The following is a 56,895-nucleotide window of genomic DNA, read 5'->3' as shown; positions in this document are numbered from 1 at the left end:
CCGACGCCGAGCAGATGGCACGCGATCTTGACGCCAACTGGGAGGTCCTCGGGGAAGCCGTCCAATCCGTCATGCGTACCCTCGGCATTCAGGGGGTCGAGGGTATGGATTCACCGTATGAACGCCTCAAGGAACTCACGCGCGGCAAGCGCGTCGACGGCGACGCGATGCGAGAGTTCATCACGTCGCTCGGCCTGCCCGAGAAGGAGCGCGAGCGACTCCTCGCTCTTACCCCCGCGACCTACGTGGGGCTCGCCTCCTCGCTTGTCGACTACCTCGAGGGCTGATCTGCGCATGAACGACTGCTGCTCGACCCCGCACGGGACCACGCCTGGCTATCACGCCGACAAGGACGCCTACGTACGCCGCCTGAGGCGCATCGAGGGGCAGGTGCGGGGACTCCAGCGCATGCTTGAGGACGACACGTACTGCATCGACGTCCTCACGCAAGTCAGTGCCGTCAAGCGCGCCCTTGAGTCGGTTTCGCTCGAGCTCGTCGAGGACCACGTACGCCACTGCGTGCGCGATGCGGCCGCCGACGGCTCCCCCGCCGTCATCGACGCCAAACTCACCGAGGTGCTCACGGCCGTCAAACGCCTGATGTAAAGGGTCCGACGGTTGCCGGTAACCGTCGGACCCAAAATTCCGGCCCACCGGATTCCGCGCGCCCTAAAGTCCTCGCGCTCTGGCTCACCCGGGCGCACAATGGTGCCACCCCAGCCCCACAATGATGTGTTTGAGGACGGTCCGCTATGAGTGATCAGTACGTATACCCTTTCAGCGCCGGCTCGCGCGAGCAGGTCGACCTGCTCGGTGGTAAAGGCGCGAATCTCGCCGAAATGACCCAGCTTGGGCTTCCCGTACCACCAGGCTTTACGATCACGACCGACGCCTGCCGGTACTACATGCGCTACGGCCATGAGCCGAGCGTGCTTGCCGACCAGGTCAAACGCGAACTCGCGAGTGTCGAGAAGGAACTCGGGCGCACGTTCGGCGATCCGAAGAACCCCCTGCTCGTGAGCGTGCGCTCGGGCGCGAAGGTCTCGATGCCCGGCATGATGGAGACGGTTCTGAACGTCGGCCTCAACGACGAGACGCTCGAGGGGCTCGCGGAGCTCTCGCATTCACGGCGATTCGCGCTCGACTCGTACCGACGCCTTCTGCAGATGTTCGGGCGTACCGTGCTCGATATCGATGCCGAACTGTTCGAGGCGGTTCTCGACGACGCTAAGTCGGCTGCGGGAGCCGCGAGCGATGTCGAGCTTTCGGAAGGCGACCTCGAGCGGGTCGTCGCGAGTTTTAAAGAGATCATCGAGCAAGAATCCGGCTCGCCCTTCCCTCAGGACCCGTTCACGCAGCTCACCATGAGTATCCACGCGGTGTTCGACTCGTGGAATTCGCCGCGCGCGATCGTGTACCGCAACACCGAGCGCATCCCCCACGACCTCGGCACCGCCGTCAACGTGTGTTCGATGGTTTTCGGGAACCTCGATGACCAGAGCGCGACCGGTGTCGCCTTCACGCGCGACCCCGCGACGGGCGCTCGCGGCGTGTATGGCGACTTCCTCCTCAACGCTCAGGGCGAAGACGTCGTTGCGGGCATTCGCAACACGCTGAGCCTTCCCGATATGGAGAACCTGCTTCCCGAGAACTATCGCGAGCTCGTGGGCATCATGGAAAAGCTCGAGCGACACTATCGCGACCTGTGCGATATCGAGTTCACGGTCGAATCGGGCAAGCTATGGATGCTTCAAACCCGCGTGGGTAAGCGCACCGCCGCTGCCGCGTTCCGCATCGCCACCGCCCTCCTCGACGAGGGAGCGATCACCGAGAACGAGGCGCTCATGCGCGTGACCGGTGACCAACTCTCGCGCCTCATGTTCCCCGCCTTCGATTCTCATTCCGAGCGCGTACTCCTCGCCCGCGGCATGAACGCCTCCCCGGGGGCCGCTACCGGTCACGTCGCCTTTACCACCGCGGACGTGCTCGCGCGCGCTAAAGAGGGCACGCGGTCGATCCTCGTGCGCCGCGAGACCAACCCCGACGACCTCGCGGGCATGATCACCGCCGAAGGCGTGCTCACGGCACGCGGCGGGAAGACCTCCCACGCGGCCGTCGTTGCCCGCGGCCTCGGCCGCACGTGCGTGTGCGGTGTCGAGGCGTTCACCGTCGATGAGGCCGCCCGCGAAGTACGCGTCGATGGTGAAGTGGTGCTGCGCGACGGGGATCTCGTGTCGATTGATGGCACAAGCGGTGAAGTATTCCTCGGAGAGGTCCCCGTGCAGCCGAGTGCCGTCGCCGCCTACTTCGAATCCGGTGCAAGCCTGGAAGGCGCTACCGGTAAGCCGCTCGAGAGCCTCGACGAAGGAGAAGCAGAGCTCGTGGCAAGCGTCGACCGGCTCATGCGCATCGCCGATCGCGAACGCGCTCTCCTCGTCCGTGCCAACGCCGACACCCCCGAGGACGCCGCACGGGCACGCCGCATGGGGGCCCAGGGCATCGGGCTTACGCGCACCGAACACATGTTCCTCGGCGACCGCCGCACGCTCGTCGAGAACCTCATCCTCGCCGCAAGCCCCGAGGAACGCGAGGAAGCGCTCACCGCGCTCCTGCCCCTCCAGCGCGGAGACTTCCTCGAGATGATCCGCGAGATGGACGGCCTGCCCATGACCGTGCGCCTCCTCGATCCGCCGCTGCACGAGTTCCTCCCCGACCTCACCGAACTCTCGGTGCGGATCGCGAAGGCTGAAGAGCGCGGCGAGCACAACGATCACGAGATCAAAGTGCTCGAGGCCGTGAAGCGCCTGCACGAGCAGAACCCGATGCTCGGCCTTCGCGGTGTGCGGCTCGGGCTTTCTATCCCCGGCCTCTTCGGCATGCAGACCCGCGCGATCCTCGAGGCCGAGGCACAGGCCCGCGCCGAGGGACTGAATCCGCAGGTCGAGATCATGATCCCGCTCGTAAGCTCCGTGCGTGAGCTGCGTGAGATCAAGAAGGAAATTTTCGCCGTTCGCGACGCGGTCACGCAGGAAACGGGCCTCAAGCTCACCACCGTGATCGGTTCGATGATCGAACTGCCGCGCGCAGCCCTTCGTGCCGACGAGATCGCCGAAGAAGCCGAATTCTTCAGTTTCGGCACGAACGATCTCACGCAAACCACGTGGGGCTTTTCACGCGACGACGTCGAGGCCGGCTTCTTCTTCACCTACAAGGAGCACGGCATCCTCCTCACGAGCCCGTTCGAGTCGATCGACCAATTCGGCGTCGGTGAACTCGTACGCATCGGCACCGAACGCGGCCGCGCCGTCAACCCGGACCTCCACGTCGGCGTGTGCGGCGAGCACGGTGGAGACCCGAGCTCGATTCACTTCTTCAACTGGCTCGGGCTCGACTACGTCTCGTGCTCACCGTTCCGCGTGCCCGTCGCGCGCCTCGAGGCGGGGCGCGCGACACTCAGCGTGGATGACTTCGAGATGAGCCACTAGCGCGGGCGGATGGAGAGCACGTCGACGTTCGCCTCGGGCGGGGCCGTGAGCGCGTAGCGCACGGCCTCGCCGATCGTTTCGGGCTTCATGTAGTCGCTCTCCACATATTCGCCACCCTCGTAGGCGCGCAGTTCGCGTTGCATGTCGGTCGCGACGCGCCCCGGGTGGAGCGATACGACGCGCACACCTCTCTCGCGTTCCTCCTCGCGGAGCGAATCGGAAAGGGCACGAAGGGCGAACTTCGTCGCGGAGTACACGGCGTTGCCGGGCTTCGACGTGAAGCCTGAGCCGGAGTTCACGAACACGATTGTGCCGCGCGCCTCGCGAAGCTCCGGGAGGATCTGGGCGGTGAGAACGGCCTGCGCTGTCACGTTCATGTGGAGAGCGAACTCCCAGTCGCCCGGCTTGGTGTTTTCGACCGTGTCGCCGGCGAGAACGCCCGCGCTCAGCACGGCGCCGTCAAGCCCGCCGCTGCCTGTTCCGAGGGCGCCGCTCTCGCGAGCCTCGTGCATGCCGTCGATAATCTTCTGCGAGTCGGAAAGGTCCGCCAGGACATATTCGGCCGACGGTAGCTCGGCGACGAGCGCTTCGAGCGCCTTTTCGTCGCGGCCCACGAGCACGAGGTGGGCGAAGTCTTTGAGCGCGAAGGCGGTTGCGCGGCCGATGCCGCGCGTCGCGCCCGTGATCAGGATGCGGGGCTTCGAATTCGTCATAACCCCACTGTGTCACGTTCGCCTCGAGGAGGCCTGCCCTCGGAACACTCGGGGCTAAAGCACGCGCCCGGGTTCCCCCTCATCGGTGACAACGGGCAGCCCCTGCATGAGCCACGCATCCATTCCACCGCCCACATTGATCGCCTCGATTCCCTGCATGGCGAGCCACTGAGCGACCTGCGAGGAGCGCCCACCCGAGCGGCACACGAGGTAAATGTCCCGCTCGCGTCCCTCGTCATCCTCCACAAAGAGCTCATCGAGATGTGCGGCGAGGCTACTCGCGGGGAGATGGCGAGCGCTTGGCGCGTGCCCCGCGTCCCACTCATCCTGCTCACGTATGTCGAAAAGGAGGGCGCCCTCGGGGACACTCAGCGGGTCAACGGTTTCGAAATCCATGCGTTCAGCCTAGAGGGATTCGCTCCGTGTTGGCCACAAGCACCGGCACTCCGGGAAGTTCCGAGGTGCCGGTGCTCATGTTCGCCCACGGCAAGTTTCAGCCTGCTGCGCGCACGCGGGCGCGCGCCGCCCGGGCCACGAGCGGGGAACTCACGAGGGCCGACGCCGACACGAGCCCGAGTGCGGCCACGACGCTCACGACGAACCCCACTGCGACAAGAGGATCCGATGCTGCCGAGCCCATGAGCGAGAAAAGAACGAGCGCCGCCATGAACACGGAGACCGCGAGGGAGATCGCGACGGGAATCGCGATCTCCGCGATCCGTGCACGGTGCAGCTGGCTGATACTCGCGCCAGCAACGTGCTGGGAGCGGTACCTCGACGCCTGATCGATCACTCGCGCGGTGTGGGTGACACCGGTACTCACAGCCGCGAGCACCGTCGCGATCCCCACCGTCAGCACAGCACCCGTCAAGAGCGCCTGGTTCATGAGCCGCGAGGATTCATCCACGCTCGGCAGCGACGTCACAATCGAGGCAAAACCGGAAACGACAAGCGCAATCGTCACGCCCGAGACCGCCCTCCAGCCCGCGCGCGGATCGGCGCACAGACGCCGCGCCCCCACGAGGAGACTCGGTGTCGGCGCGAGGGACGCAACGATGCGCGCGATGACCCACACGATAAACGGACCAGCGAGATTCACGGAGAAGACCATTATTCCCACGGTCAACACCACCGCCACAATCACAGCGCCGAGCGACACGCCCTGGATGCGGGGAAGGAATTGCGCCACCGCGAAGAACACAATGATGCTCAACACCCATACGAGAAGGCGCATGACCGACATGCGCACCTTGTGCGCACCTCGGGCAATTCCGAGGGGACTCAAGGCAACCCCCGTGAGGGTGATCGACGCGGAGACCGAGGCAAACAGCGCAAGAGCACAAGGCGTAAGGGCGAGAGCCCACCACGGCAAGATGAGCTCCGCAGCCGTAAATTTCCGGATCCCGAAATCGAGATGCGAAAGCGGCCACGCGAGTGCAACGTGACAGGCAACGCCGATCACCGCGCCCACGACTGATTGCCAGGCGACGTCGGACACCGCGACCCCCGCCACCTGCGCGCGCGTGCCCCCAACGAGCCGAACCGCAGCCAAGTCTTTTTCGCGGCGCGCGAGGGACAGTCGAGCCGCCGCCCCACCGAGGGCGATCGCGTTCGGGACGAGCAGCACGCACGCGAAGACCGCACAGATCACCAGCAGCGGTGTGATCTGTGCTTCGGGCGACGCCGATGGATCTGTCGCTTCAAAACCGCTCGGACCCAGCCGCCCATAGAAAGCGCCCGTGCCCGCAAGAACCGTGCACACGATCGCCGTCGCCGCCGCGAACGCGATCACCGGGAGAGCGTTCGCGAGAGATCGTCTCCCCCGCACAAGCATGAGCAGGGCGCTCATCGCACAAGCTCCCGTTCGATCTGGCCGTCGCGCATCACGATCGTGCGCGCACACGCAGCCGCAACGCCCTCGTCGTGTGTCACCATCACGAGCGCGCTACCGGCATCAGCGGTCGCCTGCAGGAGCAGATGGAGAACCTCCTGGCCGGTCTTCTGATCGAGCGCCCCGGTGGGCTCATCGGCATACACAACCGACGGCTCCCCCGCAAGGGCACGGGCGATAGCGACACGCTGCGCCTGGCCGCCCGAGAGCTGACCGGGCCGGCGCTCCTCGAGCCCCGAAAGCCCAAGCGCAGCGAGCCAATGCTTCGCCATTCCCTTTGCCTTCCGCCGCGAGACACCCGCAAGCATCCGCGGGAGCATCACGTTCTCGAGGGCACTCAGTTCAGGGAGCAGCTGGCCATCCTGGAAAACAAAACCGAAATCGGTGCGGCGCAACTTCGTTCGCGCAGCATCGCGCATGTCGCGCAGATCGCGTTCGCCGTAAAGAACCCGGCCGCCAGTCGGCGCGAGGATTCCCGCGAGGCAGTGCAGCAGGGTCGACTTGCCGCAACCCGACGGCCCCATAATGGCGAGGCTTTGACCAGAGTAGATATCAAGATCCACGCCTCTCAGGGCGTGTGTATGTGCGTCATAGGCAAGCGAGAGATTGCGCGCCGAAAGGACGATCGGGCAGGCGCCGGGAACGGTTCCGACGGCTGGCTGGGCAACAGAGGAAGGTGGAAACTTGTGTGGTGTTGTCATGCCTCTACGCTCTCGTGGAGGCGGTCGCTCACGCATCGATCCCCGGGACCGTTCGCACCTGACGCGGGGCGGATGTTTTTGCGAGGATGCGTCGCGTCGATTCCACCCCCAGACGGATCAGCCCTCATACTTTCGGCGCGATACGCCGGGTAGGCGAAAGGCGCGGCCCGGGGTTATCCCGTCACCGCGCCTTGCGTTGCGAGTGGCGCCCCATGTGGGGCGTGCCGATCAGCCGAACTTACCGGAGATGTAACGCTCGGTTTCTTCCATCGCTGGGTTGTTGAAGATCTTGGTCGTTTCATCGAACTCGATGAGCTTGCCCGGGGTACCCGTGCCGGCAATGTTAAAGAAGCCGGTCTTGTCGGACACACGCGAGGCCTGCTGCATGTTGTGAGTCACGATGACGATCGTGTACTCAGACTTGAGCTGATGAATGAGATCCTCGACCGCGAGAGTCGAGATCGGGTCGAGCGCCGAGCACGGCTCGTCCATAAGAACAATGTCAGGCTTCACGGCGATCGTGCGGGCAATGCACAGGCGCTGCTGCTGGCCACCGGAGAGGCCGCCGCCGGGCTTGTTGAGGCGGTTCTTGACCTCTTCCCAAAGGTTCGCGCCGCGAAGTGACTCTTCGACGAGCTGATCGGCCTCGCTCTTCGAGAGGCGCTTGTTGTTGAGCTTGGCGCCCGCGAGAACGTTCTCGGCGATCGACATCGTCGGGAACGGGTTCGCCTTCTGGAAGACCATGCCGACGCGGCGACGGACATTCACGGGGTCGATACCGGGGCCGTAAATGTTCTCGCCACCGATGTTGACCTCGCCCTCGGCGTATGCACCGGGAATGACCTCGTGCATGCGGTTGAGGGTGCGCAGGAAGGTGGACTTGCCGCAGCCGGAGGGGCCGATGAGGGCGGTGACGCTACGGGAATCAATCTTGACGTTGACGTCCTCGACGGCCAGGAAGTCGCCGTAATAGACGTTGAGGTTCTTCACGTCAATGCTCTGTGACATCTGAGATCCTTTCAAAGATCAGCCTGTGAGGGCTTAGCGGCCGGTCTTCGGCGAGAAGTAGTGGGAAACGAGGCGGGCGAAAATATTCAGCACCATCACGATAATGATGAGCGTCAGTGCAGCCGCCCACGCCCTCTGATAGTTGATATCGGGATTACACGCGAATTCTTCACGCGTGAAGTAGTTGAGGACCTTCTCGCCAGACTTGCCGCACACAGCATGGCCGAAGCTGTACTGCTGGTTGATGTAGGTGGGCAGCGCCATCATGCGGTCCTTGAACGGGTTGGGGTTCAGCATCTGGACCACGCCGATCGTGAACATGAGCGGCGCTGTTTCGCCGATGACACGAGCGATAGCGAGGGTAACGCCAGTGGCGAGACCGGCGATCGCGGTACGGAGCACGACGCGAACGATCGTAAGCCACTTCGGCACGCCGAGGGCGTAGGCGGCTTCGCGCAGTTCGAGGGGAACGAGGCGAATCATCTCTTCGCTCGATCGAACGACGGTCGGGATCATGAGAACCGACAGGGCAACGGAGCCCATGGCACCCATACGCAGGCCGGCCTCGCCCGTGAGCGTCGTGAAAAGCGCAAGCGTGAACAGACCCGCGACGATCGACGGGACACCCGTCATAACGTCAACGAGGAAGGTAATGCCTTTGCCGAGGGTCTTACGCCACCCGGTCTGGGCGTACTCCACGAGGAAGATGGCGGTCAAAAGACCGATGGGGATCGAGATGATCGAAGCCCCGAGAGTAATGATGAGCGTTCCCACGATGGCGTGGAGAATGCCACCGCCGTCAGCGCCGCCATTGAAGCCCTGCATGTCTCCCGTGAGGAAGCCCGGCGTGAGCAGGCGCGGCCCGCCTTTCGAGAGCACCTCGAGCAGGAGGGACACGAGCGGAATCATCGCGGTCGCAAAGGCGCCGATGAGAATGAGCGTCATGAGGCGATCCTTCGCCCATCGCTCACCTTCGCGCACTCGCGAGTAGATGTAGCCAATCACGAGGTGGGCGAAGAAGCCCAGGACGATGACGGCCGGAAGGGTGAAGGAGTTCGTGACAAGCAGGAGGATCGAGACGAGTACGAGGGCGACGACGCCCGTGAGCACCATGTGCCACCAGGGCAGGCGACGCTCGCCGGCGTTCAGGAAGCTCGAGCTTCTCTTGCCCTTCGGGCCGGGGTTGGAGGCATTGAGGGTTGCGGTTGCTTCACTCATTTCTGAGCCCCCTACTTCTTACGTGCGCTAGCGGCCACGATCCAGCGGGCGAGCGCGTTGATGACGAACGTGATGAGGAACAGGACGAGACCCGCGAAAATGAGCTTTGCCATGTCAATGCCGGTGGATTCGGCATTTTGCGAGGCGATGAACGAGGCGATCGTCATGTGCCTACCGACCTCAAGGAGGTGGAGCGAATAGGTGTAGCCGGGGCTGAGCACCATGAGCACAGCCATGGTTTCACCGAGTGCGCGGCCGAGGCCGAGCATGCACGCCGAAACAACGCCGTTGCGGCCGAAGGGAAGGACGACCATGCGCACCATTTCCCACTTCGTGGCGCCAAGTCCAATCGCGGCCTCTTCCTGGAGACCTGGGGTCTGGAGGAAGACCTCGCGGCTCACGGCGGTGATGATCGGGAGGATCATGACGGCGAGGACGATCGAGGCGGTCATCACGTTACGCATGGGGGCGTGCGGGTTGCCCTGGAAGAACGGGATCCAGCTCGTGAGCGGGCTGGTATTGAGGAACGTGTAGAGCGGCTGCATGAGCGGCACGAGCCACACGCCACCCCACAGACCGAAGACAACCGACGGCACCGCGGCAAGGAGATCGATCACGTATCCGATCGGCATCGCGAGCTTGCGTGGCGCGTAGTGAGAGATGAAGAGCGCAATCCCGATAGCGATCGGAGCGGCAATAATCAGCGCCAGAAGTGAGGCGAGCACCGTGCCGAACACCAGTGGGCCGACGAACTCAAGGAGGTTCTGCTTGCCCGAGTTGGTGGGGATCGCATTCCAGTTCTCAATCGCCGGGAGCGACTGAATAAGAAGGAAGATGAAGATTGCCGCGAGCACGGCAAAAATGATGAGGCCGGACCCGACACTCAACGACGAGAAAATTGCGTCGCCTGGACGCGCACCCGAGCTCTTGAAGCTCGCCTTCTTCTCGTTGCCCGGAGGTTCGGGGGCGCCCTTGGCGGGTGTGCTGTTTTCGGCAGCCGCTGTGCTCACGCGCACGCTCCTGACGGTAGGGGATGGAAAGAATGGACTGAACGACAGGTGCGCCGCCGACCCTGGTGGGCTCGGCGGCGCACCGTTACGCCTTAGGCGTCAGCTGCGGATCACTTAGCCTTGATGGCGTCGATCGACTTCTGGGCGTCCTCGCGGAGCTTAGCCGAGAGGGGGGCCGAGCCGGCAGCCTGAGCAGCGTCGTTCTGGCCCTGCTCCGAGATCACGTAAGAAGCGTAAGCCTTGACGAGATCGGCATCTTCCTTCTTCTCGTAGGTGTCGCACATGACCATGTAGGACACGAGGACGATCGGGTACGAGCCGGCTTCCTTGGTGTCGCGAGCGAGTTCGAGGGCGATGTCGTTCTCGCTACGGCCCTCAACCTTCGGCGAAACCTCAACGGCCTTGGCAGCAGCATCAGCGCTGTAGCCGACGTACTCGTCGCCGACCTTGATCTTGGCGGTGCCGAGGTCGCCAGCCTTCGAGGCGTCGGCGTAACCGATGGTGCCGTTGCCGCCCTGAACGGTGTTGATAAGGCCCGAGGTCTTCTCACCCGACTGGCCGCCATCCTCGAACCAAGTCTCGATAGCGCCGTGCTTCCACGAATCGGGGGCGGCGGCAGCGAGGTACTCGGTGAAGTTCTCGGTGGTGCCCGACTTGTCCGAGCGGTGCACCGGAACGATGTCGAGGTCAGGGAGCTCAACGTTGGGGTTGTCAGCCTTGATGGCCTCGTCGTTCCACTTCTTGATGTCGCCAGCGAAGATCTTCGCGAGGGTGTCGGGCGAGAGCTGGAGATCCTTCACGCCGTCGAGCTTGTACACAACCGCGATCGGGGAGATGTAGACGGGGATGTCGAAAGCCTCGCCGCCGAAGCAACGATCCTTCGACTTGGCAACCTCTTCATCCTTGAGGTAGGCATCCGAGCCGGCGAAGTTGGTGGCGGAAGCGAGGAACTGCTCGCGGCCCTTACCCGAGCCAACAGCGTCGTAGGTCACCGTGGCGCCCGAGTTCTGAGCCATGAAGCCACCGATGAACGCGCCCTGTGCGTCTTCCATCGAGGAAGCGCCGGCGCCTGCGAGGGTGCCCGAGACGTCACCGGATGCGCTCGACGAGCCCTTGGTGCCTTCGCTCTTGCCTTTGTCGGAGGAGTCGCCACCGCACGCTGCGAGAGCGAAGGCGCCTGCGAGGCCGAGGGCGGTTGCGGAAACGAACTTCTTCTTGAGGTTCACGAGTGTCCTTTCGAGGCTGCTAAAGCCTGGGATACGGGTCGTAGGTGGACACAACGAACGTAGAAGCCCCAAGTGACGCCGCGAGTATTCCCAGGTAAACAAACGGTGAACTCATGCGAGAATTTTCAGCCAGGCGTCTCGTATAACAGACTTTTCCCTGCTCAGAGGCATCCTTTGCCACTAATTGCGCCCGTTCAACGTGGGGCACATCACCGCTGTCATGGGCTCTAACCGATGTTGGGAAGGTGCCTTTCCACATCAACGATGCGACCGCGTTCACTCGTGTGCAACACGAGCATCTCCCCCGGCGCGAGGTACGGGTTCTCGCGAGGGAGCTTCCCCCGCGCCTCCTTCGTGCACGCGTGCTTCGCAGCCGCAATAATGGTCGGCAGCACGGGTCTGTGAGTACAGACGACGGTACGTGCCGCTTCGGCAATCGCTCGCTCCATGACCGCGGCAGCACGCGCCGGCCGCTTCTCATGCGCGTGTTCGGTGAGCTCGGGTTTCTCAACGATGTCAATCCCACCCTCGTGCGCAAACGGCTCGATCGTTTCGAGGCAGCGACGCCAAGGCGAGGTCACGACGGTCTTCGGGGCGTACGCGCCAAGTAGTGGGGGCAGCGCCGCCGCCTGCTTGCGTCCCTTGCGCCTGAGCGGCCTCGTTCTCTCATCCCCCTTGCGCCACTTCGCACGCGACTGCGCGGCGGCGTGACGCTGGACGATCACCGGCGTCGTATCGAGCTCACCCTCCTTCGCGAAATCAAGAAGGCGGGTGAGGAGATCCCGATCGGATTTGCGCGTGAGAATTTCCAGAGCTTTTGATGCCTCGACCCACTCGACCTTATCGATCTCCTTGGGATTCTTAGGGCCCGGGCCCGCCTGGGCGCGAACCCGCGCTACCCAGTACCGCACCGTTTTCGGTCGGCCGTTCGTGCGGTAGTCAACCGTCGGAAGAGGGCGGTCAAGACGGATCCGGTACCCGGTCTCCTCCTCCACTTCGCGAATCGCCGCCGCGACGAAGGACTCACCCGCCTCAAGCTTCCCCTTCGGAATCGACCAGTCTGCGTACTTCGGCCGATGCACGAGAAGAACCTGCAGCTTACCGCGCTTTTCACGCCAAACGAGCGCTCCTGCCGCGAGGATCGGGGATTGTTCGCGTGCCACGGGATTAACTCTCCTCGAAACGACAGCTCAGGGCCTCCCCAAGTGTAGTACGCCCCTCCCACGTGCGTTTGGCACACGCGGGACCGTAGACTTCCATGAGGCGTAATCCATAGAAATGATTGGTTGAAGCATGACACCGAGTGAGCGAGCACCCCTCACGGGCGCGTGTGCACTCGCACTCGCCGCCGCCATGGCCCTTCCCGTCTACAGCGGCGAGACCCTCGCCGGCATCCTCGCTCTTTTCGTTGTGCTCATGTGCGTGAGTTGGCCGCGCCTGCTCGAACTTCCGAGTCGAACGGGCAGCGCGATCATCATGGCCCTCGCAGGCCTGGGCTCGCTCGCCCTCGCACTCATCTTCGGCACGACGGGCCTCACATCGAAGCTCGTAATCGTCATCGCCGTTTCACTCTTTCTGAGTTTTGCCCACGAAATGCTTCGCCGCGAGCGCTCACGCCTCACGCTGTCCATTTCGGGAACGGCAAGCGGCGCCCTCATCGCGACCCTCACCGTCATCTGGCTGAAATGCTGGTCCCTCGCCTCGACGAACGGGCCCGCAACCGTCGGATTCCTCCTTGCTATGACGATGGGACTCGCGCTCGGCACCCTGTTCCTCGCGCTTCCGCTTCCCGCCCCGGCGCGTGTCAGCGGCGCGATCACGCTCGGTGCACTCACCTCCGGGTTCCTCGGGTGGGCTCTCCACTACCCCCCGTCGATCATCGCGATGTCGACACTCGCAGGGGCGGTCCTGTGCACCGCTGCACTCTTCGTGTTCTTCCTCCTCTCGCGCGTGATCGGAGCGTCCGCTCCGCGCCGGTCCCTCGCCGTTGCCATCGCGCCGATCGCCCTTACGGGCATCCTCGCGCTACTGTTCCTCGAGGTCGCCCTCAGTTACGTCCCCGCCGACCTCGGACTCACCGTCATCCCCACCGCGTAGGGATGTGCGTACCGGGGAATACGCCCACCGCGCGAAACGTTAATGACGTGTTCTTTCACCACTAGTCAGTAGGGAGTTCTTGTGCCCATCGTCATCGATGAGAATCTCGACCCGTCGCTCTACCCGCTCGCGTGGCTCGTGGGCGCCTGGGAGGGCACCGGCGCCGTACAGCTCAGGGGAGAAAACGGCGACGAGGTCGGTCGCGCGATCGAGCAGCGTCTCACCGTGGCCCCGGATTCCTCCGGTGGGCTCGCATGGTCGATGCGCACGTGGGTTCTCGACTCGCCTGCTCCCGAACCGCCAACAACGGCGTTCTACGAGAAGGGTGAGGAAGGGCCCGACGCCTCCCAATCAACGAACGCGACCGAGCTTGTGCGCGAGCTTCTCCTTGAGGAAAAGGGCACGTGGCGCACGACGGGAGTGCTTCCCGGCCAGGACGAAGAGGCCGCGCAAAACGCGAAGCCCGGAAGCCCCGAAAGCTATCTGTCTCACGGCGTGAGCCTGACCATGCAGCGCCGAGGCGCATTTGGCCTCACGCCCGCAGAACACTGGGCGGGAGAGGTGCGCGGCCCGCGTATCCAGCTCGCGACCCAAGACCTCGGTGGGGCAAACGGCGCCGATTCTCACGGTGCGCGCATGTTTGGGCTCGTGGGCGGGCGCCTCATGTGGCTTCAAGAGGTCGGCTCCTCCCCCGCGTCGCTGCGCCCGTATCTTTCGGTCGAGCTCGACCGTGCCGCCGATGAAGGTAAGGCAGAGGCGTGAGCCCCGCTCCCCTCATCAGTTTTCGCGCGATCCACGAGGAGACCGGGCCCGATGCCGCGGTCCCCGCGCACTACGGTGCTCCCCTGCGTGAGCAGCGGCGGCTTGTAGCGGGCAGGGCCATCGTCGATCTTGGCCACTTCGAGGTTCTCGAAGTGCGAGGTGAAGATCGCGCCCCGTGGCTCACGACCGTGACCTCCCAGGTATTTACCGATCGCGCCGAGGGCGACTCATTCGAGGCATGCGTGCTCAGCCCACAGGGGCGAGTGGAAGCATTCATGCAGGTGGCAACTGGCGGCGACTCATTCTTCCTCATCACCGATCCGGGCACGCGCGAGCGTCTTCGCGCGTATCTCGAGCTCATGACGTTCGCCAACCGTATCGACCTCGTCGACCGCGACGACCTCCACGTGCTCGGATCGTGCGCTCCGCTTGCGGACGTCTGCGGCGAGGCGCCCGCCCCCGCAGCCGTGTGGATCCAGCACTGGCCTAAGGTCGCTGTCGGCGGTGTGGCCTATGGTCCCGATCCGGAGTTTCCCGAGCCTTGGCGGCTGTCGCTCGTGAGCGACGCCGAGCTTCGCAAGCCGGACGCGCCACTGAGAAAACCCGAACTCTTCGCGGGACTGTGGGCAGCGGAGGCGCTGCGCATCGTGAATCATCGCCCTCGTCTCGTGCGGGAGGTCGATGAAAAAACGATCCCGCATGAGCTCGATCTTTTGCGCACCGCCGTTCACACGGCTAAGGGCTGCTATCGTGGCCAAGAAACGGTCGCGAAGGTTCTCAATCTTGGTCAGCCACCCCGGAGGCTCGTGCGCCTCCACCTTGACGGCTCTCAGGACATGCCCGCCCCCGTTGGAGCGGACGTCTTCTTCGGATCCAAGAAGGTGGGAGAGCTCACCTCGAGTGCGCTCCATGCCGACGAAGGGCCGGTTGCACTGGCTGTTCTCAAGCGCGCGGTCCCCCACGATGCCGCCCTCATCGTTGCCTTCGAGGTCGGTGAGGCAACCGTGCGGCTCGACGCCTCGCAAGTCACGATCGTTGCCGAACGCGACCACGGCCAACGCCCGAAAACGGCGCAGCTTCGCCGATAGTCAAAAGGAGTCCCACGTGGACGAGGAGTGGAAGTCCCGCAAAGCGGAGATCTTCGAGGTCCAGGAACGTAACTTGCGCCGAGCCGAGCGCGAGGAGCACGAGAAGGCCACGGCGATCATCCGCGACGGGATTGCACGCCTGCGCGAAGCCGGAATCGAACCGCACCCCCTGCGAGCACTCCCCTACAAGGGCTCGCGTCCCGTGAAAACCACTCACGTCGGTTGGTACCTGAAGTCGGATCGCACGGTCGGGATCGATACCGACGGCAACTACTACATCCTTTCAGCCCCGGGCGACCTCCTCACGCGCCTCAAGGGGGCGACGCTCGAGCCAAAGAGCGCTCCTCTCATCGTGGGCCGCGGCGGCCGCGACGGGGAGTGGTTCGAGATCGATAAGCTTCTTGAGCTGCGCCTTCGCGAACCCGTCGCCCCCGCGAGGAGGGTGAAGGAGTGAAGGAGTCCCGGTATCGAAAATGGGCGCGCTCCGGTGCTAACCGCGCCCGCGACGGCGCCTGGCAGATTCTGCTTGCGGCATTCACTGCCTCGGCCGCCTTTTGGCTCTCGCAGCATCTGTGGGGCCACGTCGCGCCGTTCTACGCCGGCATCACCGCTTTCCTCATCATCGGGCTCACGCTCGAAACGAAAATCCGCAAGAGCATCGACATGAGCACGGGCGTATTCACGGGGATCATCCTCGGCGAAATCGCCCGCCTCGTCATTGGATCGGGCACATGGCAACTCTTCGTCACACTCCTCGTGTCGCTGATGTTCTCGCGCTTCATCAAGGCAAGCGTCATCTTCTCGATCCAGGTGGGCATCCAGTCGATGATCGTGCTGCTTTTGCCGCAAACCCCGACCATGACACCGCAGGGGCGAGCACTCGATGCGATTACGGGCATCTTGCTCGGGCTTATCGTCCACATCGCTTTCTCACGCGACCCTCGCCGGGAGCAGCGAAAGGCTGCCGATAGTTTCTTTACCGAGCTCAAGGACACTCTCACGCAGCTTGCTGAGGCGGCGCGCGTAGGCGACATGCGGCTCGCGACGAAGGCGCTCACGCACCTGAGGAACACATCGCAGCTTCATACCGATGCCTGGGCCCTCGCGAACGACACAGCTAATGAGCTCACGAGTTACTCGCCGACCCTCCACCGCCATCACGAGCACGTCAACCGCGTGCAGCACCTGCTTGTGGGAAGCGACCGCGCCATGCGCAACGCCCGCGTGATCGCGCGACGAGAGGCCGAATTCTTGCGTGTCACGCAGCCCCACACGTTTCCAAATCTGGCCGAGGCCTTCACCGCGGCAGTCGACGCCATCGACGAGATCCAGGCCGGTGTCGACACGGAGGCGGACTTCACGAAGGCTCGGCGCAAGCTTCGCCTCTTTTGCGCGCATCTCACTCCCGAAACTCTGCTCGCTACGGCGGAGGGGACCGTCGGGCGCCTCGGCCATTTTGAGGGGATCTCCCTCGTCATTCAGCTGCGTGCCCTCGCGGTCGATCTCCTCGAGGCGACCGGCCTTCCGAGCTCTGACGCGCGCCGCTTCCTGCCGTCCCTCATCGTCGTCGCCGACGCGGATATCGTGGGCCCGCGCCCCATTACGCGCGAAATGAAGGCGGTTGAGCCTCCCGCCTCGACCGAAGCGCTCGAGCTTCTCATCACCGACCGCACCGATCCCGACCGTAGAATGAATCCGTGATTACCTACACCATCGCGTACTACCTGTCGCTCGCCCTCGCCGTCGTTTTTGTGGCGATCGAGGCGTGGGCACTCGTGAATGCCCTGCGTTTCCCGGCGAGGGCTTACGACGCAGCTTTTAAGCGGACGAAGACGTTTTGGGCGCTTATGACCGCTGGCGCGCTCGTCATCGGTGTTGTCACAGGACTCGGGCGCGGAGTGGGGCCTTTCACGATCATGCTTCAGATCATCGGCTTCGTCATGGCAGGCGTATTCCTTGCCGATGTCCTTCCCGCGTTGCGCCAGGTCATGGGTAACGCGCAGGGGCGAGGCTCGCGCTAGGCCTCTTCGTCTTCGGCGTCCTCGCCCGTCATCGTGGCGCGCACCCGCTCGCCCATCGCACGCACGAGAGCGCGGCCGTCCTCAACATCGGCGGCAGCGAGCGTTCCCGCGTAGTACTGTTCCCAGGCCTCGTGCATAGCTGCGACCGCCCGCTCGCCCTTTTCGGTGATGAACAGGTGATTGGAGCGGCGATCGACCATGTCTGGCACGCGGCCCACGAGGCCGTTGCTCTCGAGGTCGCGGATCGCGGCGCTCGCGTTTGATGGCCGCAGAATGATGTCTTCGGCCACCTTTCCCGGCGTAATACCCGGGGTGCGGCCGATATGTCGGAGGATCATCGCTTCGACCGTTGAGAGCCCTCGCATGCCGGGAATATCAACGTTGAGAGCCTGGATTCGGCGCGAAATAAGGAGCATTTCGTCGATGATCTCGACGAGCGGTGTCAATGTGCGACCTTGTGCGGACACGGTGAACCTTCCTGCTCGGCAGCGGGCACTCTTCCCGCGCGGGGCACAGGCAAGTATGCACCATCAAACCTGGCAGAAACTCACTCGTGCGACACTCGTGGTTCTACGCCTGTTCATCTTCCGGATCTTCGGATGTTGATTCGTCATCCGTGAGGACATAGGTCTCGTCAAGGGCGGGGAACTGACCGGTTTCACCTCGGTCGCGGACGATAGGGATCGGGCCCGTGCGCACGTCCTCGAAGCTTTCGCCCTGAAGGATCGTCGGGTCGGCCACGACGCCCTTCTCGGCGAGCAACGGCGCGGAGAGAACCTCGATCTCTTCGGTGCGCGGCCCCGAGCGGTAGGTGCGCTCCTCAAGCTTCCGGCTAATGATGATGTAGGAGGGAATGAGCAGCGCAATCGACCCGATCCATGCGAGCGGCGCGCCCCACGCAACACCGATGAAGCCGAAAAGGGCGCCAAGCACAACGGCGGTAAAGACGCGCATGACGAGCTCGGCGATGCCCGAGTAGAACGGGGGCTTCATATGTCCAAGCCCTTGAAGCGCGCCGCGCACCACGAACAGCACTCCAAGGGTCCAATAGGCCACGGAGTAGATCTTGAGGGCGTCGTGGGCGAGGTTGAGCACCACGGGCTGTTCGTTCCCGATGAAGAGCTCGACGAACACGGCGCCGAGGAGGAACAGGGCGAGGCCGATCACGATCGACACGATGATGCTCACGACGAGCGACTGCCGCACACCGTGCTTGACGCGATCAATCTGGCGCGCACCGTAGTTCTGCGCAACGAAGGTCGAAGTCGCGAGCCCGAGGGACGCGAGGAAGGTGACGGCGATACCATCGACCCTTCCCGCCGCGGTGAAGGCAGCGACCGCGTTGGGACCGAGGTCGTTGAGGCGCACCTGGACGGCGATCGTGCCGATCGCAATCACCGAGGTCTGGAAGCCGAGCGGAAGGCCCAGGTTCAAATGCTCTCGCAGCTCGGGCATCGTCACTTTCCAGTCGTCGAGGCTCATGTGCAGCACGGGGATGCGCCACCGCACCCAGGTGACGCAGAGAAGCACCGATGTGAGCTGCGAGACCGCCGTGGCGAACGCCGCGCCGGCAATACCCCAGTCGAGCACCGCCACAAAGACGATCACGAGGGCGACGTTGAGAAGGCACGCAATCGCGAGAAACACGAGAGGTGTGCGCGAGTCCCCCACCGCGCGGATAATCGCCGCGAGGAAGTTGAAGAACACGAGCGTGAACATGAACAGAAAGCTCCAGAACCCAAACGTCGCGGCGTCCTCGATGAGCTCTGGCGGGGTTTTCATGAGCTGAAGCAGCGGGCGAATGAAAATAGTGCCGACGAGCGTCATGAGGAGGCTCGTGGCGCCAGAGAGAATCGCTCCGGCCGCGACCGAACGCCTGAGCCCCTTGATGTCGTTCGCGCCGAACGCTTGCGCGACGGGGATCGCGAAACCACTCGTCATGCCCCACGCAAACCCCGTGATGAGGAACAGAAGACTCATGCTCGCACCCACCGAGGCAAGAGCGAGGACCCCGAGGTGGCGGCCGACGACCATCGCATCGACGAACTGGTAGAGCTGCTGCACGACGTTGCCGATCAAAAGCGGCACCGAGAAGAGCACGATCGCTTTCCACGGCGTTCCTCTCAAGAGGCCCTGCGACTGTGACACGCGTGCTCCGCCTTCCTCGCCCTCCGGATCGCTGAAAACGGATCTAGTCTAGTCGCGCGGGCTCTCGATGCGAGGGCGAAGGGCGCTTCCCCCACATTGTGAGACCGCTTCCGTGGCTGATCCGCGGAGGTTCACGGCGTGCGGACTTTCGACCTCCCTACCGGGCGCATGGGTGGCTAGGGTAAAGGGCGCGCGCCCAGGGTGCGCTTTTGAGTCCGACGGTGGCCTGGCAACCGTCGGGCCACATTCGAAAGGCAATCATGGCACTTCCTTCGACCACAGATCCTTCTCGCCGCCGCTACGCGACCGCCCTCCTCGTGGGCCTCATCGGCGGCCTGTTCTCCGCAATCGTGAAGTTTGGCTGGGAGGTGCCTTTCCCTCCGCGCACACCCGAGCGCAACGCCACCAACCCGCCGCAGCAGCTCCTACAGCAACTGGGACTCAGCGAGGACTTCACCCACACGCTCGTTCATTTCAATGGCAATGGCCTGCCAATCATGAGTTTCATCGTCCACTTCAGCTTTGCGATTGTCTTCGCGGTTCTCTATTGCGTTGTTGCCGAGCGTTTCCCCAAGATCACTCTGTGGCAGGGTGCAGCGTTCGGCATCGTCATCCACGTCGTTTTCCACGTTCTGCTCATGCCTGCACTCGGCACGGTGCCCGCGCCGTGGGATCAGCCGTGGCAGGAGCACGTGAGCGAGTTCTTCGGCCACATCATCTGGATGTGGAGTATTGAAATCGTGCGTCGCGACCTTCGCAATCGTTTCACTCACGAGCCGGATCCGTGGGTTGCGCTCGAGGCTACGGACGGCGCTCGCTAATGCCGTAGCGCTCTGGCCCGGACGGCCCTCGCACTCTTCCTTTTCGGGGAGTACGTTGGTGGTATGCGCACCATCATCAACGTCATTCTCAACATCATTTGGGTTATTACCGCCGGCCTTTGGCTGTGGCTCGGATACATCCTCGCGGGCATCATCGCGTGCATCTTCATCGTCACGATTCCGTTTGGCGTGGCGAGCTTCCGCATCGCGAATTACGTGATCTTCCCGTTCGGTCGCGAAGCCGTGCAGGTGCGGCCCCTTGGCGCGGTGGGAACCCTCGGCAACGTCGTGTGGTTCCTCATCGCGGGCCTGTGGCTTGCGGCAGGCCATGTCGCGACCGCGCTTGCACAGGCCGTGACGATCATCGGCCTTCCGCTCGCGTGGGCAAACCTCAAGCTCATCCCCATCACCTGCTTCCCCTTCGGCAAGGAGATCGTCACGACTGGCGACTCACGCGTGATCTGAGCACCCGCCTTTAAACACCTGGGATACGAAAGCGCCCCTCCCGCGATTCGGGGAGGGGCGCTTTCGCTACCTCAGGCGAGGATCACATCTTGTGACCAGCCGAGCGGAGGTTCTCACACGCCTCGACGACGCGCTTTGCCATGCCGGCCTCGGCCTTCTTGCCCCACGAACGCGGGTCGTACATCTTCTTGTTGCCGACCTCGCCATCGATCTTGAGGACGCCCTCGTAGTTCTCGAGCATGTGGCCCGCAACGGGGCGCGAGAAGGCGTACTGGGTGTCGGTGTCAACGTTCATCTTGATGACGCCGTTGTCGACAGCTTCCTGGATCTCTTCGAGGGTCGAGCCCGAGCCACCGTGCATCACGAGGTCGAACGGCATGTCCTTGCCGTACTTCTCGCCAACGGCCTTCTGGATGTCGAGGAGGATCGACGGGGTGAGGCGAACGTTGCCCGGCTTGTACACGCCGTGCACGTTACCGAAGGTGAGGGCGGTGATGTAGCGGCCGTTTTCGCCGAGGCCGAGGGCTTCAGCGGTCTTGAGGCCGTCTTCAGGGGTCGAGAAGAGCTTCGACTCGTCGACGTCCGCCGAGTAGCCGTCTTCCTCGCCGCCGACGACGCCAACCTCGATCTCGAGGATCTTCTTCGCTTCCACGGTCTTCTCGAGGAGGCGCTTGGCGATCTCAAGGTTCTCGTCGACCGGAACGGCCGAGCCGTCCCACATGTGGGAGGTGAACAGCGGGTTCAGGCCCTTGTTGACGCGCTCGTTGAGGTCCCATTCAATGAGGGGCTCAACCCAGGTGGGAAGGTTTTCCTTCGCGCAGTGGTCGGTGTGAACGCCAACCGTGATGTTGTAGTCCTCGGCAACCTCGTGGATGAACTTCGCAAGAGCGATCGAGCCGCGAACGCGGTTCTTCACGGTCGAACCGGAGAGGTACTCGGCGCCGCCGACGGACACCTGAATGATGCCGTCAGACTCGGCTTCGACGAAGCCCTGGAGTGCGGCAATCGCAGTCTGCGAGCTCGACACGTTGATCGCGGGGTAGGCGAACTTGCCTTCCTTCGCGCGGTCGATCATTTCGTTGAACTGTTCCGGGGTTGCAACAGGCATGTGTGCTCCTTCGAGTGGGGATCGCGGGCACCCGTGTACCTCGCAGATCCACGTTGCGTTTGCCCTTTCATTCTTCCACACGTCGTTCGGGACGCTCGGGGACGGGCCACTCCCAGCACAAAACGTGAGATCTGGGACACACGAGTGGTCACTGGCGCGTGGGCTATCCGACGGGTGCCCACGTTCCGGCGTGCGGAATTCGCACGATGAGGCTGTAGGAACCGTCGGCATGCGCCCCCGCATTCACGGTGCCGCCGAGCGCGTTGGCCCTCTCGCGAACGCCGCGCAGCCCCATTCCGGAGCCGGGCGCAGGCTCGAAGTCCTCGGGCGGTGCGGTATTGACGACGTCGATGCCGGTGACATGTTCACTCGTCATGAGCGTGATGTGAATGTCGCTTCCGGGTGCGTGCCTGAGCGCGTTGGCGAGTCCCTCCTGGGCGGCGCGGTAGAGGGCGAGTCCGACGGTTGCGGGGACTGTGGGGATGCCCGCCTCTGGCACGGTGAGGCTCACGTGGGCGCCGGCATCGCGCGAGCGCTGCACGAGTTCGGGGAGATCCTTGAGCTCGGGCTGCGGGGCCCTCGCGACGTCTTCTTCGCTACCGGTTCCGCGCAGCATCGTGAGAAGAGCACGCATTTCTTGAAGGGCGTTGCGCGAGGTCGCGGCGATTGAGGCGAATTCGGCGCGTGTCGCTTCGTCGAGTTGTGATTCTGCGAGGCGGTAGGGAGCGGTCTGTGCTTGGACGCTGATGACCGACATCGAGTGGGCGACCACGTCGTGCATTTCGCGCGCAATACGGGCTCTCTCGCTGAGCTCGGCGCTCTCGGCGAAGGCACGCTCTTGGCGCTCTTCGGCTTCGCGGCGTGCCGCCCGTTCACGCGAAACGTCGCGAGCCGAATCGGCGAGCCAGCGAAGCCCGTATCCGAAGGCCGCCGCGACGATCCACATGACAAGCATGACGCCCAGAATGAGGAAGCTCCACTGGATGAAGTCCACGGAAGTGGAGGCGCGCCCGTGCGTCACCACGCACCTCGCAATCGTTCCCATCAGCGCGATCACACCGAAGGCACCAAATACCCCGGTGCTGTGTTTGACGTTCCGGTGAAGGCTCAGGGTGAAGAGGGCGAGTCCGGCGAGTAGAACCGGAACCTCCGTGCCGGGCATGAACACCTGGCCATTGAACTTCACGATGGTGAGCGTGATGATCCCGCCGTAGGACACCACAAACGCGACGCAGGCGAGCACGGAGCCGAGCTTTGGCCGCCGCACGAGGAAGATGAAGGCGAGCGTCCAGGTGAGCGCGAGCAAAGAAAAGGACAGCCCCGCGACCGGAATCGTGAACAGGCCGAAGGGAAGGTACCGCGGCGCGATGTGCTCCCACAGGGCACCGTCACCAGAAATGGTGACGCGAATCGGCGCGATGACCGCGATGACCGCGGTCGCCCATCCCTTGAAGCTGATCGTCGCGAAGGAGTCCCCTTCGAGAATCTCGCGCACGAGGCCGTTCTCAAGACGCGCGGCAATGTGCAGGGTGAAGGGAAACAGGGCGAGGAGCACGAGGCCAAGGCCTACATAGAGCGCCGAGTCAACTAAGGCGAGCGTTCGCGCGTATGGCTCGAGACCCACGTTTGGGTTGAACCTTCGAATAACAAAACTCGCCATTCCCGACTCGTACGAGAAATCAATGAGCGTGACGAACGGGAAGAACAGACCGCAAAGAAGCGTGAAAACAGCCTGGGTGCCCAGGACCAACGCAGCGCTCACGCGCACGGTGTTGAGAACGAGGGCTTCGCTGATGAAGTCGAGCCACAGTCGCAGGTTTCCGAGGAGACGGAAGTAGTCGGCGAACGAGTGAAACTCGGGAACTTTCGTGCGAGGGCGAAGCACCTTTTCACCGCTCCACACGTTGGAGCGAATTCTCGTGAGGTCAGCAGCGAAACCGCCCGCGAGCAGGATGCCCGGTAAGAACAGAAGACCAATGAGGAGAAAGGCAAGCGAAAAGACGGTGAGAAAGCCGAGTATAAAGAGCGCGCCACCCACGAGAAGGCCGAGCACGAGACTTGGGAAGACGTAGAGGAAGTCGCGTCCCAGTTGCTTAGCGTGCGCTTTGAGCGGCGCTTTCGACCACGGCGCGACCGTGTGTGCGCCGGGTGCCTTCTCTCCCACTTCTGCCATGGGTTAACCGTAGAGGCCCCGACAGAACTCGGCATCACTCCCCGGTCTTGATCACGGCAATACTTATGGATGAGCCGTTATTCGCGTGAGGGCGCGCCCTCTGACCTAGGCTTAAGACATGAGCCAGAACTCCCCCATCCGCGTCATCATCGCTGACGACCAGCCCATGGTGCGCGCCGGCTTCGAGGCACTCCTCGCAGCGCAAGCAGACATCGACGTCGTGGCCACTGCCGCCGACGGCCGCGAAGCTATCGACGCCGCGCTCAAGAATCGACCCGACATCATCCTCATGGACATCCGTATGCCGAACCTCGACGGGCTCGCCGCGATGGAGGAAATCTTCCGCGCTGGCCTCGATCCCGCGCCGCGCATCATCATCCTCACTACATTCGACGCCGACGACTACGTGTTCACGGCTCTCAAGGGAGGCGCGAGCGGCTTCCTGCTCAAGGACGCCGAAGTCGAGGAACTCGTCGATGCCGTGCGGAAGGTCTATCGCGGTGGGGCCCTCCTCTCCCCCTCCATCACGCGGAAAGTCATTGAAGATTTTGGGGCGCTTTCGCGCAGCCAGCGTCGGACCGATCCCGCCCTCACCAAGGCCATCGCTGCCCTCACGGACCGCGAGCGCGAGGTCGCGAAACTCATCGCGAAAGGGTTCTCTAATGCCGAAGTGGGCTCCACGATGTTTCTCGCGGAGCCCACCGTGAAAACCCACGTGTCCCACATCCTGCAAAAACTATGCCTCCGCGACCGCACGCAGATCGTCGTGGCGGCCTACGAGTCGGGACTCGTGGAAATCGGCGAAGACTGAGCGGGGCTCAGGCCTCCTCAACCTCTGCGTCGTCGAACGTCGAGGTATCGATGACGAAACGGAAGTGCACATCCCCCTTGACGACGCGATCGTAGGCCGCATCAGCGTCGTTCACGCCGATGACCTCGATCTTCGCGCCGATGTTGTGCTCTCCACAGAAGTCGAGCATCTCCTGGGTCTCGGGGAGCCCACCAATGTTCGAGCCTGCGAGGACCTTGCGGCCGCCCGTGAGGGCACGGCTGGGGATCGGCATGCCCTCGGGAGGAAGACCGACGAGCACCATTTTTCCGCCCGGCTTGAGCAGATCCATGAAGCCCGGGAGGTCGAACTCGGCGCTGATCGTGTTGAGGATGAAATCGAACTTGCCCTTGTGGGTCTCGAAGAAGTTCTCGTCCTCCCCGGTGGCGAGGAGTTCCTTCGCACCGAGCGAGAGTGCGTCCTCTTCCTTCTTACGCGAGCGAGAAATGACGCTCACCTCGGCGCCCTTCGCCGCGGCAATCTGCACGCCCATGTGGCCGAGCCCGCCGAGACCCGCGACCGCGACCTTCTGTCCTTCGCCTACCTCCCACGTCGCGAGTGGTGAGTACGTCGTGATACCTGCGCACAGAAGCGGTGCGGCCACATCAAAGTCGAGTGAGTCGGGAATGCGGCACACGAAACGCTCGCGCACGGTGACCTTTTGCGAGTAGCCGCCCTGAGTGACCGTTCCATCTTCATCGATCGCGTTGTAGGTGCCGATCGCGCCGTTCAGGCAGTTGTTCTCGAAACCCTTGTTGCACTGCTCGCACTCGCCACACGACCCGACGAGGCAGCCGACACCAACGCGGTCGCCGACCTTGTACTTCGTGACGTCGGGGCCGACGGCCTCGACCACTCCCGCGATCTCGTGGCCCACGGCGAGTGGGAACTTCGCGGGCCCCCATTCATTGCGAATCGTGTGGATATCGCTGTGGCACACGCCGGCGGCCTTAATGTCGATGAGGACGTCGGTCCCCTGTGGCTCACGACGCTCGATGCCGACGACCTTGAAGGGCTGATCCGGGCCGGTTTTTTGCAGGGCTTTCACGGTAATGCTCATGGTGTGCTCCTAACCATGGATCGGGTGTTCAGCGGTTTGCGCCGTTGCCCTTTCACCCTACTTCCCAGGTCAGAAACATCTCTGACGGTCCTCGTCGCTCCCGCAGCTACAGCGTGAGTTCGCGCGGAATCTCGACGTGCTGACTCACCCACGTGTGCATGACGATCGCGGCGGCGTGCCCGACGTTGATCGAGCGCGTGCTGCCGAACTGAGAAATCGCGACCGTGAGCGCAGCCGCATCGATAAGCGGCTTCGACACTCCCCCGCCTTCTTCGCCGAACACGAGCACGGCGTTTTTCGGCAAGCGCGTGTGTTCGAGAGGGACGGCGCCGGGGACGATATCGACCGCGACGACCGCGCGATCGTTGTCGCGAGCCCACTGAAGGAAGTCTTCGGGCCTCGCGTGGTGAAACTCGTGCTGGTATCGATCCGTGACCATCGCTCCGCGTCGATTCCACCGCTTCTTTCCAACGATGTGGAAGGCTGCGACCCCGAACGCGTTCGCGGTGCGCACGATCGAGCCGATATTGAAGTCGTGGTCGATGTTCTCGATCGCGACGTGCAGGCCGTTGCGGTAGTGGGCGTCGAGGTCCGCGATAATCGCTTCGCGGCGCCAGTACCGGTATCGGTCGGGAACGTTCCGACGGTCGCCTGCTTCAAGCAGTGCCGGATCGTAGTGAGGTTCCTTCGGCCAGTCCCCCTGCCAGGGCCCCACGCCGACTTCGCGCTCGCCAGACATTATTTGACGGCGTCGTCTGGGTCGGGAAGGCCGAGGCTCTTGCGGCGGCGCTCACGGCGAACGAGCTTCACGAAGAAGTAGAGCACCACGAGGATGACGAGCACGTAGCAGACCTTCGAGAAGATGTCCGTGTAAGGCTCGATCACGTGCCATTGCGTGCCAAGGAAGTAGCCGAACGCGAGGAAGATCGAGTTCCATATCGCGCTTCCCAGGGCCGTCAGCAATGTGAACATGGGGAGTTTCATCGCAAACATGCCCGCGGGAATCGAGATGAGCGAGCGGATGCCCGGAATGAAACGCCCGAAGAAAACGCCCTGCATCCCGTGCTTGTCGACCCAGGTGTTCGTCTTTTCGTAATCCTCGACGTTGATAAGCGGGAGCTTGATGAACAGGGCGCGCGTGCGCTCGGGACCGAGAATTCGCCCGAGTCCGTAAAGGATGTAGGCGCCCAGCGTCGAGCCGATCACCGACCAGATCAGCAACACCCAGAACGAGTGTTCGCCCGTTCCCGCGGTTACGCCCGCAAGCGGAAGGATCACTTCCGAGGGGATCGGCGGAAACACGCATTCGAGCAGCAGCAGGAGCATCACGCCGAAGCCCCCCATTGAGCTCATGATGCTGATCGCCCATTCAACAACGTTCACGGAAAAACCCTTCTTTTCGTGCGCGGGCCGAAGCGCATGTTCGGCCGTACAAGTGTACGTACCCCTTTAGCTGGCACTACTCGCCAGAGGACTCACTCTTTTCCGGCTCGTCCGCCCTTTTCGCCTTGATCTCCGAGGCCTTTTCGACGATCTCACGCTTCACGATTTCGTGAATCGACGCCTTCGGCGCTTTCTCATAAAGCTCCTCGATCGCCGCTTTCGCCTTCTCGAGGAAGGCCGCGCGACGCAGCTTGAGCGAAGGCGTGACTAGGTTCGGGTCCGCGAGATTCGCCCGTACGAGCGCAAACTTCTTGATGCGCTCTGTTCGCGACACGTCGAGGTTTGCGTTCTCGAGATAGGGCAGGATTTCCGCGATGAGCTTGGGATTTTCAATGATCTCGATGTCGTCACCCGAGACCTCGCCGTCCTCCGTGTGCTCGATGAGAAGCGCCGTGAGGTAGGGGCGATCATCGCCAACGGCGACCGCGTACGCCACGCTCGGATGCTGTTCGACGGCGCCCTCCCAGCCGGCGGGCTCGATCGTCTTACCGCCGGAGGTCACGATGACATCCTTCGAGCGTCCGCTTAGCGTGAGGCGGCCGGAACTATCGAGACTTCCCAGATCACCGGTGCGCAAGAAACCGTCGGAATATGCCGCCGCCGTGTGCTCGGGATTGCGGTAACCAGGCGAGACCCCGGGCCCCTTCGCAAGCACCTCACCTTCCTCGCTGATACGGATCGTCGTGCCGGGAACGGGGACACCCACGCTGCCCGCCGTGAGGTCACCCGGGCGGTTCGCGGCGATCGGGGCGGTCGTCTCCGTGAGGCCATACCCCTCGATGATCGGGATACCGAAGCCGCGAAAAGCGAGCGCAAGTGAGGGGTGAAGTTTCGCGCCGCCGCACAGGATGTACTGAATGTTCCCACCCAAAAGCGTGCGAATGGTTCGATAGAAGACGCGCTCGTAAAGCGCACGCTTCGCCGCGAGGCGGAACGGAAGCTTCGGCCGTTCCTTCTCGTGAAAACCTTCCCCAATCATGCCGATCCGCACGGCTGTTTCACGCGCGTCCCTCCACAGGCGCCCCACATGCTTTTTATCGGCCTGCGCGGCGACCGCGTTAAGGATTTTTTCGAGCACGCGCGGAACGACCATGACGAACGTCGGGCGGATCTCCGCGAAGGTGGGGATGACGCGTGACGTATCAGAGAGGTGGGCGACGCGCATCCCGAGCGCAAGGCAAATGAGTTGCACGCCGCGCGCGAGCACGTGCGAAAGCGGGAGAAAAAGGATCGTCGACCCGTGCTCGTTGAGCACCTCCCCGTGGGAGACGCCAATATTTTGCAGCTGCGCCACGAAATTGCCATGCGTGAGCTGCACGCCCTTCGGGTCGCTCGTCGTTCCCGACGTGTAGACGATCGTGGCGACGTCCTCGAGAGTGCGGGAGGTGCGGGCACGCTCAAGATCAGCCTCGCTCACCCGTGTTTCGGGGTCGCGTGCCGCGAGCGCGCTCACGCATTCGTAGCCGCTCACTTCTTCCATCGTCCACACGCGATCCGCCCCGCCAAGGGCATGCGTGAGCGACTCGGCTTGCTGCGCGGTGCCGGTAATGGCGCGCGTAACCCCCGCGTCTTCGACGATCGCCTCCACCTGGGCCGGGGCGCTCGTATCGTAGATCGGCACGACGACCGCACCCGCCCACAGCGCAGCGACGTCGGCGAGTACCCATTCGTAGCGCGTGGGCCCCATGATCGAAATCGCGTCACCCGGCCTCACGCCTGCAGCGATGAAATGACGCGCCAGGGCGCGAGCGGAATCGAAGAACTCCCGCGTGGTCACGTCGCTCCACACGGTCGCTCCCGCAGCATCGGTGCCGGCAGGGACCTGGAAGGCGATGTGCTCGGGGGCCTCGGCATCCCGTTTCACGAAGAGGTCGGTGAGGCGCTCACTATCGTTCGACTCGACAAGCAGCGGGCTCGTGTATTCGCGCAAAGAGGTGGGCATAAACAGGTGCTTTCGCGTCGGATACGGAACCGCAGGCTACGGAACCGTAACCAGTCTAAAGGTTAGACGCTGAATCACATCGCCACGTCGCCTCCGGGTCGCAAACCCCGGGGAAAATCCGGCATGAAACGGTAGATTGGCGGCATGACCTTCAACCCCAATTCCGAGATCCGCTCCGACAACACCCGCCGCAGCTCCGGCGGCGGGGGCGGCATGCGCCGCGGAGGCGCAATCGCCCTCGGTGGCGGTGGCCTCGGCACGCTCGTCCTCGTGATCGTCTTGCTCTTCCTCGGAGTCGATCCGTCGATGCTGCTTGGTGGCGGCGCCGGCCCCGCCCCAAGTGCACAGCAGCCTCAGCAGGGCACCGTTCTCGAGGAATGCCAAACCGGCGCCGACGCAAACGACAACGACGACTGCCTCGTGCAGGCCACCGTCGAGTCCGCCGACTCCCTGTGGGAAGGCCAGGCTAAGAATGCCGGTTTCAAGTTTCAGGAACCACAGGCGGTTGTGTTCACCGACTCGGTTAACACGGGCTGCGGGCCCGCCACCTCTGCGACGGGCCCGTTCTATTGCCCCGCCGACTCCACGATCTACGTCGACACCTCGTTCTACCAGCAGCTCAGCTCGCGCTTCGGGGCGAGCAGCGGTCAGCTCGCGAAGGCCTACATTGTCGCGCACGAATACGGTCATCACATTCAACGCCTCGACGGCACCATGAATGCAATCGATCGTTCGGGAACGGGCCCCGACTCGGATCAGGTGCGACTTGAGCTTCAGGCGGACTGCTACGCCGGCATGTGGGCTCACCACGCCGCGACAACGGTCGACGATAACGGCACGACGATGCTCGAACCCCTCACCGACAAGGACGTCGACGATGCGCTCAGCGCCGCGAGCGCCGTGGGCGACGACCACATTCAGGGCGAAGTGACGGGCGGGCAGGTCATGCCTGACACGTGGACGCACGGCTCCTCAGCGCAACGTCGCAACTGGTTCGTGAAGGGCTACAACGAGGGCACCTACAAGGCGTGCGACACGTTCGCGGTTGAGCAGCCGTAACAATCCCGGCGCCGTCGGGGCGTTTTCTCCGCCTTCAGGCGTGGGTTCAGTCCCGACGTTTGCGCAGCAATCGATCGAACATCGATCTGCGCGCTGCAGCCCGCTCGACCTTACGCATACGCGCCTTACTCATCGCATGCGCAATCGCCTCACTTTGGAGTGCACGCCTGAGCGCCCCCGGCGTCGCCCGCCCGAGCGCTTCGGGGTTGTAGGCCAGCGATGGCACCGAGACGGCCTCTCCCGCTGCTACGTCTTTGAGGGCATGCTGCACGACGAACGGGGCCTTCAGCCACGTCACGCGCGGTGCGCCCTCCATGTTGACGGCAGCGTTGTGGTGGCTCTCGGTGTGCACGAAACCCGGAATCAGCACGGTCGCGCTCACGCCCGTTCCTTCGAGTTCCTGCGCGAGGTACTCCGTAAAAATAACGACCCAGCTCTTCGCCGCCGCCGAGAGGTTTGTCGCGGTGAACCCCGCCATCGACGAGACATTGAGGATCGCCCCGGCGCCCTTACGTGTCATCGCCGTCGCCGCTGCGTGTGCAAGGATCAGGGTCGCGCGCACGTCGAAATCGACTTCTTCGAGAAACTCCTCGATCTCTCCTTCAAGAAACGAGGCGCGCACCGAATGCCCGGTGTTATTGACGAGCAGGCCAATGGGGTCAACGGGGTCGAGCAGGCGACGGGCCACGCGCTCCACATCGGCCTGGACCGAAATATCCGCCGGGAGAATGCTGACGCGAGTGCCAGACACCGCCTCAATCTGCGCGGCCACTGCCGCGAGGCGATCCTCGTTTCGCGCCACGAGCACGAGGTCGTGGCCGCTGCCTGCGAGCTGCCACGCAAATTCGAGGCCGAGGCCGGAGGTTGAGCCGGTGATGAGCGCGAGAGTCATGCCTTAAGCGTATCCACGCGAACCTTCATGCACCCATAGGATGGACGCATGCGAATTGCCACCTGGAACATCAATTCCCTTCGCGCACGGATGCCCCGCCTCCTCGAGGTGATCGATACCCGCAATATCGACGTCATTGCACTTCAGGAGATCAAAGCCAAACCCGAGCAGCTCGACCTCAGCGGTCTCACCGAGCGCGGATTCGAAGTCGCCGCCCACGGCTTTAACCAGTGGAACGGCGTCGCGATCGCCTCGCGCGTGGGCCTTCGCGAGGTGCGCCGCGAGATCCCCTCGATTCCCGCCTGGGGCGAAGGGGATGATGGGGTCGTGGAGGCCCGCGCCATTGGGGCCGTCGTGGGAGACGCCTCGAGCGACTGCGCACCTCTTGAGCTGTGGAGCCTCTACGTCCCGAACGGGCGAGAACTCGACAATCCGCACTATCCGTACAAACTCGCGTGGCTCGAGGCCCTGCGCAGTTACGCGGCCTCGCGCCTCGATGTCGGCGGGCCGGGCGAAGCGCCCGGCGAAGACTCGGCGACCCTCTTCGCGGGTGACTTCAACGTCGCTCCCACCGACGCCGACGTTTGGGACATGGCGGCATTCGAGGGGAAAACCCACGTGAGCGGGCCCGAGCGTGACGCCATCGCGGCGCTCGAGAACGCGGGCTACGCCGACCTCACACGCGACTGGTTCGATGCCCCCGGGACCTACACGTACTGGGACTACAAGGGCCTCAAGTTCGCGAAGAAGCAGGGTATGCGCATTGACTTCATGTTTGGCTCGCCCGCAGTGCGCGCGGCAACAACCGGGGCGATGATCGACCTTGCCGAACGGGCGCAGAAATCCACGAGCGATCACGCACCCGTGATCGTCGACGTTGAGCTCTAGGGAGCGCCTGAGCGCCGGCAGGCGTCGGAAATAGCCAGACGGTTGGGTCTAGCGGCGGCGCCGCGCGCGATGCTGGATCTCGAGCATGTGCTGCGTGCGTGACATCGCCGCCATACTCGAATCAATGAGACTCGGATCAGCCCCCGTGAACACGCGCATCTCGTATGCCTGCGCGAAGGCATTCAGAGCAAGGTCGTAGTGGCCAGCCGCGAATAGCGCCTTCCCGAGGTGCTGGTGGAGAACGGCCTCCCACGAGGTGCCGCGACACTCTTCGAGTAGCACACGGTACTCAGCGATCGCTCGGTCGGTTTCGCCAAGATCCCGGCGGCAATCAGCCGAAATCGCGCGTAGGCGCACCGACGAAGGGTCCTTCGCGAGCCTGTCCTCGCACCTCTCGAGCGCCGTCACGGGATTGCCGCTCCAGAGCGCTCGAATAATGTCGCGCGCATCGTCCTGGGCGAATTCCCGATCGAATGCCTCGACGTCGTCGATCACCGGACGCAGAGTCATGGGGTCAATGTGCCAGCTCGCGTCGGCGCCGCGAGCGGAGGGGCGAGAAGGGCGCTTGAGCGTTGTTTCGAGCATGGGCGCGTTCCTCCTTCATTAATGGGCGCGGCGACGATCGGTAAAGAAGAGGCATGTGCGGGGGATGGGATCCGGGCCAAAAAGGAGGCGCCCTTTCGAGCGCCTCCCCGGGGCCGATCCGGGATCAAGCGTGCACCTGGTGGTGTGGTATCCGCTTTCGACGAATCCGCACCGGTCCGAACGAGGACCACTCGCACGTGGGTTTCGAATCATTCCCTTGCTTGTGATGTCCCCCACTTTACACACTCGATGTGAGCCACGCAACCCCCCATTTCGCTTCGTGTTTTTCGCCTCCGGTCTGACCCCACAATCCGCCTCTACCCCCAAGAATGATCAGGCTCTGGAATGAGCCCCGGGAGCGGAAAACCATGGAGCCATGACACACGTATTTCCTCGGGTTGAGCATGGTCGTCGCGATCCCTCAACCTTCGTGAGCCGCATTCCGCTTGACGCGCCGGCTTCCCCGCACGAGCATTCGAGCGCCACGATCGCATGGCTCGGCAACAGCGGCGAGCTTGGAACCCTCGTGCGCGACCGCGTTCAAGCGGCTGGCTTCGACGTCGCCACGGCGAAAACGCCTCGCGGGCACGTGCGTGCAGTCGTGTGCGAGGCGTCGCTCCTCGCTAGCGCAGCGGAGGCATACCCAGCACTCCCCCTCTTCGCCGCGTGCGAGAACGAGCCCGAACAGCGTGATTACCAGCAAGCGCTTGCCCACGGAGCGCGCTCACTTCGTTTTCTTCCGGAGGAATCCTCGGAGCTTATTTGCGACCTTTCCTCTCTCGCCACGAGCAGCGGCCGAAGCCGTGTGCTCGCGTGCCTTTCGGGACATGGAGGCGCAGGGTCGACGTCTCTCGCGATCGCTCTCGCCCTCGCATCATCAAGCCGAAACATGCCCGCGACACTCGTCGATGCCGATCCCTTCGGCGGCGGAATCGACACGCTCGTGCAGGCCCGGCACGTGGCGGGCGCGCGGTGGAGTGATCTGGGAGCGGCAAGTGGCACGACGGATGCCGAGGTGCTCCTCGACGCTCTTCCTCTCATCGACGGCTACCGCCTGCTCACCTTTTCGGGAACGCGAGAGGAATCCGTGAATCCCCAGGTCATCGCGAGTCTTGCGAATGCACCCGGCACTCTTGTTCTCGACGCGCCGCTCGGAGCGGGGATCGAACCGCACGTGAGTCCCGACATCACTCTCGTCTCGGTCCATCCGAGCGAACACGCACTCGCCGCGACGGCGCGAACCCTCGATGTGCTTCGCGGGGTGCATCCGCGCACCCGTATCGGCATCGCTCTACGTACGCGCCGGCGCGGCGAGAGCTATCGGGCGCGCGACGTGGCCGAGCAGCTCGGCGCGCCCATCGTGCTCGAGTACCGAAGTGCCCGCGAGGGCTTCGTTCCCGGTCTTGATCGAGACCGCAAGGGCATCGAAGCCGCCTGCAAACGTTTTCTCGCAAAGCTCGCCGATTCCGGAATGGGCGGGGGTAGCGCATGATTCTCAGCGACGAGCTCCTCACCGGAATTCATGAATCGCTTCGCGAAGAACCGGGGGAAATCGATGCGCGCCGCATCGCGCGCGTCGCTCACTCGCACGGGCTCATCCTCGACCGCGCGAGCCTCCTCGATCTCACCGATCAGGTGCGGCATCATCTCGAGGGCCTCGGCCCGCTCCATGATCTCGCGACCGACGGTGTCAGCGACATCCTCGTCAACCCCGACGGCAGCGTGTGGATCGATTCGCTCAACGGTCTCGAGCGCACGAGCCTTACTCTTTCGGCGCACGATGCGCGGGCCCTCGCGACCAGGCTCGCCTCGCTCGGCAACCGCCGGCTCGATGACGCGATGCCGTGGGCTGACGCGCAGCTGCCCGGCAACCTTCGATTCCACGGAATGCTGCCGCCACTATCTGTGGGCGGAGCGAGCATCAGCCTTAGGCGCGCCGCCACCCTCCCCTACTGCCTCGATGACCTCGAGAACTCGGGAACGCTGACGGCCACGGGCCGCGCTCTCGTCGATGCAATCATTCGCGCGCGGCTATCCTTCCTCGTGAGCGGCGGAACCGGAAGTGGAAAGACGACCCTGCTCGGCGCGATGCTCGGCGCCGTCGATCCCCGCGAGCGCATCATTATCGTCGAAGACTCCACCGAGCTTCGGCCCGCTCATCCCCACATCGTGCACCTTCAGGCGCGCCACGCTAATGCGGAGGGCATGGGAGAGATCAGCCTCGCGACCCTCATCAGGCAGTGCCTGCGCATGCGGCCCGATCGGATCATCGTCGGCGAATGCCGAGGCGCAGACATCCGCGAGCTCCTCCAGGCACTCAATACGGGGCACGAAGGCGGGTGCGGAACGCTCCACGCGAATACGGCGGCGGATGTCCCCGCGAGGCTTGAGGCCCTCGGTGCGCTCGCCGGTCTCGACCCACTTGCGCTTGCATCGCAAGCGCTCTCGGCAATCACGGTCGTTCTCCACATGCACCGCTCGCGCGAGGGACGTGCCCTCTCCACCATTTCGCTCCTGCAGCGCGGGAAGGATGGGCGGCTCGAATGCGTGCCCGCAGTCAGTTTTGGGACCCGTGAGCGGCGCTTTCCCGCCTTCGATGCGCTCGAGGCACGCCTCGGGCACGGGGGTGCGAGGTGAAAGGCCACGCTCGACTATCGGACGATGCGCTCGCCGGCCTTCTCGACCACGTGGCGATGGCTCTCGGCGCGGGGGTGACGGCACCGCAGGCGTGGGCCGCCGTCGCAGATGCCACATCCACGCCTCGGGAAAAGCATTTTGCCGAAACTATGGCGCGCATTCCTCCCGCACTGGTGCAGCGCATGAACGGGGTCCTCAACGCGCCTCGCGAGGCGGTGCGCGCGGTCGTTCTGTGCCACGTCATGTGCGAGAGCACGGGGGCTCCGCTTTCCGGTCTACTCACCTCACTCTCCGGTGGACTTCGCGATTCTTCCGACGCCACCAGGGCACGCACAGCAGCCTTCGCGGGCGCAAAGACGACGGCCCGAGTGCTCATGGCGCTGCCACTTTTCGCTATCGCACTCGGGTATGCAATGGGGGCGAATCCTTTGCGCGTACTCCTGGCGTCGCCCCATGGATTTCTCATGCTCGCGGCCGGAATCGTCCTCACCGCGGCCGGTTTCGCGTGGATGAACCGCATGCTCGCTGCAGCGCGCGGAGAGAGCGCGGACATCGACCCGTTGATCGTGATCGATTTGATCGCGAGTGTTGTGCACTCTGGGATCCCACTCGCAGCGGCGTGCACGCGCGTGGGCGAGGCCCTTGACGACACGGAGCCGGGGCCTGCGCTCCTCGAGGCCGGCCGTGCGCTCGCTCGGGGCATGGCCCCCGCCGAGGCGCTATCGAGGCTCGAGGGGGACCTTTCGGCTCTCACAAGCGCGGCGAGCCTCTCTCATGTGACGGGTGCACGCCTCGCGCCGATCCTGGCGGCCGTCACTCGCGACCGTCGCCGTGCGCGGTTGCGCGAGGTCGATGAAGCCGCCGCGCGGCTCTCGGTGCGTCTAGTGCTCCCCACCGGCCTCACGATTCTGCCGGCCTTCGTGCTACTCGGCATCGTCCCGATCATCACGGATCTCGTCACCACACACTTCGGCCAACTGTGGCCGTAGGCGCGCGGCATCCGCCACGTGCAGCACCACACACATCCTTGAAGGGGGATACATCAATGATCGACAACCACACGACAGAAAAGACGGAACTACGAACCCGCGACATCCTCGCGGATGACACTGGCGCGACAACCGCGGAATATGCGGTGACGATCGTCGCCGCGTGCGCCTTTGCCGCGCTTTTGTTCGGCGTGCTCACGAGCGGCGAGATCAAGGGCATCCTTACGAGCCTCATTCAGGGCGCCCTCCACTCGGCGGGCTGAGCATGACACCGGAAGCCGAGACACGTGCGCGCACCTTGAGGCGGGCGCTTCGTGCGGATTCCGGTGCGGCCACGGCGGAGACGGCGGTGGTCCTCATCGCCGTCTTCGCCCTCCTCGCACTGGTCATGTCACTGGGTGGCCTGTTCATCAGCCACGCGCGTCTCGCGGAGGGGGCACGTACCGCCGCACGCGAAATGATGATCTCGGCCGATCCCCATGCTGCGATCGCAAAAGCGGAAGTCGTAAGCGGCAAGGAGGCCACGTTCACCATAAGCACGAGCGGCGAATGGGTCACCGTGGAAGCACACGCAACGTGGCACGTCGGCGGGCCGATCCTCGGGGCCACAATTCCGCTCGAGGCGAGTGCCCACACACGCCTCGAACCACACCTCGTAAGGAACGGGCCGTGAGGGCGGGGTTTTGCGAGGAGCGCGGTAACGCGACGGCCACCGCTCTCGGGGCGATCGCAATCATCTCGGCGATCCTCACGGTCCTCGTGGGGCTCGGGATCGTCCACCACGGTCGCTCCCTTGCCGCCTCAGCCGCTGAACTCTCCGCACTCTCGGCTGCGGATGCACTGGCCGGCGGCGCCTCGAGCGGGGCATGCGAGATCGCTTTGGAGGTCGCTGAACGGCACGGCGCCCTTCTCCAGAGCTGCGACGTGAGCGGTCTTGAGGCACACGTGACAGTCACCTTGAGAGTGCACGTGCCGCTGCTCGGCAGCCAGCCCCTTACCGAGGCGGCGCGTGCCGGCCCAGCTCCCGCAGAACCGTGAGCGCGCCCTTCTTGTTGAGGGGCTCGTTGCCGTTGCCGCACTTCGGAGAGACGACGCATGCGGGGCAGCCCGCCTCGCATCCGCATGTCTCGATCATGTCGGCGGTCGCGCGGATCCATGCAGGGGCGCTCTCGTAGGCGCGCTCCGCGAAGCCGGCGCCGCCCTGAGCGCCGTCGTACACGAAGACCGTGGGCTTTTCGGTATCGGCGTGCAGGGCGGTAGACACGCCGCCAATGTCCCAGCGGTCGCACGTGGCAAGGAGGGGAAGCATCGCGATCTGTGCGTGTTCGGCCGCATGGAGGGCGCCAGGGAAATCGGCTTCCTCGAGGCTCCATGCGTGGAGGAGGTCTGCGGGGGTCTCGAACCACACGGCCTTGGTAACGAGGGTGCGCGCGGGCAGATCGAGCGGGTGTTCGCCGAGCACGGCGGAGGTGTAGATGTCGCGCGCCTGGTAACCGGTGACCTGGTCGGTGACCTCGACCTGCCCGAAGCACACGTCGATGTCACCCCACTGTTCGCTGCGCTCGACCTGGCGCACGCTGATCGACGAGGTCTCTTGCGGCTGGGTTGTGTGCTGCGGGCTCTCCCGACGCACCATCGCGACGGCGTTCTCGACATCGAGGTGGTTCACGACGTACGAGACTCCCTGGTGGAGATAGACGGCGCCGTCGTGGACGTACTGGTGGGCGGTCGCGGCATCGACCGTGCCGATCAGCTGCCCGCTCGCCTGATCGACGATCCGCACGCTCTCACCTCCACTTCCACGTAAATCGGTGAGATCGTGGGGGCGCTCGTCAAGGGTCCAGTACCACCCGTGAGGGCGACGCCTGAGGATGCCCCTTCCTGCAAGGTTCTCGAGAAGCTCCCGGCTCGTGGGCCCGAAAAGCTCTTCCTCGCCGTCGCGAATGGGAATCTCCGCAGCGGCGGAGCACAAATGAGGAGTCATCACGTACGGATTAGAGGGGTCAAACACGGCGGCCTCGACGTCGGCTCCGAGGATCATCTCGGGGTGACGCACAACGTACGTGTCGAGGGGATCCTCGCGCGCAATAAACATTGCAAGCGCCTCGCGCGACTGAGTTCCGTGGGCCCGGCCCGCGCGCCCGAACTGTTGCCACAGGGACGCGCGCGTCCCCGGCCACCCCGTCACGAGCACGGCATCGAGACCGGAGATGTCGATACCAAGCTCGAGGGCGTTGGTCGAGGCAAGACCGAGAAGCTGTCCCGAACGAAGCGCTGCCTCGAGTGCGCGGCGCTCCTCGGGAAGATAGCCGCCGCGATAGGCGGCGATGCGCGTGGCCCGATCGGCAAGCATGGCGGATCCGGTCGCTTCCGCGGCAGCGTTGACGGCACGCTGTGCCCCCTTCGCGACGAGCTCGCTCGAACGCCGCGAGCGAGTAAAGACGAGAGAGTGCGCCCCCTCGCATACGAGATCGCCGAGTAGGACTCCGGCCTCGGTAGGGGCAGGGCGCCGTCGGACCTCCACGTGGGCTTTCACCCCGGCCTTTTCCGCCTGCTCGCGCTCCTCTTTCGCCCTGCGCGCGGCCTCGCGCGCGTCCTCGCCCTCGTCAAGATCGGCAATGCCCGGCTCCCACAGCCCAATCGTGAGTGGGTTTTTCGGCGAACCATCCTCGGTGACAGCCGTGACGTTCCTCCCCACGAGCCAGGAAGCGCTCACCTCCGGGCTCGCCGAGGTTGCCGACGCGAGCACGAACGTGGGCCGAGCGCGGTAGTACTCGGCGATGCGGGCGAGGCGTCGCATGAGCATGGAAACGTGTGCCCCAAACACGCCACGGTAGACGTGGCATTCGTCGATGATGATGTATCGCAGCGTTCGAAAGAACGGGATCCAGTGCTCGTGACCGGGAAGGATCCCGTAATGCAGCATGTCGGGGTTCGTGAGCACTAGATTCGCGTGACGGCGCACCCAGCGACGCTGTTCGGTCGGGGTGTCGCCGTCGAATACGGCGGCGCGAACCTCCCCGAGGCCGGCCCCGTCCACAAGCCGACAGATCGACGTGTACTGGTCGTAGGCCAGCGCTTTTGTAGGTGCGATGTAGAGGGCGCTCGCGCGCCGGGCCGACGGATCCTCTCGGCGTGCCTGAATATCGGTCAGCGCGGGCAAGAGATAACCGAGCGATTTTCCCGAAGCGGTAGAGGTAGCGATGACCGTGTCGCGACCCGCGTGCGCAAACTCGGCGGCCTCAACCTGGTGCCACCACGGGCGTTCGATCCCGCTGTCTTCGAGGTAGGCGCGTAGTGAGGGGTTTGTCCATCTCGGCCACTCAGCGAAGCGTGCCTCGCGAGCGGGCCGGCGCTCGATATGCCGGAGGGAGTCAGTGCGATGCGGGGGCGTAGTGAGGCGCGCGAGCGCCCGTTCGGCATCGAAAGCCTCGCTCCTCACGTGCCGCCTCCACTCATGTTCGATCTGTTCGCGTCGTAGGCAACAATGGTAGGCATGAGCACGCAAGGCCACACCACCGAGCTTTTCCCGACGCCCACGCCCGATACCAATCTTCTCGCGGTTCTGCGCGCGGATCTCGCTCACGCGCAATACACGGCGGATGGAATCGAGGATCTCCTGAGCGCTCCCGCTCGCACAGCTCTCGAACGCGAAAATCCGCTGCCCGCACGTCGCGAACTTGATCCGCTAGCCGATCAGGGCAATGCGGCCGCGACTCTCATGCGCCTCTTCACGCTCGGCCGCACCGCCACGCGCGCCGAACTCGACCGCGCCCTCCCTAACCTCGGTACGGACGGGCTTCTCGCCCTCGGCCTCGTGGCGCCAGCAGAAGGGACGGGTTCCGACGCCACCTCCGCCTTCGCCGCGACCGTCGATCTTCGCCCATATCAGGCCACCGATGATTTCGGCGAGATCCTCTGGTGGATCGTTTCCGATCTCGGGGAACTCGCGACTGGCCGCGCGCTCGACGGTGAACACGTGCTTGGCATCGGCGGGGCGACTTCAACGCTCATCTCGATCACGCCTCGCGACGAGGTCGCCCGCGCGCTCGACCTCGGCACGGGGTGCGGCATTCAGGCGCTCCACGCTGCGCGTCACGCCCAGCACGTTGTCGCGACCGATATCTCCGAACGCGCTCTCGCGATCACCGAGTTCAACGTCGCCCTCAATCGCGAAACACTGCCCGAAGGACACACGATCGAAACGCGCCAGGGTTCAATGCTCGAACCTGTCGCGGGCGAGACCTTCGATCTCATCGTCTCCAACCCTCCGTTCGTCATCACACCCCGCGTGAAGGATGCGGAGACCTGGACGTATCGCGACGGCGGAGCAGAAGGCGACGCACTCGTCGCGAACCTCCTCGCCGAGATCGATGCCTACCTCGCCCCCGGCGGCGTCGCCGCCATGCTGGCGAACTGGGAGATCACCCGCGGCTCCGAATGGGATGCGCGCCCACGCACGTGGCTCGCGAACTCGAGTGCGAGCGCACTCGTCGTCCAGCGCGACATCGAGGACCCGGCCTCCTACGCCTCGACCTGGCTTCGCGACGGAGGCGTCACCGACCGCGACGAGCGTTGGGAACCGATGACCCACGCATGGCTCGACGACTTCGCCTCGCGCGATGTCCGCGGCATCGGTTTCGGCCACGTGCTCCTCGCGCAACCGCGCGAGGGAGAAAAGCGCTTCGCCGACTTCACCCACGTCGAAACGACGGGAGCGGGCCCTCTCGGCCCCCGCTATGCCGAAATGCTTCGCGCGCGCACGCGCCTCGCGCAGCTCGACGACGAGGCTTTCGCCTCGCTCACACTCGCACGCGCCGATGACGTCATCGAGCGGCGCCACTACACACCCGGCGACGACGATCCCATGGTGATCGACCTCGTTCAGGGCGGCGGCTTCGGCCGCACCATCCAGATCGACACCCACACCGCGGCCATCGTCGGCCCCCTCACCGGTGAATACCCGCTCGATATTTTCCTCACGGCCTACGCCTCACTCCTCGAAGCCGCCGATCAAGGCGCTGAAATCGCGAGTGCACGCGCGAGCATCAACCGCACACTCCGCGTCCTCGTCAAATGGGGGTTTCTCCACATCGTTGAGCAGCCAAACCCCGCCTAGTGCTACCGTACGGGGCAGGGTAAACCACGCGGGGACACACCCCCGCCACGCACACACCGCAGTAAGGAAGTACATCGAGTGAGCGCTCGCAACCTCGTGATCGTCGAGTCCCCCGCGAAGGCAAAGACCATCGGGAAATACCTCGGGGACGACTTCACGGTCGCCGCGTCAGTGGGACACATTCGTGACCTTCCCCTGCCCAAAGAGCTGCCCGCCGACATGAAGAAGGGCCCCTACGGCCGCTTCGCCGTCAACGTCGAAGAAGGCTTCGAGCCCTACTACGTCGTCAATCCCGACAAGAAAAAGACTGTCTCCGAGCTCAAGAAGCTCCTCAAAGAGGCCGATGCTCTCTACCTCGCAACCGATGAGGACCGCGAGGGTGAAGCGATTGCCTGGCACCTCCTCGAGGCACTGAAACCCAAGAAGTCGCTTCCCGTTTACCGGATGGTGTTCCACGAGATCACGAAGGAAGCCATCCAAAAGGCGCTCACCGAGACGCGCGAGCTCGACATGCCGCTCGTCGATGCCCAGGAAACCCGCCGTATTCTCGACCGACTCGTCGGCTACGAGCTCTCCCCCGTGCTGTGGCGCAAGGTTCGCCGCGGCACGAGCGCAGGCCGCGTCCAGTCGGTGGCGACACGCCTCGTCGTCGACCGCGAGCGCGAGCGCATGGCGTTCAAGGCCGCTTCGTACTGGGATGTGACGGGCGAGTTCATCACCTCTGAGCTGGAGGATCGAAGCGTCGACACCCCCGCCTTCACCGCTCAGCTACGAACCCTCGACGGCCAGCGGGTCGCCACGGGGCGTGACTTCACCGACGCGGGTGAGCTCAAAAAGAGCCTCCGGGCAAACGTCACGGTTCTCACCGAGGAGAGTGCACGACTGCTCATCGAGGCGCTCGACGGCGCGAAGGCCACCGTCGGAAACCTCGAGTCCAAGCCCTACACGCGGCGGCCCGCCGCTCCCTTCACGACGAGCTCCCTCCAGCAGGAGGCGAGCCGAAAACTGCGCATGGGTGCCCGCCACACGATGTCGACCGCGCAGCGGCTCTACGAAAACGGCTACATCACCTACATGCGTACCGACTCCGTGGTGCTGTCCGGTGAGGCGATTCGCGCGAGCCGCGCACAGATCCAGGAAATGTACGGTGCGGAGTACGTTCCGGATCGCCCTCGCGTGTACACGAACAAGTCGCAGGGTGCGCAGGAAGCCCACGAGGCAATTCGCCCGGCGGGTTCGAACTTCCGCACACCCGCGCAGGTATCTCGCCAGCTCAGTGGCGACGAGTTCCGCCTGTACGAACTGATCTGGAAGCGCACCGTGGCGTCTCAAATGGCCGACGCCAAGGGAACGACCACGTCGGTCACGCTCGATGTTGAAGGCAAGGGGCGCACCGCCCAGTTCGGCGCCTCGGGCACGATCATTACGTTCCGCGGTTTCCTCGCGGCCTACGAGGAAGGCCGCGACCAGTCGCGGTATGCGGAACACGATGACAAGGACAAGCGCCTGCCCCAAATGAAGGAGGGGCAGCAGCTCACGGCCGCTCAGTACACGCCGAACGGTCACGAAACAACGCCACCGCCGCGCTACACAGAGGCGTCACTCGTGCGCGCACTCGAGGAGCGCGGGATCGGCCGCCCCTCGACCTACGCGGCGACGATCTCCGTGATCCAGGATCGCGGCTACGTCGAAAAGAAGGGCTCGGCCCTCGTGCCGAGCTGGCTCGCGTTCAGCGTCGTGAAGCTTCTCGAGGAGCACTTCGGGACGCTCGTCGATTACGAGTTCACGGCCGATATGGAAGCGGGGCTCGACCGAATCGCCGCAGGTAACACGGACCGCGTGCACTGGCTGAGCGACTTCTACTACGGCAAGTCCGGTTCGTTCGACACCCCCGCCGAGGACGGTCTCAAGGCGACCCTCGACAACCTCGGCGATATCGACGCGCGCGCGATCAACACCGTCCCGATCGGCAACGGCATCGACCTTCGCATGGGCCAGTACGGCCCCTACATCGAAAGGGCGGTCGAGGGTTCCGATACGCCTCAGCGAGCGAATGTTCCCGCCGATCTCGCACCGGATGAGCTCACGCTCGAGAAGGCCGAAGAGCTCATGGCACGCGCAAAGGACGACGGTCGCGTGCTTGGCCGCGACCCCGATTCGGGCTTTGAAATCCTCGCAAAGGACGGTCGCTACGGCCCCTACGTCACGGAAAACCTTGAGCTTGATGAGGCCACTAAGGCGCTCCCGAAAACGAAACAGCCGAAACCCCGCACGGCTTCGCTGTTCAAGGACATGGACCTTGCGACCGTGACCCTCGAGGACGCCCTCAAACTCCTCTCGCTCCCCCGTGTCGTCGGCAAGGACGCGGAGGGCGTCGAGATCACCGCGCAGAATGGCCGCTATGGCCCGTACCTCAAGAAGGGCACGGATTCGCGCTCGCTCGAAACCGAAGCACAGCTGTTCACGATCACCGAGGAAGAGGCCCTCGCACTTTACGCCCAGCCCAAGCGGCGCGGGCGCGCGGCGGCAAAACCCCCGATCGCGGAACTTGGCGTGGATCCTACGAGCGAGAAACCGATCGTGATCAAAGACGGTCGTTTCGGCATGTACATCACCGACGGCACGACGAACGTCACGCTTCGCAAGGATGAGTCGCCCGAGACGATGACTCACGAGCGCGCCGTCGAGCGTCTTGCGGAGAAGCGCGCGAAGGGCCCTGCAAAGCGGAAAACGACGCGAAAGTCCAGCTCGCGAGCGAAGTCCACGAAAAAGTAGCGGCGGCTCGCGTACGGTGGTGTCATGACTGCACCGTTGACGCTGCCCACGACGTCCGTTCCCGATCCCGCCAAGGCGCCGGGCCTCCGCTGGGGTGTGATCGCCCCCGGCGGGATTGCCAGGAACTTCATCGGCACGATGCACGCGGCGACCACTTCCCGCCTCACCGCCGTGTGCTCGCGTTCGCTCGAGCGCGCGCAGGCTTTCGCGGAGGATTTCGAATCCGACGCCGGCCTCGCCCACGCCTATGCGAGTGTTGACGATTTCCTCGCCCACGAAGGCCTTGAGGCCGTGTATGTCGCTTCGCCTCACGCTCAGCATTTCGCGCTTGCGACAAAGGTCGTCGAGGCTGGCATTCCCGTCGTGATCGAAAAACCGATGACGCTCAACGCCGCCGAGGCGCGCGAGCTTTTCGAGACTGCTCGACGCACGGGCGCATACGTGCAGGAAGCGATGTGGTCGTGCTTCATGCCGCACTACGACGTCATCCGCCAGGTCATCGAATCCGGCGTGATTGGCGAGGTCACCGCGGTGATCGCCGATCACTGCCAGTATTTCCCCTTCGACCCCGAGCACCGGCTGTATGCCCCGGAACTTGGCGGCGGGGCACTCCTTGACCTCGGCGTATACCCGCTCGCGTTTGCGCACTGGGCCGCGGGATCGCCCACGCAGGTGCACGCGACGGGAACCCTCACCGCAACGGGGGTCGACGAGATGGTCTCGATCTCGGGCCTCTCGGGCCGCACCGTATACGCAGTGCAGACGGGGCTTGGTGCGCGCAGTTCAGTCGAGGCGCACGTACTCGGCACGCGCGGCAAAATCGACGTGGACTCGTGGTTCTTCGTTCCGAATTCCTTTACCGTGACCCAGTTCGAAGCGGGAGACAACGGCAAGGACGTGACCGAGCGGTTCACGTACGAGGACTCGCTACCCTACTCCCTGCCTGCTCATCCCGACGGCGGCAACTACGGTATGGCCTTCGAAATCGCGGAGGCGGCGCGCAACATTCGCGCCGGCCTTCTCGAATCACCTCGATGGGGTGCGCGCGACACGCTCGCGGTCCTCGAGGTCATGGATCGTGTACGTGAGATTGTCGGTGTGCGCTACCCGAGCGAGGCAAAATAGGGGCGCATTCATCCTCACCTGAGACAATGGCGTCATGTCGAGCATCGATTCCACTGCACCGCGTACGCCTCTGACGACCGCCTCAGCCTCACCGTCGGAAACGGGCCTTTTCGTCACGTTCGAGGGCGGCGACGGCGGCGGCAAAAGCACGCAGATCCCGCTGCTCGAAAAGTGGCTTCGTGGCGAGGGCTCCCCGTTTGCGGGTGCTGACGTCACCGTGACGAAAGAGCCGGGCGGGAGCCCGCTCGGTGCCCAGATCAGGGAGCTGATCCTCCATTCGGATCACGTTTCCGATCGTGCCGAAGCACTGCTCTACGCCGCTGATCGCGCCCACCACGTCGAGAGCGTCGTACGTCCGGCGCTCGCCTCAGGCGGGATCGTGATCGCCGATCGATACCTCGACTCCTCCGTCGCCTACCAGGGCGCAGGCCGCGCACTGAACCCAAACGACGTGTACGAGCTGTCGATGTGGGCCACCGAAGGGCTGCTTCCCCACCTCACTATTCTCCTCGACGTCTCGCCCGAGACCCTCGCACAGCGACGCGAAGCCGCTTCCCTGGACCGCCTCGAAAGGGAAGGGCGCGAGTTCCACGAGGCCGTGCGCGCGGCATTCCTCGACCTTGCGCGCCGCGAGCCCGAACGGTGGATCGTGATCGACGCCTCGCAGTCGGTCGAGGACGTCCACGCGGAAATCACCCAGCGTTTCGCCGACTGGGTTCGCGTCAATGCCCACACCCTCACCGGCGCCGCTGAACACCCGGTCGAGGGCACAACGACCCCGGATTCGCTCCTGTGAACGTCTACGACACGGTCGTTGGCCAATCGGCCGCGGTCACACAGCTCTCGCGCGCTGCCTCACCGGGCGGCTCTCTCGCCCAGGCGTGGCTCATCGCCGGCCCGCCGGGATCGGGTCGCTCAAGCATCGCGCGTGCGTTCGCGGCGAGTCTCCTGTGTGACGCCCCGCGTGAGGGTGTTGGCTGCGGACAGTGCCAGCCGTGCCGCACCGTTCTCGCGGGAACCCACGCGGACGTGACCGCCGTGCGAACCGAGACGCTCACGATCTCGAAGGACGACGTTCGTGAGCTCGTGGCGACTGCGCAGCGCGCACCGGCATCAGGGCGCCACCGCGTTCTCATCATCGAGGATGCCGACCGCATGAGCCCGGGCACGTTCAACGTGCTCCTTAAAGCCATCGAGGAACCGCCGCCGCGAACCGTGTGGCTGCTGTGCGTTCCCTCGCCACAGGATCTCGCACAGACGATTCGCTCACGCTGCAGAGTGGTGAACCTCCAGGTGCCACCAGCGGACGCTGTCGCGACGCTCCTCATCAACCGCGATGGCATTGCACCCGAACTCGCGCATCGAGCCGCGGCGAGCGCGCAGGGGCATATCGGGATCGCCCGCCGCTACGGCCTGCACCCCGAAACCCTCGAGGAACGCGAAGAGTCTGCGCGAAGGCTTCTCGCCCTCACGAGTGTTGGGCACGCGATCGCCTTCGCGAAGGCTCTCATCGAACGCGCCGAAACCGAGGCGCACGCCGAAGCGGACGAGACGAGCGCCCGCGAGCGCGAAGCATTCATGCGCGGTGCAGGCATCGAACCCGGCGGGCGTATCCCTCCGGCACTACGCGCCCAGGTCAAGGCCCTCGACGACGAGGCGAAGCGACGCGCGACCCGCCTCGTGCGCGACGTCATCGACCGCTTTCTGCTCGACATTCACTCGGTGTTCAGGGACGTTCTCGCACTCCAACTCGACACGGGTGCGACGCTCGTCAATCCCGGCATCGAGCGGGAGCTGACCGAGCGCACGCGCGTGCACTCGGCGCAGACCACGCTCGCTCTACTCGATGCCGTGGGGACGGCCCGCAAACGGGTGGGCATGAACGTGCCACCACAGCTCGCACTTGAGGCGCTGCTCGCCTCGGTCGTCGCCGCCCGCTAGGAGACGCTACTTCTCTTCGCTGGCCTTTTTCGCCGCGAGTTTCTCCTGCTCCTTCTTCAAAAGAGCCTCGTCGATGATCGACTTTTCCTCGAAGCGATCTTCGTAGTCGACGGCTTCTTCGTCGAGAACCTTCTCGGGCAGGTCCCCCGCGATGTTCTGCTTCTCGGCGTCGGTCTCGGAATGCGCGCCGCAGCCGTACTGTAGCGACACTACGCGCCCATCGGCAGGCGACCACTCATTCGTGCAAATACCGAATTCCTGGCGCAGCGAACCGTTGAGCAGGGAGAGGAAGCCACACGAGCGGCACTGGGCCTTCACGGTGCCTTTGCGGCCGCGCTTGCTGACCTCGCGCGGGCCGAAATTGCCACTCATCCAGCGTTTTGCGGCGTCTTCGCGGCCCTCGCGCGACAGCACTCGCTTGCGACCGAGGCCGAGCTCCCACATGGCCACTCGATCGGCTTCTTCGTCGTCGGTCTGTTCGTAACCGTGCTCCAGGCGAGAGTCGTCGGCGCTGTAGGGCAGGACGTCGTTTTCCCCGACATCACCGGGGCGAAGACGCTCCGCCCACGGCTCCCACTCGGGTGCGAGAAGGGAATCCTCGCCCGGAATGAGCGCGGTCTCGCAGACGGTCGCGACCTTCGCGCGCGGGGCGCGCGCAAGCACCGCGATCCAGGTCCACCCCGCGTAACCGGGCATCGTGGCCTCAAAAAAGTGCGTGACAAGGCGCTCGCCGCTCGCTTCGGCGCGTACGTGCGCGCCGACCTGATCGGGCTCGGCAACCTCGATCACGGCGGCGGCAGCCTGTTCGATCGCCGCCGCACAAACGGCATCGAGTTTCGGGGCGCGCGTGCGCGCCTTCGCGGGAGCGGTAGAAGTCATCGACTACGCCTCAAAGTTGTCGGCGACGGCGCGCAAGACGGCCGCAACCTTCTGCGCGTGGCCCCTATCGGGATAACGACCGTGGCGGAGCCCGTTCGAGGCGCCGTCGAGAAGCTGGATGAGGTCCTCGACCATAACGGCCATGTCTTCCGGCTTGACCCGACGCGCACGGGCGATGCTGGGTGCAGGATCAAGGAGGCGTACCGTCAGCGCCTGGGGGCCGCGGCTGCCGTCGACCATGTCGAACTCGACGCGCTGGCCTTTACGGAGCTGCTGAACCCCCTCGGGGAGGGTCGACGCGTGCACGTACACGCTCTGGCCATCCTCGCTTACGAGGAAGCCAAAGCCCTTTTCAGCGTCAAAGAATTTGACCTTGCCGTTCGGCACAGTGATTCCTGCCTTTACTCTCGAGCGCTCACGCGCATGAAACAGGCTCCATTCTATCGTGCGCCCTTCGCTGGACGAAAGATCCGCGGCCTGGGTCACCCTCCCCGCTCGGCTCACGCGGGCACCCGCGGCGCGGTGTCCGACGTCGGCTTCACCCCGCCGTCTCTTGGCTTTTTGTTGCTCCTTCCGGCTAGTCCCGAAAGGCGCTCGGGCACGGAACCTCGAGGGCCGCGAGTGGGCACTCGCCACACGCGGGTTTTCGTGCCGTACATAGATTCCGCCCGTGAAAGATCAGCCGGTGCGACAGCATCGTGAGGTCGACGGGAACCTGGCAACCGTCGGCCCCAGCGCGCGCCACCACGTCTTCCTCCACCGTCCGCGGAGCGGAACTCTCGCTCCAGCCGAGCCTGCGCGCGAGCCGGCCCACGTGGGTATCGACCGTGAGTAGCGAGTGGCCGAACCACGTTCCGCGCACCACATGGGCGGTTTTGCGACCAACGCCCGCAAGGGATTCGAGCGCCTTTTGGTCATCGGGGACTTCGCCTCCGAAGTTCGCAGCTAGGCGTGCAGAAAGCTCCCGCACGTGGGCGGTGCGCCTTCCAGCCATTCCGAGCGGACGCACAACGGCCTCAACCTCTGCTTCGGGGGCGCACGCCATGACCTCTGGACTCGGCCAGCGCTTGAACAATTCCGCAGTCACAGAATTCACTCGCGCATCGGTGGTCTGTGCCGAGAGAACCGTCGCGACTAGCAGTTCGAAGGCACTCGAAAAATTGAGCTCGCAACGCGCGTCGGGGTAGAGCTTTGCGAGTTCCTCATCAACGCGCTTTACCGCGGGCACAGCGTGGTCCTTGAGTCCCGAATTCATGCTGCCATTGTGCACGTGTGTCCAGCCAAGCAGAAATAGCACGGGCAGTTTCGGGAATTCCCTGGGCCCCGTCACAGATCAGGTATTACTGTTAAGGAGCACGCGTGTGCACGTCGCACACCCCACAATTTTCCGCTACACCAGCGCAACCCCAGGAGGAACCGTGGACGAGAACATCGTTCGTTCAGCACCGCTTTTTGCCGCGCTCGATGACGACGGCAAGCAGGCTGTCCTTGACTCGATGACTCAGGAGGATTTCCACCGAGGCTCCGTCGTGTTCCGCGAAGGCGATCAGGGCGACCGCCTGTTCATCATCGCGAGCGGCAAGATCAAGGTTGGCCACGCTTCGGGTGATGGCCGTGAAAACCTCCTCGCCGTGCTCGGCCCGGGCGAAACCCTCGGCGAGCTTTCCCTCTTCGATCCGGCCCCGCGTAATGCCACGGCAACCGCTGTCGCCGAGACGACCCTCTACTCCCTCTCCCAGCAGGATCTGTACCGCGTTCTCGCGCAGCGCCCCGAGGTGGCCCGCCACCTCCTCGCTTCGCTTGCACGCCGCCTGCGCAAGACCAACGACTCGCTCGCGGACCTCGTGTTCGCGGACGTCCCCGGTCGCGTCGCCAAGAACCTGCTCGACCTCGCTCAGCGCTTCGGCCGCCAGAGCGACGAGGGCATCATGGTCTCCCACGGCCTTACGCAGGAAGAGCTCGCGCAGCTCGTTGGCGCTTCGCGTGAAACCGTGAACAAGGCGCTTGCCGACTTCGCACACCGCAACTGGATTCGCCTCGAGGCCCGCGCAGTGCTGCTCCTCGACATCGAGCGTCTGCGCCGCCGCGCACGCTAAGCATTCACTGCCACACGGCACAGACAGCACGAAGGGAGCGGCCCCACTCGCGGGTCGCTCCCTTCGTGCTATCTGGCGCGCCCCTTGGGCAGCTCGGTGTTCGTCTTTTCGCTCCTACCGGTCCGTGCCCGTGATGTATTCGAGCGCCGCGCGAATGTTGCGCTCAGCGCCTTCGCGGTAAAACGCGACATCGTCCGCGCTCGCGCCATCGTCTTTCAACGCAGCGAGCTCGCCTCCGTAGATCTCGTTGCACATGCGTCGCACCGTAAGAACCCCGCGCTCGCGCACCTGCCTTACGCGCTCGAGCCGTTCGCGCCAGTACGCGAGCGCCTCTTGCGACGCAACGAGCGCCTCGTGAGGAGCCTCGATCGGGTCACCGTGACCGGGATAGAGGCCCGAAATGCGGCCGTCCATGCACATCACGCGAATGATGTTGAGGCACTGGAGGTACTCGTGGAGCGTGCAGTCCTCGCCCACCACACTTGGCGCCCCACCGAGGAGCGTGTCTCCCGTGAGGAATTCTCCGCCTTCGAGGAGTAGGCCGATCGAATCGGCGGTGTGCCCCGGGAGATGGAGAACATCGGCCACGACGCGCCCGTCGAGAGAAATCTCGCTCGGAACCGGCGCCGCGCCGGGTACCAGGGCGGGTTCCGCAGCCCACAGGGGAACGGTGATGCCGGTTGCGGAACTAAGGGCTCGCCGCACCATCGACGTCGCGCCAGTGTGCCCTTCGTGATGATGCGTCACAATGATGCCGCCGACGCGGCGGGCGCCGGTAGCGACCACCGCGTCGACGACAGCTTGCGCATGTGCACGCGCTGCGGGACCGGGATCGACGATCCACACGGTGCGCCCCGCAGTAAAGATGTACGTGCGCGTGCCATCAAGCGTTCGCGGCCCTGCATTCGGAGCGAGCACCCACGAAAGGTGCACGCCGGAAGAATCGGGCTCGCGCTGCATGACTAGCGGAACTCCACGAGAAGATCCACCTCAACGGATGCATCGAGCGGAAGAGCCGCAACGCCGACGGCCGCGCGCGAATGCGAACCAGCCTCACCGAGGACGTCACCGAGCAGCTCGCTCGCGCCATTGATAACGCCGGGCTGGGCAGTGAAGTCGGGAGCCGACGCGACATAACCCGTCACCTTGATGACGCGCGTGATGCGGTCAAGATCCCCGATCTCAGCCTTGATCGCGGCCAGGGCATTGAGGGTGGCCTTCTCAGCTTCCTTCTTCGCTTCCTCAGCCTTAACCTCGGCACCCACTTTGCCGGTCACCTCGAGCTTGCCGCCCACTAGCGGCAGCTGGCCGGAAGTCTGCACGAAATTCCCGGTCACAACGGCGGGAACATAGGCGGCAACGGGCTTTGCCACCTCTGGGAGGGAAAGGCCGCGCTCGCTAAGCTTTTGTTCGACGGTACTCATAGAAAATCAGGCTCCTTCGGTGATGGGTCGCTTGAAATAAGCAACGAGAGATTCGGGCCCTTGCGGCCCTTGGATGACTTGGACAAGCTCCCAACCATCGGAGCCGAAATTGTCCAGGATCGCCTTGGTGTTGTGGATCAGCAGCGGTGTCGTGAGGTATTCCCACTTGTGAATCGTAGCCATGCACCCAGCTTAGCGGGGGGCGCTTGAACCTTTCCGGTTCTCGAGCACGGGCAGCCACGATGTGACTCCCGGGTGTTCGCGAAGGAGGCGGCGCCGTTCGCGTTCCGTCATGCCGCCCCACACACCGAATTCAATGCGGTTGTCGAGCGCGTCGGCAAGGCACTGGTTGAGCACGGGGCATGAACGGCACACCACTTTGGCCTTGTGTTGATCGGCACCCTGCACGAAAAATTCTTCGGGATTGAGGCTCGCACACGCCCCTTGGGCCGCCCAATGCCGCGTGTCGTGAATCGTGTCAACGCTGCCCACGCTCACTGCCGCACCTCCCGGATTGACTCACTTCGAATTTTGGCGTGACTCCATACTAATAAAAGTGTGACGCGACCCCCAATTCGAGGTCTCCCCACAACTTTCACGCGCGCGATACTGCCCTTTGGGCGCCCGCCTTAGTAGGGTGTGGACATGCCTCAGTCTCAGCAGGAGCCAATGGTTCGGTCGAATTCGAACGAACCGACCACCACTCTCACCCAAGCCGTCACGGGCGTGGGCGGCTTGCTCGCCGTGTGTCTTCTCGCCGGCGTGCTGCTTGCCGCCTTCTTCCTTCCTGTCGTGACCGCGATGTCGGCCGCCGCGAAAGATGGCGCGAACCTCTTTAACTCCCTCCCGAGTGAGCTCGACGTCGCGCCCCTCAACGAGGCCTCACGCATCGAGGCGGCCGATGGCAGCCTGCTCGCGACCTTCTACTCCGAGAACCGCGTCATGGTGCCGCTCGACAAGATCGACGAAGATCTTCAGCACGCCGTAGTGGCGGTCGAGGACCGCCGCTTCTACCAGCACAACGGTTTCGACCCGCAGGGAACGTTCCGCGCCCTCGTCTCCAACCTTTCCGGAAAGAGCCTTCAGGGCGGATCGACGCTCACCCAGCAGTACGTGAAGAACGCTCTGCTCATGGACGCTTTCCAGCGCGGCGATGACGAGGCGATTAAGGCAGCGACCGAATCCTCGCTCATTAGGAAACTCCGCGAGGCCAAGATCGCCATCTCCCTTGAGAAAAAGTGGAGCAAGGACGAAATCCTCAACGGCTATCTCAACGTAGCGCAGTTCGGACCTTCTCAGTATGGGGTCGAGACCGCAGCCCAGCACTACTTCTCCAAGAGCGCGGAAGATTTGACGCCGGGCGAAGCAGCCCTGCTTGCCGGCATCACCAACTCCCCGAACGGAAACGACCCGGTCAAGCATCCGAAAAACGCCCTCAAACGGCGCAACCAAGTGCTCTACGACATGTACCAGCTTGGCTACATCAACAAGGAGGAATACGAAACCTCCAAAGAGCAGCCGATCGAGGACATGCTCAAGATTACCGACGCACGCGCGGGTTGCTCGACCGCCGGAGGCAACGGCTTCTTCTGCGATTACGTCACGCGCACGCTCATGCGCGACCCGAAGTTCGGCAAGACTAAAGAGGAACGCCGCAGGCTCCTCTATGGCGGCGGTCTCACGATCAAAACGACCCTCGATCCCGCCCGCCAGAAGATCGCCCAAGACATCGTCAACCGCAAGGTTCCCGCGGATTCCGAGTCGGGATTCGGTCACGCGATCGTGAGCGTCGAGCCAGGCTCGGGCAAGGTGCGGGTCATGGCACAAAACCGCACCTTCAACCCCTACAAGGACGCTAAGCCCGGCGAGACTTCACTCAACTACACGGCCCCCAGCTATCTTGGCGGCGGAAACGGCTTCCCTGTGGGCTCGACCTTCAAGCCATTCGTTCTCACGACATTCTTGAGCGACGGCGGCTCGATCTGGAACTCCGTGCCGCGCGGCTCGAACACGTTCAACAACTTCCCGGCGCACTGCCTCAAGAAAGGTCGCTGGCGCTCGGGCACGGGGTGGCGTCTTAAGGACGCCGGTCGAGACATCCACGGCTCCATGAGCGTTCTCGACGCCACCAAGTTCTCGATCAACACGGCGTACGCCAACATCGCGCTGCGCACCGATCTGTGCAACATCGCTGATACCGCGCGTATCCTCGGCGCGGTCCCGGGTAACTGGGACGACGCGGACCCGAAGCTCAAGGAAAAGTCCGTTAACGATATGTTCGGAGCGAACCTCTCTCCGGCATCGCAGGTCATCGGCGAGATTAACATCCCCGCCGTGAGCATGGCCGCTGCATACGCCGCGTTCGCGGCCGAGGGTAAGTACTGTAAGCCGCAGCCGATTGAAGCGGTGATTGACCGTAACGGCAAGGAACTTCCGTTCACGACTTCGGAATGCACTCAAGCCATCAAGCCCGAGGTTGCGAACGCCGTGGCCTGGACCCTCATGCAGGGGCTTTCAGACCCGAAGGGTACGGGTAAGGGCAAGACAATCCCTGGCCACGATGCCGGCGGTAAGACCGGCACCTCGGGAAAGCAGTACCACACGTGGTACGTGGGATTCACCCGGAACCTTTCGACGGCCGTGTGGTTCGGCAACCCGTCGGCTAACCGCAGTCCGAGCGGGCTGATGGTCGATGGTCAGCGGCTCCCCCGTAACGTGTGGGGCAGCACGGTCTCACTCCCCACGTGGCAAGAATTCATGATCAAAGCCCACGAGGGACTTCCCTCAGCTCCGTTTCCGCCGAAGCCCCAGGGCGTCCAATCCGCCCCGCCAACGCAGGATTCCGTAGGCTCAAGCGAAGAGGCTCCAGAAGGGCCGCAGGCCCCGAACACTCCAGCTCCCACGCAGCCCGACGGGAATGACACCAACCAGAGAAACGGGAATGACACCAACCAGGGAAACAGCGACACCAATGCTGCGCGTGCGGAAACGACGCCGGTGAAAGAGCGCGTCCCCGATAGCGACGGCTATATTTACGTCTACCCTGGCGATCCGGATTATGACGATTACACCGAGTACGAGGAGTACTACCCCGGTGACTAGCGCGAAGCCACTCGCTCTCATTGGCGGCGCCGGCACGCTTGCAGCCGTCGGAACCGCTGCGGCTGCCCACGTGTGGGCCCGCCACATCGAGATTAACCTTTTCGAAATCCGCGCACTCGACCTGCACGTTCTCCCTTCCGGGGCTCAGCCAATCCGCGTGCTCCATATGTCGGATGCACACTTGCTTCCAGAACAAACGAAGAAGCGCGAATTTTTGCGAAGCCTCGCTTCGCTTGAGCCCGATCTCGTTGTCAATACCGGCGACAACGTGGCGAGCGAGGGTGCTATCGATGCCATCGCACGCGATATCGCCCCTCTCCTCGAACGCCCGGGGATTTTGGCCCTCGGCTCCAACGACAAATACGCGGCGGGGAAGCGGAACGTTTTCCGCTACCTCCTTCGCGATCCCAGGCCAAAGAACTTCCGTGATGGCGTTCAAAATGAGCCGCTCGAGGTCGAACGGCTCGTGGCGAAATTGACCGCTGGCGGGTGGACGAATGTTTCGAACGCTCGAGCCCTCATCGAGCTTCCGGGCTGCGACGTGGAGGTTGTCGGGGTCGATGACCCTCACCTCGAGCACGACGAGTTTCCCCCGGTAGATCCGGAGTGTGCTGCCAGGGGCACTCGGCCTTCCGTCAAGATTGGCGTCACCCATGCGCCCTATAAGCGCGTGCTTGACCAGTTTGTCGACGATGGGTGCGACCTCATTTTCGCGGGGCACACTCACGGAGGCCAGCTTGCGCTTCCGTATTTTGGCGCGATCGTGACGAATTGCGATCTTCACCGTTCACAGGCAAAAGGACTCAGTTTCCATCGAGGCGTTCCGCTGCACGTCAGTGGCGGTATTGGCGCGAGCCCCTTCTACAACATGCGTTTTGCAAACCGGCCGGAGGTCACGCTCCTCACCCTCAGGCCTCGCCTGACCTAGAGCTCGGCACGGTGGTGGCGATCACGCCACATCGATTCGCGTCATGACGCGCGAAGGCGCTATAGTTGATGAGGTTCGCGAGCCTTTCACGGTTTTCGCGAAATTTTCGGGGTGTGGCGCAGCTTGGTAGCGCGCTTCGTTCGGGACGAAGAGGTCGCAGGTTCAAATCCTGTCACCCCGACCACCAGCAAAAGCCTCCGCTTCGGCGGGGGTTTTTTCTTTCCCCATTTCGAGTTTCCTCATGTCCTTAGTCGAGCACCTTTAGCACGAATACACGCCGCGAAATTACATCGATGTAACTACCATGATGGAGTTTTTTTGAAAAGCCACCACGGCATTACTTTGGCCAATTATCGGTAAAGGTTTGGCAAATTTGGGCTTCTGATTGATTCCTGAGAGTCCCCGAGCCCCCTACCCCTCACCTAATGTGGAGCGCGAGTCATGCACGTGACTTGCCCCCCGCGATCGCTTCCCGTCACTTCGGGGGGAGCTTCCTCGATGTGCACCCTGTGGCGGGAATTGGTGCGGACACCAATCGCGAGGGTAGGAAAGTTGCTCTCTATGCTTCGTACTGCACAGCGCGGCACACACCGTGCCGAAGGCCCCGCCGTCATCGACTACAGCAGCCTCCTCGCCCCTGTCTCCAAGGGTGCCGTTGGCGCTGCCGCCCTCACCGCCGTTGCAGCAACCGCCGCCACCGGCCTCGGGCTCGCTCCCGCCGATGCTGCACCTTCCACGCATCGCGGCCCCGTTTCACAGGCAGGCACCAAGCTTCCGTCCATCTCCGCGCTCGGCACGAGCCCGCTGCGCACCGGAAGCGGCGGCAAGCATGTTCAAGCACTTCAGTCGCTTCTCAACCACCACGGTGCAAGCATCAACGTTGACGGTTCCTTTGGCCGCAAGACCCGCAATGCGGTTGTCACGTTCCAGTCGTCGGCTGGCATCGGTGTGGACGGCGTTGTCGGTGCCCGCACCCGCTCAGCTCTCGTGGCGAACAACCCCACCGCGGTGAACAGCACTCCGAAGCTTCGCCCGGGTTCTCGCGGCAATGCGGTCGTGAGCCTCCAGAACCTGCTCAAGGCCGCGGGCGCGGACATCAAGGCGGACGGCGTTTTCGGCCGTAGCACGAATACCGCGGTCCGTAACTTCCAGTCGTCGGCTGGCATCGGCGTCGACGGCGTCGTAGGCCCCCGCACCTGGAACAAGCTCAACTCCGGCGCCGGCTCGGCCGCAACCTCCAAGAGCAC

General features: G+C 64.0%; 56 protein-coding genes and 1 tRNA gene (1 of these 57 only partly in view). 30 read left to right on the top strand and 27 right to left on the bottom strand.

Translation table 11 applies throughout. From position 1 onward, the window contains the following. The 3 genes from purB to ppdK all read left to right on the top strand — a co-directional run. Positions 1-287: the 3' end of an adenylosuccinate lyase gene (gene purB, locus E6X30_RS06600; RefSeq protein ID WP_016663247.1), read on the top strand. 1,114 nt of this gene lie to the left of the window's left edge; only the last 287 of its 1,401 coding nucleotides appear in the window; its start codon lies beyond the left edge, outside the window; it ends in the stop codon at positions 285-287. Next, positions 265-606, top strand: a complete 342-nt coding sequence (locus tag E6X30_RS06595) for a metal-sensitive transcriptional regulator (protein ID WP_246816547.1) — start codon at positions 265-267, stop codon at positions 604-606. Before purB ends, E6X30_RS06595 begins: the two co-directional genes overlap by 23 nt. A gap of 146 nt (positions 607-752) precedes the next feature. Further along, positions 753-3,485, top strand: coding sequence for a pyruvate, phosphate dikinase (ppdK, locus tag E6X30_RS06590; protein WP_070459135.1), 2,733 nt, complete (start codon positions 753-755; stop codon positions 3,483-3,485). On the opposite strand, the gene E6X30_RS06585 is transcribed toward ppdK, so the two are convergent. From E6X30_RS06585 to E6X30_RS06545, 9 genes are all read right to left on the bottom strand, one after another. Further along, positions 3,482-4,198 (bottom strand): SDR family oxidoreductase, encoded by a 717-nt coding sequence (locus tag E6X30_RS06585; RefSeq protein WP_070459136.1) that lies wholly within the window; start codon positions 4,196-4,198, stop codon positions 3,482-3,484. The genes ppdK and E6X30_RS06585 overlap by 4 nt on opposite strands. A 54-nt stretch (positions 4,199-4,252) precedes the next feature. After that, positions 4,253-4,594 (bottom strand): rhodanese-like domain-containing protein, encoded by a 342-nt coding sequence (locus E6X30_RS06580; RefSeq protein WP_034370786.1) that lies wholly within the window; start codon positions 4,592-4,594, stop codon positions 4,253-4,255. A 97-nt stretch (positions 4,595-4,691) separates the two neighbouring features. Then, on the bottom strand, positions 4,692-6,047 hold the full coding sequence (locus E6X30_RS06575; RefSeq protein ID WP_016663252.1) for an FtsX-like permease family protein: 1,356 nt from the start codon (positions 6,045-6,047) through the stop codon (positions 4,692-4,694). Next, positions 6,044-6,790 (bottom strand): ABC transporter ATP-binding protein, encoded by a 747-nt coding sequence (locus E6X30_RS06570; protein WP_101687000.1) that lies wholly within the window; start codon positions 6,788-6,790, stop codon positions 6,044-6,046. Before E6X30_RS06570 ends, E6X30_RS06575 begins: the two co-directional genes overlap by 4 nt. A 228-nt stretch (positions 6,791-7,018) precedes the next feature. Then, complete coding sequence (gene pstB, locus E6X30_RS06565; protein WP_016663254.1) at positions 7,019-7,798, bottom strand: phosphate ABC transporter ATP-binding protein PstB; 780 nt, start codon at positions 7,796-7,798, stop codon at positions 7,019-7,021. A 33-nt stretch (positions 7,799-7,831) separates the two neighbouring features. Then, a complete protein-coding gene (gene pstA, locus E6X30_RS06560) occupies positions 7,832-9,016 on the bottom strand; it encodes a phosphate ABC transporter permease PstA (RefSeq protein ID WP_016663255.1) in 1,185 nt (394 codons plus the stop codon). A gap of 11 nt (positions 9,017-9,027) precedes the next feature. Further along, the gene (pstC, locus tag E6X30_RS06555) at positions 9,028-10,026 is read right to left on the bottom strand and encodes a phosphate ABC transporter permease subunit PstC (RefSeq protein ID WP_016663256.1); all 999 of its coding nucleotides are present in this window, start codon (positions 10,024-10,026) and stop codon (positions 9,028-9,030) included. 110 nt (positions 10,027-10,136) lie between these two features. Then, positions 10,137-11,252, bottom strand: a complete 1,116-nt coding sequence (gene pstS / locus E6X30_RS06550) for a phosphate ABC transporter substrate-binding protein PstS (protein ID WP_016663257.1) — start codon at positions 11,250-11,252, stop codon at positions 10,137-10,139. 227 nt (positions 11,253-11,479) lie between these two features. Further along, positions 11,480-12,415, bottom strand: a complete 936-nt coding sequence (locus E6X30_RS06545; RefSeq protein WP_016663258.1) for an NUDIX hydrolase — start codon at positions 12,413-12,415, stop codon at positions 11,480-11,482. Between the two features lie 130 nt (positions 12,416-12,545). Between E6X30_RS06545 and E6X30_RS06540 the strand changes: the two genes are divergently transcribed. The 6 genes from E6X30_RS06540 (at position 12,546) to E6X30_RS06515 (ending at position 17,220) form a co-directional block, all read left to right on the top strand. Then, the gene (locus E6X30_RS06540) at positions 12,546-13,349 is read left to right on the top strand and encodes a hypothetical protein (protein ID WP_316335926.1); all 804 of its coding nucleotides are present in this window, start codon (positions 12,546-12,548) and stop codon (positions 13,347-13,349) included. An 81-nt stretch (positions 13,350-13,430) separates the two neighbouring features. Then, complete coding sequence (locus E6X30_RS06535; RefSeq protein WP_016663260.1) at positions 13,431-14,111, top strand: heme-binding beta-barrel domain-containing protein; 681 nt, start codon at positions 13,431-13,433, stop codon at positions 14,109-14,111. Beyond that, a complete protein-coding gene (locus tag E6X30_RS06530) occupies positions 14,108-15,199 on the top strand; it encodes a folate-binding protein YgfZ (protein WP_016663261.1) in 1,092 nt (363 codons plus the stop codon). Before E6X30_RS06535 ends, E6X30_RS06530 begins: the two co-directional genes overlap by 4 nt. 16 nt (positions 15,200-15,215) lie before the next feature. Then, positions 15,216-15,653 (top strand): hypothetical protein, encoded by a 438-nt coding sequence (locus tag E6X30_RS06525; RefSeq protein ID WP_016663262.1) that lies wholly within the window; start codon positions 15,216-15,218, stop codon positions 15,651-15,653. After that, positions 15,650-16,900, top strand: coding sequence for an aromatic acid exporter family protein (locus E6X30_RS06520; RefSeq protein ID WP_016663263.1), 1,251 nt, complete (start codon positions 15,650-15,652; stop codon positions 16,898-16,900). Before E6X30_RS06525 ends, E6X30_RS06520 begins: the two co-directional genes overlap by 4 nt. Next, a complete protein-coding gene (locus tag E6X30_RS06515; protein ID WP_245630646.1) occupies positions 16,897-17,220 on the top strand; it encodes a DUF2516 family protein in 324 nt (107 codons plus the stop codon). Before E6X30_RS06520 ends, E6X30_RS06515 begins: the two co-directional genes overlap by 4 nt. Here E6X30_RS06515 and E6X30_RS06510 read toward each other — a convergent pair. Continuing rightward, positions 17,217-17,687 carry a MarR family winged helix-turn-helix transcriptional regulator gene (locus E6X30_RS06510; RefSeq protein ID WP_061211546.1) on the bottom strand — a complete coding sequence of 157 codons (471 nt, stop codon included), beginning with the start codon at positions 17,685-17,687 and terminating at the stop codon, positions 17,217-17,219. The genes E6X30_RS06515 and E6X30_RS06510 overlap by 4 nt on opposite strands. Before the next feature lie 103 nt (positions 17,688-17,790). After that, positions 17,791-19,368 carry an MATE family efflux transporter gene (locus tag E6X30_RS06505; RefSeq protein WP_316335925.1) on the bottom strand — a complete coding sequence of 526 codons (1,578 nt, stop codon included), beginning with the start codon at positions 19,366-19,368 and terminating at the stop codon, positions 17,791-17,793. Between the two features lie 260 nt (positions 19,369-19,628). Here E6X30_RS06505 and E6X30_RS06500 point away from each other — a divergent pair, with 260 nt between their 5' ends. Together E6X30_RS06500 and E6X30_RS06495 are read left to right on the top strand one after the other, a co-directional pair. Next, the gene (locus E6X30_RS06500; RefSeq protein WP_070459152.1) at positions 19,629-20,189 is read left to right on the top strand and encodes a YagU family protein; all 561 of its coding nucleotides are present in this window, start codon (positions 19,629-19,631) and stop codon (positions 20,187-20,189) included. A 63-nt stretch (positions 20,190-20,252) separates the two neighbouring features. Next, positions 20,253-20,654 carry a YccF domain-containing protein gene (locus tag E6X30_RS06495; RefSeq protein WP_061211543.1) on the top strand — a complete coding sequence of 134 codons (402 nt, stop codon included), beginning with the start codon at positions 20,253-20,255 and terminating at the stop codon, positions 20,652-20,654. Positions 20,655-20,736: 82 nt separating this feature from the next. On the opposite strand, the gene fbaA is transcribed toward E6X30_RS06495, so the two are convergent. Both fbaA and E6X30_RS06485 read right to left on the bottom strand, forming a co-directional pair. Beyond that, on the bottom strand, positions 20,737-21,762 hold the full coding sequence (fbaA, locus tag E6X30_RS06490; protein ID WP_016663271.1) for a class II fructose-bisphosphate aldolase: 1,026 nt from the start codon (positions 21,760-21,762) through the stop codon (positions 20,737-20,739). Positions 21,763-21,925: 163 nt separating this feature from the next. After that, positions 21,926-23,935, bottom strand: a complete 2,010-nt coding sequence (locus E6X30_RS06485) for a histidine kinase (protein ID WP_316335924.1) — start codon at positions 23,933-23,935, stop codon at positions 21,926-21,928. A gap of 118 nt (positions 23,936-24,053) precedes the next feature. Between E6X30_RS06485 and E6X30_RS06480 the strand changes: the two genes are divergently transcribed. Next, positions 24,054-24,746 carry a response regulator transcription factor gene (locus tag E6X30_RS06480; protein ID WP_016663273.1) on the top strand — a complete coding sequence of 231 codons (693 nt, stop codon included), beginning with the start codon at positions 24,054-24,056 and terminating at the stop codon, positions 24,744-24,746. Between the two features lie 7 nt (positions 24,747-24,753). Here the strand turns inward: E6X30_RS06480 and E6X30_RS06475 are convergent, their stop codons facing one another. The 4 genes from E6X30_RS06475 to E6X30_RS06460 all read right to left on the bottom strand — a co-directional run bounded on the left by E6X30_RS06475 (position 24,754) and on the right by E6X30_RS06460 (position 29,209). Then, positions 24,754-25,824 (bottom strand): NAD(P)-dependent alcohol dehydrogenase, encoded by a 1,071-nt coding sequence (locus E6X30_RS06475; RefSeq protein ID WP_316335923.1) that lies wholly within the window; start codon positions 25,822-25,824, stop codon positions 24,754-24,756. A 106-nt stretch (positions 25,825-25,930) separates the two neighbouring features. Continuing rightward, positions 25,931-26,563 carry a TrmH family RNA methyltransferase gene (locus tag E6X30_RS06470; protein ID WP_070459157.1) on the bottom strand — a complete coding sequence of 211 codons (633 nt, stop codon included), beginning with the start codon at positions 26,561-26,563 and terminating at the stop codon, positions 25,931-25,933. After that, positions 26,563-27,207 carry a DedA family protein gene (locus tag E6X30_RS06465; protein WP_016663276.1) on the bottom strand — a complete coding sequence of 215 codons (645 nt, stop codon included), beginning with the start codon at positions 27,205-27,207 and terminating at the stop codon, positions 26,563-26,565. The genes E6X30_RS06470 and E6X30_RS06465 overlap by 1 nt, the downstream gene beginning before the upstream one ends. 76 nt (positions 27,208-27,283) lie before the next feature. Next, entirely contained in the window at positions 27,284-29,209 is a 1,926-nt protein-coding gene (locus E6X30_RS06460) for an AMP-dependent synthetase/ligase (protein ID WP_316335922.1), read from the bottom strand. Positions 29,210-29,353: 144 nt separating this feature from the next. On the opposite strand from E6X30_RS06460, the gene E6X30_RS06455 reads away from it, so the two are divergent. Beyond that, positions 29,354-30,268, top strand: coding sequence for a neutral zinc metallopeptidase (locus tag E6X30_RS06455; RefSeq protein WP_316335921.1), 915 nt, complete (start codon positions 29,354-29,356; stop codon positions 30,266-30,268). Between the two features lie 46 nt (positions 30,269-30,314). Here E6X30_RS06455 and E6X30_RS06450 read toward each other — a convergent pair whose 3' ends face one another. After that, positions 30,315-31,160: an SDR family NAD(P)-dependent oxidoreductase gene (locus E6X30_RS06450; protein WP_316335920.1), complete on the bottom strand. Its 846-nt coding sequence runs from the start codon at positions 31,158-31,160 to the stop codon at positions 30,315-30,317. A gap of 48 nt (positions 31,161-31,208) precedes the next feature. Here E6X30_RS06450 and E6X30_RS06445 point away from each other — a divergent pair, with 48 nt between their 5' ends. Continuing rightward, the gene (locus E6X30_RS06445) at positions 31,209-32,048 is read left to right on the top strand and encodes an exodeoxyribonuclease III (RefSeq protein WP_316335919.1); all 840 of its coding nucleotides are present in this window, start codon (positions 31,209-31,211) and stop codon (positions 32,046-32,048) included. Positions 32,049-32,096: 48 nt separating this feature from the next. Here the strand turns inward: E6X30_RS06445 and E6X30_RS06440 are convergent, their stop codons facing one another. Beyond that, the gene (locus E6X30_RS06440) at positions 32,097-32,633 is read right to left on the bottom strand and encodes a hypothetical protein (RefSeq protein WP_316335918.1); all 537 of its coding nucleotides are present in this window, start codon (positions 32,631-32,633) and stop codon (positions 32,097-32,099) included. Positions 32,634-33,009: 376 nt separating this feature from the next. Here E6X30_RS06440 and E6X30_RS06435 point away from each other — a divergent pair, with 376 nt between their 5' ends. Genes E6X30_RS06435 through E6X30_RS06410 form a run of 6 tightly spaced genes read left to right on the top strand, consistent with a single transcriptional unit; the run spans position 33,010 to position 37,297 of the window. Then, positions 33,010-34,125, top strand: a complete 1,116-nt coding sequence (locus E6X30_RS06435) for a hypothetical protein (RefSeq protein WP_316335917.1) — start codon at positions 33,010-33,012, stop codon at positions 34,123-34,125. Continuing rightward, positions 34,122-35,270, top strand: coding sequence for a TadA family conjugal transfer-associated ATPase (locus tag E6X30_RS06430; RefSeq protein ID WP_101686990.1), 1,149 nt, complete (start codon positions 34,122-34,124; stop codon positions 35,268-35,270). Before E6X30_RS06435 ends, E6X30_RS06430 begins: the two co-directional genes overlap by 4 nt. Next, positions 35,267-36,259: a type II secretion system F family protein gene (locus E6X30_RS06425; RefSeq protein WP_316335916.1), complete on the top strand. Its 993-nt coding sequence runs from the start codon at positions 35,267-35,269 to the stop codon at positions 36,257-36,259. Before E6X30_RS06430 ends, E6X30_RS06425 begins: the two co-directional genes overlap by 4 nt. Before the next feature lie 56 nt (positions 36,260-36,315). Beyond that, complete coding sequence (locus E6X30_RS06420) at positions 36,316-36,522, top strand: DUF4244 domain-containing protein (RefSeq protein ID WP_061211529.1); 207 nt, start codon at positions 36,316-36,318, stop codon at positions 36,520-36,522. Positions 36,523-36,524: 2 nt separating this feature from the next. Next, the gene (locus E6X30_RS06415; protein WP_016663286.1) at positions 36,525-36,932 is read left to right on the top strand and encodes a TadE/TadG family type IV pilus assembly protein; all 408 of its coding nucleotides are present in this window, start codon (positions 36,525-36,527) and stop codon (positions 36,930-36,932) included. Beyond that, positions 36,929-37,297 (top strand): Rv3654c family TadE-like protein, encoded by a 369-nt coding sequence (locus E6X30_RS06410; protein WP_180755212.1) that lies wholly within the window; start codon positions 36,929-36,931, stop codon positions 37,295-37,297. Before E6X30_RS06415 ends, E6X30_RS06410 begins: the two co-directional genes overlap by 4 nt. On the opposite strand, the gene E6X30_RS06405 is transcribed toward E6X30_RS06410, so the two are convergent. Further along, positions 37,254-39,701: a DEAD/DEAH box helicase gene (locus E6X30_RS06405; protein ID WP_316335915.1), complete on the bottom strand. Its 2,448-nt coding sequence runs from the start codon at positions 39,699-39,701 to the stop codon at positions 37,254-37,256. The genes E6X30_RS06410 and E6X30_RS06405 overlap by 44 nt on opposite strands. A gap of 54 nt (positions 39,702-39,755) precedes the next feature. Here E6X30_RS06405 and E6X30_RS06400 point away from each other — a divergent pair, with 54 nt between their 5' ends. The 5 genes from E6X30_RS06400 (at position 39,756) to E6X30_RS06380 (ending at position 47,219) form a co-directional block, all read left to right on the top strand. Beyond that, positions 39,756-41,378 (top strand): methyltransferase, encoded by a 1,623-nt coding sequence (locus E6X30_RS06400; protein WP_051120594.1) that lies wholly within the window; start codon positions 39,756-39,758, stop codon positions 41,376-41,378. A gap of 78 nt (positions 41,379-41,456) precedes the next feature. Then, the gene (topA, locus tag E6X30_RS06395) at positions 41,457-44,153 is read left to right on the top strand and encodes a type I DNA topoisomerase (protein ID WP_016663290.1); all 2,697 of its coding nucleotides are present in this window, start codon (positions 41,457-41,459) and stop codon (positions 44,151-44,153) included. 24 nt (positions 44,154-44,177) lie between these two features. After that, a complete protein-coding gene (locus E6X30_RS06390) occupies positions 44,178-45,278 on the top strand; it encodes a Gfo/Idh/MocA family protein (RefSeq protein ID WP_016663291.1) in 1,101 nt (366 codons plus the stop codon). Positions 45,279-45,312: 34 nt separating this feature from the next. After that, positions 45,313-46,074 (top strand): dTMP kinase, encoded by a 762-nt coding sequence (gene tmk, locus E6X30_RS06385; protein ID WP_016663292.1) that lies wholly within the window; start codon positions 45,313-45,315, stop codon positions 46,072-46,074. After that, on the top strand, positions 46,071-47,219 hold the full coding sequence (locus E6X30_RS06380) for a DNA polymerase III subunit delta' (protein WP_016663293.1): 1,149 nt from the start codon (positions 46,071-46,073) through the stop codon (positions 47,217-47,219). The genes tmk and E6X30_RS06380 overlap by 4 nt, the downstream gene beginning before the upstream one ends. A 6-nt stretch (positions 47,220-47,225) precedes the next feature. Here the strand turns inward: E6X30_RS06380 and E6X30_RS06375 are convergent, their stop codons facing one another. The 3 genes from E6X30_RS06375 to nth all read right to left on the bottom strand — a co-directional run bounded on the left by E6X30_RS06375 (position 47,226) and on the right by nth (position 49,353). Next, entirely contained in the window at positions 47,226-48,098 is an 873-nt protein-coding gene (locus E6X30_RS06375; protein ID WP_016663294.1) for a DUF3027 domain-containing protein, read from the bottom strand. 3 nt (positions 48,099-48,101) lie between these two features. After that, complete coding sequence (locus E6X30_RS06370; RefSeq protein ID WP_016663295.1) at positions 48,102-48,485, bottom strand: cold-shock protein; 384 nt, start codon at positions 48,483-48,485, stop codon at positions 48,102-48,104. A 190-nt stretch (positions 48,486-48,675) separates the two neighbouring features. Then, complete coding sequence (gene nth, locus E6X30_RS06365) at positions 48,676-49,353, bottom strand: endonuclease III (protein WP_051120595.1); 678 nt, start codon at positions 49,351-49,353, stop codon at positions 48,676-48,678. Positions 49,354-49,516: 163 nt separating this feature from the next. On the opposite strand from nth, the gene E6X30_RS06360 reads away from it, so the two are divergent. Beyond that, the gene (locus E6X30_RS06360; RefSeq protein WP_016663297.1) at positions 49,517-50,194 is read left to right on the top strand and encodes a Crp/Fnr family transcriptional regulator; all 678 of its coding nucleotides are present in this window, start codon (positions 49,517-49,519) and stop codon (positions 50,192-50,194) included. Positions 50,195-50,308: 114 nt separating this feature from the next. Here the strand turns inward: E6X30_RS06360 and E6X30_RS06355 are convergent, their stop codons facing one another. From E6X30_RS06355 to E6X30_RS06340, 4 genes are read right to left on the bottom strand one after another with little or no spacing between them, the layout of a single operon-like run. Beyond that, positions 50,309-51,154, bottom strand: coding sequence for an MBL fold metallo-hydrolase (locus E6X30_RS06355; protein ID WP_016663298.1), 846 nt, complete (start codon positions 51,152-51,154; stop codon positions 50,309-50,311). Positions 51,155-51,156: 2 nt separating this feature from the next. Further along, positions 51,157-51,618 (bottom strand): RidA family protein, encoded by a 462-nt coding sequence (locus tag E6X30_RS06350; RefSeq protein ID WP_016663299.1) that lies wholly within the window; start codon positions 51,616-51,618, stop codon positions 51,157-51,159. Between the two features lie 6 nt (positions 51,619-51,624). Continuing rightward, positions 51,625-51,801 (bottom strand): DUF4177 domain-containing protein, encoded by a 177-nt coding sequence (locus E6X30_RS06345; RefSeq protein WP_016663300.1) that lies wholly within the window; start codon positions 51,799-51,801, stop codon positions 51,625-51,627. Positions 51,802-51,810: 9 nt separating this feature from the next. Beyond that, positions 51,811-52,092 carry a WhiB family transcriptional regulator gene (locus tag E6X30_RS06340; protein WP_034374243.1) on the bottom strand — a complete coding sequence of 94 codons (282 nt, stop codon included), beginning with the start codon at positions 52,090-52,092 and terminating at the stop codon, positions 51,811-51,813. A 171-nt stretch (positions 52,093-52,263) separates the two neighbouring features. On the opposite strand from E6X30_RS06340, the gene E6X30_RS06335 reads away from it, so the two are divergent. The 4 genes from E6X30_RS06335 to E6X30_RS06320 form a co-directional block, all read left to right on the top strand. Continuing rightward, positions 52,264-54,720 (top strand): transglycosylase domain-containing protein, encoded by a 2,457-nt coding sequence (locus E6X30_RS06335; protein WP_016663302.1) that lies wholly within the window; start codon positions 52,264-52,266, stop codon positions 54,718-54,720. Then, positions 54,713-55,648: a metallophosphoesterase gene (locus tag E6X30_RS06330; protein ID WP_016663303.1), complete on the top strand. Its 936-nt coding sequence runs from the start codon at positions 54,713-54,715 to the stop codon at positions 55,646-55,648. Before E6X30_RS06335 ends, E6X30_RS06330 begins: the two co-directional genes overlap by 8 nt. Positions 55,649-55,755: 107 nt before the next feature. Beyond that, positions 55,756-55,832, top strand: a tRNA-Pro gene (locus E6X30_RS06325). 377 nt (positions 55,833-56,209) lie between these two features. Further along, positions 56,210-56,895 (top strand): peptidoglycan-binding protein (locus tag E6X30_RS06320; RefSeq protein WP_316335914.1); only part of this gene is annotated, 686 nt, incomplete at its 3' end.

Origin of the sequence: Dermabacter sp., from assembly GCF_032550575.1 — a bacterium.
In the GTDB taxonomy this organism is placed as follows: domain Bacteria; phylum Actinomycetota; class Actinomycetes; order Actinomycetales; family Dermabacteraceae; genus Dermabacter; species Dermabacter hominis.
The sequence above is the reverse complement of the archived record's forward strand: the minus strand, read 5'-3'. Positions and strand labels throughout refer to the sequence as shown.

Bases quoted from the DNA above. Each gene is read 5' to 3' on its own strand.
- ppdK (WP_070459135.1), top strand. From the start codon at position 753: ATGAGTGATCAGTACGTATACCCTTTCAGCGCCGGCTCGCGCGAGCAG.
- E6X30_RS06585 (WP_070459136.1), bottom strand. From the start codon at position 4,198: ATGACGAATTCGAAGCCCCGCATCCTGATCACGGGCGCGACGCGCGGC.
- E6X30_RS06580 (WP_034370786.1), bottom strand. From the start codon at position 4,594: ATGGATTTCGAAACCGTTGACCCGCTGAGTGTCCCCGAGGGCGCCCTC.
- E6X30_RS06575 (WP_016663252.1), bottom strand. From the start codon at position 6,047: ATGAGCGCCCTGCTCATGCTTGTGCGGGGGAGACGATCTCTCGCGAAC.
- E6X30_RS06570 (WP_101687000.1), bottom strand. From the start codon at position 6,790: ATGACAACACCACACAAGTTTCCACCTTCCTCTGTTGCCCAGCCAGCC.
- pstB (WP_016663254.1), bottom strand. From the start codon at position 7,798: ATGTCACAGAGCATTGACGTGAAGAACCTCAACGTCTATTACGGCGAC.
- pstA (WP_016663255.1), bottom strand. From the start codon at position 9,016: ATGAGTGAAGCAACCGCAACCCTCAATGCCTCCAACCCCGGCCCGAAG.
- E6X30_RS06540 (WP_316335926.1), top strand. From the start codon at position 12,546: ATGACACCGAGTGAGCGAGCACCCCTCACGGGCGCGTGTGCACTCGCA.
- E6X30_RS06500 (WP_070459152.1), top strand. From the start codon at position 19,629: ATGGCACTTCCTTCGACCACAGATCCTTCTCGCCGCCGCTACGCGACC.
- E6X30_RS06495 (WP_061211543.1), top strand. From the start codon at position 20,253: ATGCGCACCATCATCAACGTCATTCTCAACATCATTTGGGTTATTACC.
- fbaA (WP_016663271.1), bottom strand. From the start codon at position 21,762: ATGCCTGTTGCAACCCCGGAACAGTTCAACGAAATGATCGACCGCGCG.
- E6X30_RS06485 (WP_316335924.1), bottom strand. From the start codon at position 23,935: ATGGCAGAAGTGGGAGAGAAGGCACCCGGCGCACACACGGTCGCGCCG.
- E6X30_RS06480 (WP_016663273.1), top strand. From the start codon at position 24,054: ATGAGCCAGAACTCCCCCATCCGCGTCATCATCGCTGACGACCAGCCC.
- E6X30_RS06475 (WP_316335923.1), bottom strand. From the start codon at position 25,824: ATGAGCATTACCGTGAAAGCCCTGCAAAAAACCGGCCCGGATCAGCCC.
- E6X30_RS06470 (WP_070459157.1), bottom strand. From the start codon at position 26,563: ATGTCTGGCGAGCGCGAAGTCGGCGTGGGGCCCTGGCAGGGGGACTGG.
- E6X30_RS06460 (WP_316335922.1), bottom strand. From the start codon at position 29,209: ATGCCCACCTCTTTGCGCGAATACACGAGCCCGCTGCTTGTCGAGTCG.
- E6X30_RS06455 (WP_316335921.1), top strand. From the start codon at position 29,354: ATGACCTTCAACCCCAATTCCGAGATCCGCTCCGACAACACCCGCCGC.
- E6X30_RS06450 (WP_316335920.1), bottom strand. From the start codon at position 31,160: ATGACTCTCGCGCTCATCACCGGCTCAACCTCCGGCCTCGGCCTCGAA.
- E6X30_RS06445 (WP_316335919.1), top strand. From the start codon at position 31,209: ATGCGAATTGCCACCTGGAACATCAATTCCCTTCGCGCACGGATGCCC.
- E6X30_RS06440 (WP_316335918.1), bottom strand. From the start codon at position 32,633: ATGCTCGAAACAACGCTCAAGCGCCCTTCTCGCCCCTCCGCTCGCGGC.
- E6X30_RS06435 (WP_316335917.1), top strand. From the start codon at position 33,010: ATGACACACGTATTTCCTCGGGTTGAGCATGGTCGTCGCGATCCCTCA.
- E6X30_RS06430 (WP_101686990.1), top strand. From the start codon at position 34,122: ATGATTCTCAGCGACGAGCTCCTCACCGGAATTCATGAATCGCTTCGC.
- E6X30_RS06420 (WP_061211529.1), top strand. From the start codon at position 36,316: ATGATCGACAACCACACGACAGAAAAGACGGAACTACGAACCCGCGAC.
- E6X30_RS06415 (WP_016663286.1), top strand. From the start codon at position 36,525: ATGACACCGGAAGCCGAGACACGTGCGCGCACCTTGAGGCGGGCGCTT.
- E6X30_RS06400 (WP_051120594.1), top strand. From the start codon at position 39,756: ATGAGCACGCAAGGCCACACCACCGAGCTTTTCCCGACGCCCACGCCC.
- E6X30_RS06390 (WP_016663291.1), top strand. From the start codon at position 44,178: ATGACTGCACCGTTGACGCTGCCCACGACGTCCGTTCCCGATCCCGCC.
- tmk (WP_016663292.1), top strand. From the start codon at position 45,313: ATGTCGAGCATCGATTCCACTGCACCGCGTACGCCTCTGACGACCGCC.
- E6X30_RS06375 (WP_016663294.1), bottom strand. From the start codon at position 48,098: ATGACTTCTACCGCTCCCGCGAAGGCGCGCACGCGCGCCCCGAAACTC.
- nth (WP_051120595.1), bottom strand. From the start codon at position 49,353: ATGAATTCGGGACTCAAGGACCACGCTGTGCCCGCGGTAAAGCGCGTT.
- E6X30_RS06355 (WP_016663298.1), bottom strand. From the start codon at position 51,154: ATGCAGCGCGAGCCCGATTCTTCCGGCGTGCACCTTTCGTGGGTGCTC.
- E6X30_RS06350 (WP_016663299.1), bottom strand. From the start codon at position 51,618: ATGAGTACCGTCGAACAAAAGCTTAGCGAGCGCGGCCTTTCCCTCCCA.
- E6X30_RS06345 (WP_016663300.1), bottom strand. From the start codon at position 51,801: ATGGCTACGATTCACAAGTGGGAATACCTCACGACACCGCTGCTGATC.
- E6X30_RS06335 (WP_016663302.1), top strand. From the start codon at position 52,264: ATGCCTCAGTCTCAGCAGGAGCCAATGGTTCGGTCGAATTCGAACGAA.